This is a genomic window from Sphingomonas sp. Leaf38, from assembly GCF_001421825.1.
In the GTDB taxonomy this organism is placed as follows: Bacteria; Pseudomonadota; Alphaproteobacteria; order Sphingomonadales; family Sphingomonadaceae; genus Sphingomonas.
Genome location: NZ_LMLD01000009.1, coordinates 252831 through 299756 on the forward strand (window position 1 = coordinate 252831; position 46926 = coordinate 299756).

Consider the following 46926-nt stretch of genomic DNA (forward strand, 5'->3'; position numbering starts at 1 on the left):
CGGGGGAGGATCGGAAGATTATGCGGTCATCGCTGCCATCACCCGGTCGCGCAGTTCGACCGGGCAGATCAGCAGGTCGGGCATGTAGACATCCCGACAATTATACACGAGCGGCGAGCCATCGATCCGGCTGCAATGCAGGCCGTACGCCGCGGCGACCGCGACCGGGGCGGCCGAGTCCCACTCATATTGGCCGCCCGAGTGGAGGTAGATGTCCGCCTCGCCGCGGACCACCGCCATCGCCTTCGCACCCGCCGACCCCATCGGGATCAGCGTCGCACCCAAGACCTCGGCGACCTTCACCGCCTCGGGCGCCGGGCGCGTGCGGCTGACGACCATCCGCAGCGGATCGCCCGGTGGTGGCACCGGTGCGGGCCGGTCGGAGCGCAGGACCAGACCCAGCCCCGGCAATGCGACCGCGCCGACCGTCGCGACACCGTCGATCGCGAGCGCGACATGCACCGCCCAGTCGTCGCGCGCCTCGCCATATTCGCGCGTGCCGTCGACCGGGTCGACGATCCACACACGCGACATCTCGGTCCGCGTTCCGTCGCACCGGCGCTCCTCGGACAACAGGCCATCTTTCGGTCGCGCGTCCTGCAGCGCATGGACGAGGAACGCGTTGGCCGTCTCGTCACCGGCCTTGCCGAGCGCGCCGGGCGAGAACACGCCAGACCGTCGCACTTCGAGCAGCAGCCGCCCTGCCGTCTCCGCCAGATGCGCGGCGAGTTCGCCGTCCGTCATCGCGCTCATGGGATGAGCATCGCAACGATCGCGTCAGCCGCCTCGTCGGGGGTCATCCCCGTCGTATCGATCCGGATCTCCGGGTTCGCCGGCGCCTCATAGGGGGAGTCGATCCCGGTGAAGTTGGCGAGCTTGCCCGCGCGCGCCTTGGCATACAGCCCCTTAACGTCGCGCCGTTCGGCCTCCGCCAGCGGCGTGTCGATATGCACCTCGATGAACTCACCGGGTGCCATCATCTGCCGCACCATCTCGCGTTCCGCGCGGAACGGCGAGATGAACGCGGTGATCACGATCAGCCCCGCATCGGTCATCAGCTTGGCGACCTCGCCGACACGGCGGATATTCTCCACCCGGTCGGCATCGGTAAAGCCGAGATCGCGGTTGAGACCGTGGCGGACATTATCGCCGTCGAGCAGGAACGTGTGCCGGTTCATCCGGGCGAGCTTCATCTCGACCAGATTGGCGATCGTCGACTTGCCCGCGCCGGACAGACCGGTGAACCACAGCACCGCCGCCTTCTGGTTCTTGAGCCCCGCATGCGCCTCACGACCGATATCGGTCGCCTGCCAGTGCACGTTCTGCGCGCGCCGGAGCGAGAAATGCAGCATCCCCGCCGCGACCGTCGTGTTGGTGATCTTGTCGACGAGGATGAAGCCACCGAGTTGGCGGTTGTCGGCATAGGGCTCGAACACCAGCGGCCGGTCGGTCGAGATGTTGCCGACGCCGATCGCATTCAGTTCGAGCGTCTTGGCAGCAAGCCGCTCCATCGTGTTGACATTAATCTGGTATTTTGGCTGCTGGACGGTCGCCGTCACGGTCTGCGTCGCGAGCTTCAGCCAATAGGGGCGCCCCGGCAGCATGGCGTCATCGGCCATCCAGACGATCGTCGCCTCGAACTGATCGGCCGCCTCGGGCGGCGACTCCGCGGCGACGATCACGTCGCCGCGTGAACAGTCGATCTCGTCCGCCAGCGTCACCGTCACCGATTGCCCCGCCACCGCGCGCGGCAGGTCGCCACCGAACGCGACGACGCGCGCGATCGTCGACGTCCGGCCGCCGGGCAGGATGCGCACCGCATCGCCGGGCGCGATGGACCCGCTCGCGACGAGCCCCGAGAATCCGCGGAAGTCGAGATTGGGGCGGTTCACCCACTGGACGGGCATTCGGAACGCGCCCGCCTGATCCTCGCTGACGTCGAGCGTCACCGTGTCGAGATGGTCGATCAACGTCGGCCCGTCATACCAGGGCGTCTGCGCGCTCGACGCCGTGATGTTGTCGCCCTTGAACCCCGAGATCGGCATCGGCGTGAACGCCGCGATCCCGATCGACTCCGCAAACGCCGCATAGTCCGCGACGATCCGGTCGTAGGTCGCCTGGTCGTAGCCGACGAGGTCCATCTTGTTCACCGCGAGCACTAGGTGTCGGATGCCGATCAGGTGCGCGAGATAGCTGTGCCGCTTGGTCTGCGTCAGGATGCCCTTGCGCGCATCGACCAGGATCACCGCGAGATCCGCGGTCGACGCGCCGGTGATCATGTTGCGCGTATACTGCTCATGCCCGGGCGTATCGGCGACGATGAACTTGCGCTTCTCGGTCGAGAAATAGCGGTACGCGACGTCGATCGTGATGCCCTGTTCGCGCTCGGCGGCAAGCCCGTCGACCAGCAGCGCGAAGTCGATCTCGCCGCCTTGCGTGCCGAGCTTCTTCGAATCGCTCTCCAGCGCGGCGAGCTGATCCTCGAAGATCATCTTAGAATCGTACAGCAACCGCCCGATAAGCGTCGACTTTCCGTCGTCCACCGATCCACAGGTGATGAACCGCAACAGGCTCTTGTGTTGATGCTGGAGCAGATAGGCGTCGATATCCTCAGCGATGATATCCTGCACTTGGTAGGCAGATTCCTGCGTGCGCGTAGCCATCAGAAATAGCCCTCCTGCTTCTTCTTCTCCATGCTGGCCGAACCCGCATCGCGGTCGATCGCTCTGCCCTGGCGTTCGCTGGTGGTGGTCAGCAGCATCTCCTGAATCACCGACGACAAGCTCGCCGCCGCGCTCTCGACCGCGCCCGTCAGCGGGTAGCAGCCGAGCGTGCGGAAGCGGATCGAGCGTTCGACCGGCACTTCGCCCGGCTCGAGCCTGAAGCGATCGTCGTCGACCATCAGCAGCATCCCGTCGCGTTCGACGGTCGGGCGCGGCGCCGCGAAATAGAGCGGGACGATCGGAATGTCCTCGAGCTGGATATATTGCCAGACGTCGAGTTCGGTCCAGTTCGAGATCGGGAAGACGCGGATGCTCTCGCCCTTCGCCTTGCGCGCGTTGTAGAGGTTCCAGAGTTCGGGACGCTGCTGCTTCGGGTCCCAGCGGTGATGTGCCGCGCGGAACGAGAAGACGCGCTCCTTCGCACGGCTCTTCTCCTCGTCGCGGCGCGCACCGCCGAACGCCGCATCGAAGCCGTGCAGATCGAGCGCCTGCTTCAGCCCCTCGGTCTTCCACATATCGGTGTGCAGCGCGCCGTGGTCGAACGGGTTGATCCCGCGCGCCTCGGCCTCGGGGTTCTTGTAGACGAGCAGCTCCATGCCGCTCTCCGCCGCCATCCGGTCACGCAGGTCGTACATCGCCTTGAACTTCCACGTCGTGTCGACGTGGAGCAGCGGGAATGGCGGCGGCGACGGGTAGAAGGCCTTCCGCGCGAGATGCAGCATCACCGCGGAATCCTTGCCGACGCTGTACAGCATCACCGGGCGCTCGCACTCGGAGACCACCTCGCGCAGGATATGGATGCTCTCCGCCTCGAGCCGCTGGAGATGCGTGAGCGACACGGGCGGGGTTTGTGAGGAATTCGTCATCCCCTCGAACGTAGGGGGTCGGGGCGGCGCGTACAGCATCGTATTTCTCGCCCGCCCCCAAGATCGGGCATCACCCCCCTGCCGGATCCATCATCAGCGGGGCGTGTCGATCGACCAGCGTCGTGCTGGCGGCATTGAGGCCGATCACCTCGACCTCGCGGCCGTGGCGGCGCAGCTTGGCGACAACGTCCTGCAATGCCGCCACCGCGGTGACGTCCCAGAGATGCGCGGCGGTCAGGTCGATCCGGACGGCGCGCGCGGTCTCGCGCAGGTCGAACCGGTCGGCGAAGATATCGGCGCTGGCAAAGAAGATCTGGCCGCTTACCCGGTAGATACGCGTGTCACTTGCCACGTCGTGATCGATCTCGACATCCATCAGCCGCGTGACCTTCCACGCGAAGAACACGCCGCTGAGCAGGACGCCGACACCGACGCCGAGCGACAGATCGTGCGTCGCGACGGTGACGACGACGGTGGCGACCATCACCACGCTCGACATCTTCGGATGCCGCGCGAGATCGCGCAGCGAGCCCCAGGAGAAGGTGCTGATCGACACCATGATCATGATCGCGACCAAAGCCGCGACGGGCACCTGCGCGACCCACGGCCGCAGCGGGACCATGACGACGAGCAGGAACACGCCCGCGACCATCGTCGAGATCCGCCCGGTGCCGCCATAGCGGACGTTGCCGACCGTCTGGCCGATCATCCCGCACCCGGCGATCCCGCCGAACGCGCCCGCCGCGATGTTGGCGAGGCCGAGCCCGGTGCATTCGCGCGCCTTCGAACTGGTCGTTTCGGTCAGTTCGTCGACCACGCTCGCGGTCATCATCGACTCGAGCAGCCCTACCGCCGCCATTGCGAAGGCATAGGGCGCGACGATCCGCAGCGTGTCCCACGACAGCGGGACGTCGGGCAAGCCGAACGACGGCAGCGAGTCCGGCAGGCGGCCGAGATCGCCGACCGTCTTGAGCGGCATCGGGAACCACATCGCGATCGCGGTCAGCACGACGATGCAGATCAGCGGCGACGGGATCGCGCTGGAGATGCGCGGCACGAGGTAGATGATCGCGAGGCCCCCGGCGATCATCGCATAGGCCTGCCAGCTGACGCCGACCATCTGCGGCACCTGCGCCGAGAAGATCAGGATCGCGAGCGCGTTGACGAAGCCGGCATGGACCGACTTCGAGACGAACCGCATCAGCACGTCGAGCTTGGCGAGCCCGAACGCGATCTGGAACGCGCCCGCGAGCATCGTCGCGACGAGCAGATATTGCAGCCCGTGCGCGTGGACGAGCGCGGCGGCGACGAGCGCGACGGAGCCTGCCGCGCCGGAGATCATGGCCGGGCGTCCGCCGGCAAAGGCGATGACGATGCCGATCACGAACGAGGCGAACAGGCCGACTTCGGGATCGATTCCGGCGACGAAGGAGAAGGCGATGACTTCGGGGATCAGCGCGAACGTGCCGACCATGCCGGCGAGAACGTCACGGCGCGCGAGCATCGGGCCGCTGAACCATTCGGCCCGGTAACGAGAAAGTGATGTCATATGTGTATCCGCAAAGGACGCGAGAACCGCGGCGAATGCGCGGGCGGTTCATTTCAAAGGCGTCGGTGCGTTGTCCGGCGGATCGGCGGCCGGAATAGCCACCCGGAATTGCACCGGGTCCAAGCGAGTGCGTACCTATTAGCTTCATTGGTGCTGCATTGCAACATTACCAGCCGCTTATTCCTGTCGGCCGTCATCCTGACGACAGTCAGAACCCAGGGTTACAGGACGCGTCGTTGTCGGCTCGGGATACTGACTTTCGTCAGGATGACAGGAGGAGGGTACGGCTCAAGTGAACAGGTCCACAGCCTCGGCCCCCTCGCCCACCACCTGCGATAGCCACGTATGATCATCGTAGGGGAACCCTCGTCCCACGCCTCCGTCATCCTGACGAAAGCAGGACCCAGGGTTACAGGACGCGCCACTCTTGGCTCTGTGTCCTGACGTTCGTCAGGATGACGGGAGGTGAGTACGGCTCAAGTGAACAAATCCACGACCTCGACCCCCTCGCCTACCGCCTGCAACAGCAATGTCCGGTGGCAATGACAGGGATCGCGTTCGTAGCAGAGCAACGCGCTCGGCTTCTCCGCCGCGAGCCCCAGCATGATCGCCGCCTGCGCCTGTGCCTCGGGGAGTTCGAGTTGCTCGTCGTACACCGCGGTCAGCGTCGCGACGTCGCCCTTCTTCGCCGCATCGCGCCCGCGCTTCGGCGTGCCCAACGCATTCAGATGCGTGTAATCGATCCCCGCCTCACGCAGAGACGCCGCGAGCGAGGTCTTCGAGAACCCCGGCCGGCGCGACAGGGGGAGCGCGCGGACGTCGATCACGCGCTCCACCCCGGCCCGCGTCAGCGCCGAGAGAAAGTCCGTCATCGTGGTGGCTTCATAGCCGATCGTGAAGATCTTCATCGGGACGAAGTGGGATTGCCCCGCCGACGCGACAACCGCCAACACGACAGGCACTGACACGACAGGCGTCCCGCGCTATCTGACCGGAATGACCCACGATATCCATGTTATCGGCGGCGGCCTCGCCGGTTCCGAAGCCGCCTGGCAGCTCGCCGAGGCCGGCCTCAAGGTGCGCCTCTCCGAAATGCGCGGCAGCGGCGAAGCCACGCCCGCGCACCAGACTGACGGCCTCGCCGAACTCGTCTGCTCGAACAGCTTCCGCTCGGACGATGCCGAGAGCAACGCGGTCGGCCTGCTCCACCAGGAACTGCGCACGCTCGGCTCGCTGATCATGCGCCAGGCGGATATCCACCGCGTCCCCGCGGGCTCCGCGCTCGCGGTCGACCGCGACAATTTCTCGAACAGCGTGACCGAGGCGATCGACCAGCACCCGAACATCACTTTGGTCCGCGAACGCATCGACGCGCTCCCGGATGGGCCGACGATCATCGCCACCGGCCCGCTCACCGCCAAGTCGCTCGCCGCCGGGATCGGCGCGGAGACCGGCCGCGAGGCGCTGGCCTTCTTCGACGCGCTCGCGCCGATCGTCCACCGCGACTCGATCGACATGGACACGGCGTGGTTCGCGTCGCGCTGGGACAAGGGTGAGGGCAAGGATTACATCAACTGCCCGATGGACAAGGACCAGTATCTCGCCTTCCACCAGGGCCTCGTCGATGGCGAGAAGACGCCGTTCAAGGATTGGGAGAAGGACACGCCCTATTTCGACGGCTGCATGCCGATCGAGGTGATGGCGGAGCGCGGCGTCGACACGCTGCGCTATGGTCCGATGAAGCCCGTGGGCCTCGACAACCCCAAGACCGGGCGCTGGCCGCATGCCGTCGTCCAGCTGAGGCAGGACAATGCGCAAGGGACTCTTTGGAACATCGTCGGCTTCCAGACCAAGCTCAAGCATGCCGATCAGGTGCGGCTGTTCCGTACCATCCCCGGCCTCGAGAATGCCGAGTTCGCACGGCTGGGCGGGCTGCACCGCAACACGTTCATCCGCTCGCCCGAACTCCTCGACGAGACGCTGCGGCTGAAATCGCGCCCGAACATCCGCTTCGCCGGGCAGATCACCGGCTGCGAGGGCTATATCGAGAGCTGCGGGATCGGCATGCTGGCCGGGTTGTTCGCCGCGGCCGAACTGACCGGCAAGACGCTGACGCCGCCACCCTATGCGACCGCGCTCGGCGCGTTGCTCGGCCACATCACCGGCGGTGCGGAGGCCGAGACCTATCAGCCGATGAACGTCAATTTCGGACTGTTCCCGCCGATCCCCGGCCGGACCAAGAAGACCGACCGCAAGAAAATGTACACCGATCGCGGTCGCGCAGCGCTCGCACAGTGGCTCAACCCTCCTCAGCAACAGCCTGAGCCGGCGGACATTTCGCCCGAGATGGCCCCTTCCGCTTAACCGAGGTCGTGGCAAATTCCGGGGCGGTCATCGCCCCGGATCTGTCGCGGTCCGCCTCGGCGAACTTGGTCGTCGCCTTTACCGCCCATTCGTCGAACGACAGCGTCCCGTCATTATTGACGTCGAGGCGGGCATAGGCCTTCCGCCGCTGGACGAGATATTCGTCGCGCGTGATCTTGGCATCGCGATCCTTGTCGTAGCGATCGAAACGCTTCTGCTCGCGCGTCTTCTCGGTCGCTTCGGGTGCTGCATCGGGCAGTGGGTCCCTGGCGACCGCTGCCTCGCCGACCTGCGAAACCGGCTGTGCGGGCAGCAGCGTTCCCGGCCGCGCGGTCCCGCTGAACATCATGAACCCCGCGACGATCACTGCGATCACCGCGATCGCGCCCGCCAGATATCGCCACATCATTGCCGCCCCCGCCTGCCAAGCGCATACGCTAAGCCTGCGACGCGACGATCCCCATCCGATTGGTCAGTATCCGGTCAATCTATGCCAGGCGAGGCGTCCGACCCGCTTGGGGCTGCCCGGTGGCGGCGATGAGGCCGAGACATCGAACCGCGCGGTCAGTGCCATCGCCCCGAGCACCCGTGCCTGTTTCGGCCAGCGTCCCCCCGACATACGGTCGAACAGTCTGGCGGCTGCGTCGCGCGCTACTGTGCGAGCGATCGGATTACTAAGGCGCGACGACAGATCCGCGAGTGCCCATATTCGTCCTGCCGCTTCTATTCGTGGATCGTCCACCGACAATAATCGGCCGGCTGCGACGAAAAGCCGCCCCCCCCTAGCAACCGCGAACCGATCGATCGCGGCTTCGTCGAGCACGGGTTCGAGCAATATCTCCCAACCGTCGGTCATCGCCGCGAGATCGGCACCAGAAACACCGGCCGAGATGACATCGGCATAGAGCGCCCGCAAGATCGGTTCCGGCGGCGGCGGTGCCTCGTCAAGTTTGCGGAGTGCCTCATACCACCAGGTCAACCGCATCTGCCCGACGATCGGCTCACGCGTCGATCGCACGATCGCGCCAAGCGTATCGTCGAGCGCGAACAGCGCCGTGAGCGCTGGCCTCTGCGTCGCCGCGGCGTAGGTGAGAGCCAAAGCCCATTCGGGATTGGCGGGTGAAGGAGACGGGATTTTAATCATGTGGGTCCAATCGGATTTATCGCGTCGTGCCGCAGAAGGCCACGGGATTGAACAGGATCGATTTCATGCGGGTGACAGCAGTGATCGGACGAGGCGCGCGGTCGGTGATCGGTCGGCTTGCACGCGACGAACGCGGCAACGTGCTGATCATTTCCGCCGTCGCGATCATCCCGATGCTTGCCATGATCGGCGGCGCGATCGATGCCAGCCGGCTGTACATGGCCCGCACCCGGCTCCAGCAGGCCTGCGATGCAGGCGCGCTGGCGGGCCGCAAGGCGATGGCGGACCAGAACGTGTTGACGACCGCGGAGAAGAACGTTGCCAAGAGTTTCTTCCGGTTCAACTTCCCGACATCGACCTATGGCGCGAGCGACATCGTCTCGAATTTCGTGCGCGGGCCGAGTATAGGAACGGTTGCCGGCACGGCATCGATCGTCATGCCGACCACGATAATGCAATTCTTTGGTTACGGCACGGTCCCGATGGCCGTGACATGCGAATCCACGCTGTCGATCCCCAATACCGACGTGATGTTCGTCCTCGACGTGACCGGTTCGATGCTCGACATCCCCACTGGCGATACGCAGAGCAAGATCGACGGACTGAAACAGGCCGTGAAGGATTTCTACGCTGCCTTGGGGCCGGGTACCAGCGACGGGGCCGGCCGCGTTCGCTACGGCTTCATGCCGTATTCCAGCAACGTCAATGTCGGCAAGATCGTCTACGCGCTGAACCCCGCCTATATCGCTGGCGGAACGGGCGTCGAAAATGTCGAATATCGGACGCGCAAGGCCAATACCGTCGACATTCACATCCCCACCTACGGAACGGAATCGGGGCCGACAGGCGTGTCGCCAACGTCGAACACGTCGCCGTGGAGCTATTGGGCCGACACCGGCGGCACCGTCGCGGGAACAAGCCAGACGAACTGCGATACCAAGCCGTTGCCAAGCGGTGGCAGCGTCGCGAGCCCGACGGTCACGACACCGGGAGCGCGGGGGACCGCCAGCTATCCAAACACGTCTGTCTCCACGCCATACTCGTCCCAGCAGCAGACCGTGCAGACCCAATATCGATATGATTACCGCGAGACGGGCATCCTGTGGAACCGGAACCGGTTCTGCCAGCTGCAGTCGCAAACGCGGACGACGACCACGACGTCGACCTGGACCACCAATACGCCCGTCACCTGGAGGACGGAGAAGCAGTTCGCTTCCTGGAACTACGGCCAATGGCCGATCGACGTCTCAACGGTCGTACAGAAAGGCGCGGCAACCAATCCCACCTATTGGACGGGATTGGTCGGCAGCACCGCGCCGAACTTCAACGACCCGGGTTCCGTACCGACACCGCTGACGATCACTTGGGACGGATGCATCGAAGAGGCGAATACGCTCAACACGATCACGGCGACCGCGTCGCTGACCGCGCCCTCGGGCGCCTATGACCTCGATCCCGACCTTATACCCGACAGCGCCGAAAAACGCTGGAAGCCGTTCCTGCCCGCAATCCAGTTCCGGTCCGATAACCGCGACTGGCTGGGTCGGCAGTCGGGCTGGATCTCGAATGGCTTCGCCGTGTGCCCGCGCGAGGCCAGTGCGCTCGACAGATATGCGTCCGATTATATTGCGCTGACCAAAAGCTCGGTCCGATTCAATGCCTATGTCGATTCGCTGAGTGCGGTTGGCGGCACCTATCATGACATTGGCATGATCTGGGGTGCGCGCTTCCTGTCTCCCGACGGTATCTTCCGCGCGACGAACAGCGACGCCGTGGCGCCAGGCGGCTTCCAGGTGTCCAGGCATATCGTCTTCATGACCGACGGCACGCTCGATATCCGGCCGTACGCCAACGATCCGTGGGGCATCAACGACCTTCAGGCCAAGATCGCGCCGGCGAGCACGAACGAAACGGACCTGGAGGCGATCCACCGGCGAAGGACGAGCATCATCTGCAATGCCATGAAGGGGAAGGGCTTTACCATCTGGGTGGTCGGGTTCGGGTTATCGACGATGCCGACCGAACTGCAGGACTGCGCGACCGATAGCGCCCATTGGGCGCTGGCAAGCGACTCCGCGACGCTGCGGACCGAGTTTCAGAAGATCGCGCAGACGATCGGCGGGCTGCGGCTCTCGCAGTGATAGGCGTCGCCCCTCCCCGCCCGATCCGCACGCTCCTCCGCGCCCGCGAAGGCGCGACGGTCGTCGAATTCGCGCTGATCCTTCTCCCGTTCATGACGCTGATCATGGGGTCGCTCGATCTGGGCTATCAGGTATATCTGCGCGCCTTGACCACCGGGGCGGTAGAACGCGCTGCCAGGCGGGCCACCGTGGGCGGCCTGACCAGTGCGCAGATCACGGATGCCATTACGGAGGAAGTGCGTACGATCCTGCCGTCACCGGAACGAACCGACCCCGACGCCGTCAAGGTGTTCAAGACGAACTATTATAATTTCTCCAGCGTCGGCGGCGGCGAACGGATCACGGGCGATACTGCTCCGGTTGGGACCTATAACTCGACCGACTGTTACGAGGATCGAAACAATAACGGGCGTTACGATGCGACCGCTGGCGGCGCGGACGGATTGGGGGCGGCGGACGATATCGTCTATTATAACGTGACCGTAACGATCACCCGGCTGTTTCCGGTCGTCGCGCTGTTCGGCGCGTCTCCGACGATGACGATCGGGACCAAGACCCTGATCCGCAACCAGCCTTATGGGCAACAAACGGTACTAATCCGATGCTCCTGACGTCGCGCCCGGGCCGTAAGGTAGCAGATAGGCTCAAACGTTTCCGTCGAGACCGTTCGGGCGTGGCGCTAATCGAGTTCTGCCTGGCATTGCCCGTCCTGCTGACGCTTACGCTGACGGGAATCGAGACGGCTAATCTTGCGATCGCCGTGCTCCGGGTCAATCAATTGGCGATGATGGCATCTGACAATGCCGGCCGCGTGCGCAGCTCGATCGACGAGCAGGACGTCAACGAAATCATGGCCGGTATCCGGTTTGCCGGCAGTGGGATCGGGTTCGGCGCGAATGGGCGGGTGATCATCTCGAGCCTGGAAGGCAACGGCCAGCCGTCACCCAGAACCGGTAACAAAATCACATGGCAGCGTTGCTTCGGCGCCAAGAACGTCACGTCGAGCTACGGTGTGCAAGGTGCCGGGAGCAACGATGCGTCGCTGGCTGCGGGCATGGGACCGGCCGCGCAAAAAATAGCCCCCGTGCCGAACAGTGCCCTGATCTTCGCAGAGATCAGGTACACCTATCGTCCCGTGGTCGTGTCGGCCTTCATGGCCAATCAGGAATTATCGGCTATCCAGGCCTTTACCGTCCGCGACCGCGCGCAACAGACGTTGACGAACACCACAAACCTTCCGGCCAGTGCCCAGCGCCTGTGCGACACGGCTCATCTTTCGGCGACCTAGCGGTAGGTCACCTTCTTCACCCCGGCGATCACCTTGTCGACATTCACCAGCATCAGCTTTTCGAGGTTCGCGGCGTACGGCATCGGCACGTCTTCGTTGGCGACGCGCAGCACCGGTGCGTCGAGGTCGTCGAAGCCGTGTTCCATCACCACCGACACGATCTCCGACGCGATCGAGCAGGTCGCCCAATTCTCTTCGACGATGATCATGCGGTTGGTCTTGGCGAGGCTCTTCAGCACCGTGTCGGTGTCGAGCGGACGCAGCGTGCGCAGATCGATGACCTCCGCGTCGATGCCCTCTTCGGCGAGCTTCTCGGCGGCTTCGAGCGAAATGCCGACGCCGATCGAGTAGCTGACGATCGTGACGTCCTTGCCCTCGCGGACGATCCGCGCCTTGCCGATCGGCAGGACGTGGTTGTCGAGCTTGGGGACGTCGAAGCTGCGGCCGTACATCAGCTCGTTCTCGAGGAACACGACTGGGTCCTCCGTACGGATCGCCGCCTTGAGCAGGCCCTTGGCATCCGCCGCGTCATAGGGCGCGATTACGATCAGGCCGGGGACACTTGCATACCACGCCGCGAAGTTGTGCGAATGCTGCGCACCGACGCGCGACGCGGCGCCGTTGGGACCGCGGAACACGATCGGGCAGCGCATCTGGCCACCCGACATGTAGTTGGTCTTGGCCGCCGAGTTGATGATGTGGTCGATCGCCTGCAACGCGAAGTTGAAGGTCATGAACTCGACGATCGGACGAAGCCCGCCCATCGCCGCGCCCGCACCGATGCCGGCAAAGCCATATTCGGTGATCGGCGTGTCGATGACGCGACGCTCGCCGAACTCGTCGAGCAGCCCCTGCGTGACCTTGTACGCGCCCTGATACTGCGCGACTTCCTCGCCCATCACGAAGACGCGGTCGTCCTCGCGCATTTCCTCCGCCATCGCGTCGCGCAGCGCCTCGCGGACGGTCGTCTTGACCATCTCGGTGCCCTCGGGGATCGCGGGATCGGAGATGCCGACCTTCTCCGCTGATGCGACGAGCTGCTGCGTGCCGCTCTCGGCCTTGGCGGGGGAAGACCCTTCCGGAACCGGCGGTGCCTTGTCGTCCGACGGCGTTTCCTTCGGCGCGGCGTTGGCCGCATCACCCGAGCGTGCCTCGGTCGGCTTGGCGTCGCTTGCGCTCTCGCCGTCCTCGAGGATCGTCGCGATGACGGTGCCGACCTTCACGTTGTCGGTACCCTCAGGCACGGCGATCGAACCGATCGTACCTTCGTCGATCGCCTCGAACTCCATCGTCGCCTTGTCGGTCTCGATCTCGGCGAGGATGTCGCCCGACTTGACGCTATCGCCTTCCTTGACCAGCCACTTGGCCAGCGTGCCCTCTTCCATCGTCGGGGAGAGCGCGGGCATCTTGATCTCGATCGCCATCAGTACTTCTCCACCAGAACGTCGGTGTAGAGCTCGGCAGCATCCGGCTCCGGGGTCTGCTCGGCGAAATCGGCGGCTTCGTTCACGATTTTCCTGATTTCCTGTTCAAGGGACTTGAGGTCCGCCTCGGTCACGCCCTGCGCGTCGAGCAGCTTCTTCATGTGATCGATCGGATCGGACTTGTCGCGGACCGCCTGGACCTCGTCGCGCGTCCGGTACTTGGCCGGATCGGACATCGAGTGGCCACGATAGCGGTAGGTCTTCATCTCGAGGATGACCGGCCCCTTGCCCGCGCGGACCCAGGCCAGCGCTTCCTCGGCAGCACCGCGGCAGGCGAGCACGTCCATGCCGTCGACCTGGATGCCGGGAATGCGGAAGCTCTCGCCGCGGCGATACAGCTGGTCCTCGGCCGAGGCGCGATTGACGCTCGTGCCCATGGCGTACTGGTTGTTCTCGATCACGAAGATGATCGGGAGCTTCCACAGCTCGGCCATGTTGAAGCTCTCGTACACCTGGCCCTGGTTCGCGGCGCCGTCGCCGAAATAGGCCATGCAGATGCCGCCGTCGTTCGAATATTTGTGCTTGAACGCGAGGCCGGTACCGAGCGACACCTGCGCACCGACGATGCCGTGGCCGCCATAGAATTTATGCTCGGTCGAGAACATGTGCATCGACCCGCCCTTGCCCTTCGAGATCCCCGAATTGCGCCCGGTCAGCTCGGCCATGATCACCTTCGGGTCGATCCCATAGGCGAGCATGTGGCCGTGATCGCGGTAGCCGGTGATGACCGAATCGGTCTCGCCGTTGAGCGCGGACTGCAGGCCCACGGCGACGGCTTCCTGGCCGATGTAGAGGTGGCAGAAGCCGCCGATCAGGCCCAAGCCATAGAGCTGGCCGGCTTTTTCCTCGAAACGGCGGATCAGCAGCATCTGCCGGTACATCTCGAGCAGTTCGTCCTTCGACGCCTCGTACGGTTTCGGTTCGGCCGGCCGTTCACGGTTGGTGATCGGCGGTTCGGCGATGGCGCGTACTGGTGGGGGGGTCTTGGCCACGATGTGGGAAACCTCGTTTTCCGTAGGGGAGTTGAGGCAGCCTATAGGCGCGGACAGGGCCGAACATCAATTCCCGTCTGGGGTATGTCGGTTTGACGGGTGCGGGATGGGGTCGAGGCGTGCTGTGCGAGCCCTTTCCCATAAGCAAACCACCCCGGCGAAGGCCGGGGCCCAAGTTGCGAGGTCGCAGTAACGATCCGCATCGCTCAATTGGCGACGTCCCCCAATCGGGCCCCGGCCTTCGCCGGGGTGGTGGGCCGGGGATGGTGTTCCCCGCTTCCTTGTTTTCCCGCGAAGGTGAGAGCCCGGTTTGTGTCCCCGCCTTTGCGAGGACACAGGCCTGGTTCGACGCAGCCACTATCCCCACCCCAAGCAAAGCTCCGGTTGCCCTCCCCGTTCGCCGCAGCCTAAAGCCTCAACGGATGGCTCCCACGACAGACCCGCACCAGCATCCCTTACGGATCGCCAATTTCCGTGCCTATTGGCTCTCCCGCTTCACGGGCACGATCGCGGTCAGCGCGATGTCGATCGTGATCGGATGGCAGGTCTACAACATCGCGCGCGAGACGATGGACATCCGCCAGGCGGCGTTCATGCTCGGCATGATCGGGTTCGCGCAGTTCGTGCCGCTGTTCCTGCTGACCCCGATCACCGGGCTGGTCGCGGACAGTTTCGACCGGCGCTGGATCGTGCGGGGCACGACCACGCTCCTGGTGCTTACCGCGGCGACGCTGTGGTTGCTGACCTGGACCGGCCACCTCACGCTCGGCGTGCTCTTCATCGCTGCGGTTGCTTTCGGGGTCGCCCGCGCCTTTTCCGGGCCCGCCTATTCAGCCCTCGCCCCCAACCTCGTCCCCCGCGCCGTCCTGCCAACCGCGATCGCAATCAGTTCGATCGCGTGGCAGGTCGGCACGATCGCGGGGCCCAGCGTTGGCGGTCTCCTGTACGCGATCCACCCCGAGGTCGCCTACGGGGTCGCCACGATCCTCTTCCTCGTCGCGCTCGTCTTCATGTTCCTGATCGGCCCGGTACCGCAGCCCGCCGCGCAGACCGATCATCGCCCGCTCGCCCGGATCATCGAGGGCTTCACCTATGTCCGCCGCAACCGGCTCGTCCTCGCGACGATCACGCTGGATCTCTTCGCGGTGCTGCTCGCGGGTGCGACCTCGCTGCTCCCGGTCTACTCGCGCGACATCCTCCATGTCGGCTCGCAGGGCCTCGGCGTCCTTGCCGCGGGTATGGGAATCGGCGCGGCGGTGACGGCAATCTGGTTCTCGGTTCGGCCGATGAGCACCAATGTCGGCGTGAAGATGCTGATCGCAGTCGTCGTCTTCGGCCTCGCGATCCTCACCTTCGGCGTCGCGACCCCGATCGTCAATCTGCTCGGCCTGACACCCGGCAACATCGCCGGGCTTCCTATTCACCCCGCGTTCGTCCTCAGCCTGGTCGCGTTGATCGTCGCCGGTGGGGCGGACATGATCTCGGTCTATGTCCGCCAGTCGCTGATCCAGCTCCACACCCCCGACGCGATGCGCGGTCGCGTCAGCGCAGTGTCGCAGCTCACCATCTCCGCCTCGAACGAGCTCGGCGAATTCGAGAGCGGCGTGATGGCGTCGCTGCTCGGTCCGGTCGGTGCGGTGGTATTCGGCGGCGTCGGTGCTATCGCCGTCACGATCGGCTGGGCGCGGCTGTTCCCGGAACTCGGACGGGCGCGAACCTTTGATCCCCCCGAGATGTTAGAGACCGAACCCCAGCACGGAGAAGCCAAGCCATGAAGGCCAACTCGATCCTCGACACGATCGGCAACACCCCGCACGTCCGCCTGACGAAGCTGTTCCCAGACTCCGAAGTCTGGGTGAAGTCCGAGCGGTCGAACCCCGGCGGTTCGATCAAGGACCGCATCGCGCTCGCGATGATCGAGGCGGCGGAAAAGGACGGCCACCTCAAGCCCGGCGGCACGATCATCGAGCCGACCAGCGGCAACACGGGTATCGGCCTGGCGCTCGTCGCCGCGGTGAAGGGCTACAAGATCGTCCTCGTCATGCCAGAGAGCATGTCGATCGAGCGCCGCCGGCTGATGCTGGCGTATGGCGCGACGTTCGACCTGACCCCGCGCGAAAAGGGCATGAAGGGCGCGATCGAGCGTGCGAAGGAACTCGTCGAGCAGACGTCCGGATCCTGGATGCCGCAGCAGTTCGAAAACCCTGCGAACATCGCCGTGCATGTCGCGACAACGGCACAGGAAATTCTCGCAGACTTCCGTGACACGCCGATCGACGTGATCATCACGGGTGTCGGCACCGGTGGCCATATCACCGGCGTCGCCGAGGCACTGAAGGCGGAATGGCCGTCGCTCAAGGTCTATGCGGTCGAGCCCGCCGCCTCCCCGGTCATTGCTGGCGGCCAGCCCGGCCCGCACCCGATCCAGGGCATCGGCGCAGGCTTCATCCCGGTGAACCTGCACACCCAGGCGCTCGACGGCGTCATCGAGGTCGACGCCGCGGTGGCCAAGGACATGGCGCGTCGTTCGGCCACCGAAGAGGGCATGCTGGTCGGCATCAGTTCGGGCGCGACGCTCGCCGCGATCCTCCAGAAGCTGCCCGACCTGCCCGACGACGTCCGCGTCCTGGGCTTCAACTACGACACCGGCGAGCGTTATCTGTCGGTGCCGGACTTCCTGCCAGAACAGTGAAGCACCACTCCTCCGCCGCGTCCCATGGGCGCGGCACCACGATCCTCAACGGCGTTCTCGCCGGCATCGCTGGCTGCGCGATCCTCGGGCCGGCGCTGGTCGTCGCCAACGCGCCGATCATAGAGCCGGCTCCGAAGGTCGCTGCCCCCCGGCAACGGGTCGTGCCGAAAGCCGAACTTCCCCCGGTCGAGCCGGTCGCATTCGTCGATCTGGCGCCGCAGGACGCCCGAGCGTTCAACGCGACCGTGCCGTTCTCGACCGAGCCGAACCCGGCGGCCCGCCCGTTCACGTTCGAAGGTCCGGCGGACGATCTTGCACGTGCCACCGACTGCCTGGCCGCCGCGGTCCTGTACGAAGCGGGCGACGATGCGGTCGGCGAAAAGGCAGTCGCGCAAGTCATCCTCAACCGCCTGCACCACCCCGCTTTTCCAAAGACGGTCTGCGGCGTGGTGTTCGAGGGTTCGGAGCGCACCACCGGCTGCCAGTTCACCTTTGCCTGTGATGGCGCGCTCATCCGGCGCCCGTCCGAGCCCGGCTGGATCCGCGCCCGCGAAATCGCCGCCGCCGCATTGTCGGGCTCGGTCTACAAACCGGTCGGCTATGCGACCCATTACCATACCGACTGGGTCGTGCCGTATTGGCAGTCGAGCCTCGACAAGGTCGCCGCGGTCCACACGCACCTGTTCTTTCGCTGGACCGGCTGGTGGGGCACGCCGCCCGCGTTCAACCGTCACGTCCTCAGCGGCGAACCGGTGATCGCAAAGCTTGCCGGCTTATCCGACGCGCATGGTCTGGCCACGGCGGTTGCAGCGGCAGACGAGGCCAATGCCACGCTGGCCGCGATGTCGCTCAACACCCGCGGGCTCGCACCGCTCCCGACCGATCCGAACAGCTTCCTGACGACGATCGATCCGCGCCAGCCACCCGAGAGCTTTCAGGCGCTCGCGTTGAAGGCGTGCGGCGACCGTCCTCGCTGCAAGGTGATGGGCTGGAGCGAGCCCGGCGCGATGGGCTTCGCGCTACCGCTCAACGACGAACAGATCGCCGCGCTGTCGTTCAGCTATCGTCGCGACCGCGACGCAAAACTAGAAAAGACGTTGTGGAACTGTGCAGAGTTTCCCCGCAAAATCCCGGCGCAATGCATGAAACGGCAGGTTATGCGCGCCACGCCAGTGGCCGCGCCGGTAGTCGCGGTGCCGGAACAGCCGGTGGCGGGGCCGATCCCCGAATTGAACGGCGTGCGGCGAAAGCAGGATGCCGCGACGCGAGCCACGCCTGCGACAGCACCGGTAGCAATCATCCCGAAATCGTAGATCCGACGTTCTCCCCGTCCTGACCGGCAGGGGAGAAGGACGTCTGCGGCGGATCACCTCGGCAATCCGCCCCCGATCACGCGGCCATGAACATCTCGGGCGGCAGCGCCATCAGCGATTCCGCACCACCCTCGATCTTTCGACGCAGCGCGCCCGCATCCGGCAGGATCCGCTCGGCGTAGAAACGTGCGGTCACCAGCTTGGCGTCGAGGAACGCGGCCTCGCCCTCGCCCGCCGCCTTCAGCGTGGTCGCAGCGACCGCCATCCGCAGCCACATCACGCCGACCGCGACGATGCCCATCAGGTGCATGTAGCTGACCGCGCCCGCGCCGACATTCTCGGGGTTCTTCATGCCGTTCGCCATGAACCACATCGTCGCCGCCTGAAGCTGGCCGTTCGCCTTCTCCAGCGCCTCGGCGAACGCCGCCGTTGCCGGATCGGCCTTTGCCGCCGCGACGTCGTCCGCGACCAGCTTGAAGAACGCCTGGATCCCGCGTCCGCCATTCTGCGCCAGCTTGCGGCCGACCAGGTCCATGGCCTGCACGCCGTTGGTGCCTTCGTAGATCATCGCGATCCGCGCATCGCGGACATATTGCTCCATGCCCCATTCGGCGATGTAGCCATGGCCGCCATAGACCTGCTGCGCGTTGGTCGCGATCGCGTAGCCCATGTCGGTGCCATAGCCCTTGATGACCGGGGTCAGCAGGCTGATGATGTCGCCCGCCGTCTGGCGCTCGTCCTCGGTCTCGGCGCTATGCTCGAGATCGGCCTGCAGCGCGGTCCACAGGATCAGCGCGCGCAGGCCCTCGGTCAGCGACTTGCCCTCCATCAGCATGCGGCGGATGTCGGGATGCACGAACAGCGTGTCCGCCTTCTCCTGCGGCTCCTTGGCGCCGGTCAGCGCGCGGCCCTGGCGACGGTCGTGCGCGTACTGGACCGCGTTCTGATAGGCGACCTCGGCCACGCCGAGGCCCTGGAGCCCGACGCCGAGCCGCGCCGCGTTCATCATGATGAACATCGCCGCGAGACCCTTCATTTCCTCGCCGACGAGCCAGCCGGTCGCCGAATCATAGTTCATCACGCAGGTCGAGTTTGCGTGGATGCCCATCTTGTGCTCGATCGAGCCGCAGGTGACGCCGTTGCGCGCGCCGAGCGAGCCGTCCTCGTTCACCAACATTTTGGGCACGACGAACAGCGAAATGCCCTTCGAGCTGTCCGGCGCGCCGGGGGTCTTCGCCAGCACGAGGTGGATGATGTTCTCGGTCAGGTCGTGCTCGCCGCTCGAGATGAAGATCTTCGTACCGGTGATCGCGTACGACCCATCCGCCTGCGGCTCGGCCTTCGTGCGGATCAGCCCCAGATCGGTGCCGCACTGCGGCTCGGTCAGGTTCATCGTGCCGCCCCATTCGCCCGACACCATCTTGGGCACGTACATCGCCTTCTGCGCGTCCGACCCCTTGGCGACGAGCGCGGCGATCGCCCCGTGCGTCAGGCCGGGATACATCGCGAACGCCATGTTCGACGAGATCATGTATTCTTGGAACGCGGTCGACACGACATGCGGCATGCCCTGCCCGCCATATTCCGGCTGGTTGCCGAGCGTGGCCCAGCCGCTCTCGACATATTGCTTATACGCTTCCTTGAAGCCGTCGGGCGTCGTCACCGAACCGTCCTCGTGGCGCGTGCAGCCCTGCTGGTCGCCCGACAGGTTCAGCGGGAACAGCACTTCGGCGACGAACTTGCCGCCCTCTTCCAGCACCGCATCGACGACGTCGGGCGAGGCTCCATCGAAGCCGGGCAGATTGGAATAGCGTGGCAGGCCGACGACATGCTCGAGGACGAAACGCGTGTCACGGACGGGGGGCGTATACTGGGGCATGGTTTATCCTTGGTTGTCCTGGGCGCGGCTCACTTCGAGAAGGGCCACGAAACTGGTGAGTTCGTCGATGGCGAGATCGATGTCGCGCTTCTGCGCGGTCAACAGCGCGATCCGGGCCTGGCTGCGCTCGATCACGACCTGGCGCTGCGCACGGCGGCCGTCGCCGAGATCGTAGAGATCAATCATCTCGCGGATCTCGCCGAGGCTGAACCCGACCCGCTTGCCGCGCAGGATCCAGGCGAGCCGCGCGCGATCGCGATGCGAATAGATGCGCTGCGTGCCACGACGCTCGGGGCCGATCAGCCCCTCATCCTCGTAGAACCGCAACGCGCGCGCGGTCACGTCGAACTCGGCCGACAGGTCGGAAATCGTGAAGCTCTCACGGTCGTGCCGCGGCTCGATCACCGCGTAGGATTCAGGAGAGACCCGGGAGTGAGGAGATGCTCGTGTCGCCATCCCCGAATACGTAACTCTCGTTTACGTCAACGTCAATTGCCGCAAAGCAACTTTCCGCCCGATGACCGTAGCGTCGCGGCCTCCGATCGCGATTCGCTCAGCCGTTCGACGGTGACCGCCGCCAGCGAGGCGCGCCCGGTGCACAGCGACTCGCACGCCTCGGGCACGTCGGCGGGAAACACCATCCGATCGCCGTCGAACCGCGCGTCGAAGGTGCAGGCGCCAAAGGCGAGCCTGAGCACGGCGCCCGACCGCTCCACGGTCCCCGACGCCGCGCAGGCCTGATCCTCGCCATACTCGACGCTGACGCCGATCCGGCTCGTCCTGCCGGTACCGACGACACACACGCGGTCGGTATCGCGCGACCAGGATCCCTGCAGAGGCGCGTCCGGATCGGGCACGATCCCCGCCGTCTGCGCCGCCGCCTCGAGCCGCGCACCCGGACTGTCCGCGACCGCGTTCGACGGCTCCGTTCCGCAACCGCCCAGCGCGAGGGCGAGCAGCAGCGCACGCCTCATTCGGCGGGCACCAGCCTGTCGCCCTCGATCCGCCGGAAGAAGCAGGTGCGCTCGCCGGTGTGGCAGGCCGGACCCGCCGCATCCGCGATCACCCATACCGCGTCCTGGTCGCAATCGATCCGCAGTTCGGCGACGCGCAGCACGTTCCCCGATGTCTCGCCCTTCTTCCACAGCGTTTCGCGGCTCCGCGACCAGAAATGCGCCTCGCCGGTCGCCTGCGTCTGCGCCAGTGCGTCGGCGTTCATATGCGCGACCATCAGCACGTCGCCCGATACGCGATCGGTGACGACCGCGGTCAAAAGCCCGGCGGAATCGAATTTGGGATCGAGCGTGAGGCCCGTGTCGCGGCTGTGTGTCATGCCACGGATATACCCGAAACCGGCGCCGATGCGACCGTCCCGCGCGAAACGATCCGCGCAAGCTTATTACAAACAGGCGACAAACGCGGGAAGCGCTCGTATAGGGCAGCCTCCGCACGACGTGAGATCCGGCATGCTGACGACAAACCCTTATGACGACGACAAACTTCGCGAAGAGTGCGGGGTGTTTGGCGTCTCGGCCACCGAGGGCGCGGCTGCGCTCGTCGCGCTCGGCCTGCACGCTTTGCAACATCGTGGGCAGGAAGCTGCCGGGATAACCACCTTCGACGGTGCCAATTTCCACACGCACCGCGCGATGGGGCATGTCGCGGGCAATTTCGACCGCGACGACGTGATCCGCGCGCTCCCTGGCACCGTCGCCTGCGGCCATGTCCGCTATTCGACGACCGGCGAGACCGCGCTGCGCAACGTCCAGCCGCTCTATGCCGAGCTGTCGACCGGCGGCTTCGCGATCGCGCATAACGGCAATATTTCCAACGCGATGCGGCTGCGGCGCGAGCTCGTCCGCCGCGGCTCGATCTTCCAGTCGACCAGCGATACCGAGACGATCATCCATCTCGTCGCGACGTCGAACTATCGCACGCTGCTTGATCGCTTCATCGATGCGCTCAAGCAGATCGAGGGTGCGTATTCGCTGATCGTGATGACGCCGGAAGGCATGATCGCCTGCCGCGATCCGCTCGGCATCCGCCCGCTCGTCATGGGAAAGCTCGGCGACGCGGTGATCTTCGCGTCCGAGACAGTCGCGCTCGACGTCGTCGGCGCCACCTTCGTCCGTGCGATCGAGCCGGGCGAGTTGGTCATCGTCCAGGGCGCGGAGATCCGTTCGATCCGCCCGTTCGCGCCGATGGCGGCGCGGCCCTGCATCTTCGAATGGGTGTATTTCTCGCGGCCCGATTCGATCGTCGGCGATCACTCGATCTATTCGGTGCGGAAGGCGATCGGCGCGCAGCTCGCGATCGAATCACCGGTCGAGGCCGATCTGGTCATTCCGGTTCCCGATTCGGGCACGCCTGCCGCGATCGGTTATGCGCAGCAATCGGGCATCCCGTTCGAGCTCGGCATCATCCGCTCGCATTATGTCGGCCGCACCTTCATCTCGCCCGGCGACAAGGTCCGCCATCTCGGCGTGAAGCTCAAGCACAACGCCAACCGCGCGCTCATCAAGGGCAAGCGCGTCATCCTCGTCGACGACTCGATCGTCCGCGGCACGACCTCGCTCAAGATCGTCGAGATGATGCGCGAGGCGGGGGCCGCCGAAGTCCATATGCGGATCGCCAGCCCGCCGACGCGGCACTCGTGCTTCTACGGCGTCGACACGCCCGAGCGCGAGAAGCTGCTCGCGGCCAAGCTCGATCTTGGCGGGATGACCGGCTTCATCCATGCCGACAGCCTCAACTTCATCTCGATCGACGGCCTCTACAAGGCGCTGGGCGAGGCGAAGCGCGCGGATGTCCGCCCGAAATATTGTGATGCGTGCTTCACCGGCGACTATCCGACCACGCTGACCGATCATGACGAGGGCGCCGAAGTCGATCAGTTCGCGATGCTCGCCGAACGCGTCATCTGATACCCGCGGAGTGATAATGACTGACAAGCCTCTCGAAGGCCGGCTGGCGCTGGTCACCGGTGCCAGCCGCGGCATCGGTGCCGCCACTGCGATCGCTTTGGCGGCCAAGGGCGCGCATGTCGTCCTGACCGCGCGGACGCCCGGCGGTCTCGAAGAGGTCGAGGCCACGATCCACGCGGCCGGCGGCTCGGCGACCATTGCTCCGCTCGATCTGGCGGAAAGCGAAGCGATCGCCCGGCTGGCGACCGCGATCGGCGATAGATGGGATGCGCTCGACATCCTCGTGCTCAATGCGGGCATGCTCGGCTCGCTGTCCTCGGTCCCGGCGATCGATCCCAAGGAAATGGCGCAGGTCCTGACGCTTAACGTCAGCGCGCAGGCCGCACTGATCGCGGCGTTCGATTCGATGCTGAAAAAGGCCAAGTCGGCCAGGGTCATCGGCGTAACGTCCAGCGTAGGCCGGAAGCCACGCGCATACTGGGGCCTCTACGGCGCATCGAAAGCCGCGTTCGAGACCCTGCTAGGCGCCTATGGCGACGAGATGGCCGAGATCAGTGCGATCCGCACCGCGATCGTCGACCCAGGCGCGACAAGGACGAAGATGCGCGCCCGCGCCTATCCGGGCGAGGATCCCAACTCAGTCAAGGAACCGACCGTCGTTGCAGACCGGATCGTAGCGCTGGCAATCGAGGGCTTCGAGCCCGGCCACTTCGAGCGGGTGAACTAACCGTTCTCCTGCGAAAGCAGGAGCCCAGGATACCAAGCGCTACCGCCCGTTACCCTGGGTTCCTGCGTACGCAGGAAAACGCTATACTTTCACCAAAGTGACCTGCGCGACATCGATCCCGCGACCGAGGAACCCGCCCTCGCAATACATCAGATAGTAGCGCCACAACGCCACGAACCGCGCGTCGAACCGCACCGGCAACCGCCCCTCGGCAACCGCGGCGTCGAACGCCACCCGCCACCGCCGCAGCGTCTCGGCATAATGCAGCCCGAACCCGCGCCGGTCCTCCCATGCCAACCCCCGCGCCTCCGCCAGCGCGCGAAACCGCGGCTCGGACAGCAGCATCCCGCCCGGAAACACATAGCGCTGGATGAAATCGACGCTCCGCGAATAGGAGTCGAAGATCGCATCGTCGATCGAGATATATTGCAACGCGGCGCGACCGCCCGGCTTCAACGCGCGCGCGATCGCGTCGAGATAGACCGGCCAATATTCCTCGCCGACCGCCTCGACCATCTCGATGCTCGCGACCGCGTCATACGTCCCGGTAACGTGGCGATAGTCTGTCAGGGCCACGCGAACGCCGTCGAGCCCCGCCGCCGCGATCCGGTCGTCGACCTGCCGCTTCTGCTCGGTCGACAGCGTCAGCGCATGGACGCCGACGCCCGCGCGCGCCGCCATCTCCGCGAACGATCCCCAGCCGCAGCCGATCTCCAGGATCGTATCGCCTGCCCGTGCGCCGGTCCGGTCGAGGATCGCGCGTAGCTTGGTCGTCTGCGCCGCCTCGTGCGGTTCGGCATCGTCGATCGGTTCGGCGAAGATCGCGCTCGAATAGGTCAGGCTGGGATCGAGCCACGTCTCGTAGAAATCATTGCCGAGGTCGTAATGCGCCGCGATGTTCCGTCGCGAGCCGGTCGGGTCGTTGCGTCGCATCCGGTGCCAGGCACGCGCCGCCAGCCGCACCACGCCGCCCGACCGCGCCGCGCTCCCGAGCGTATGACGGTTGCGCATGAACAGATCGAACAGCGGCACCGGATCGGGGCTCGACCAGTCGCCGGCCACCCAGCCCTCGTACCAGCCGACCGATCCCGCCGTCGCCAGTCGCACCAGCGCGCGCCACCGGTGGACGATCACCACCGGTAGCGGTCCGGGCGCGCGGCCGCCGATCAGCCGCCGCGTGCCATCGGGCAGCCGCGCCTCGATCCCGCCGCTCGCGAGCCCCGCGTCGATCCGGTCGAGCAACCGGTGAAAGACCGGCGCGACGAGGCGCGCGACCGGGGACACCTGCGCGGCAGGACGATCGTCGAAAGCGGGAACGGCAGTCATCGCGGCGCTCCATGCAACACGGGCGCGAGCGAGGAAAGAGGCACGCGTCAAACGGCCGATCATGACGGTCGATCGACAGCCCACAACCGACGCCCCCCGTATCGTCAGCCTGACGAAAGTCAGGACACAGGGTAACAGGGGCTGACGTCCCTGGCTCTGGGTCCTGACTTTCGTCAGGATGACGAATGGGCGTTTAACAGTCGATCACCGCGCCTGCCGCCCGGCCTCGAGCGCGCGTTCGCGGCCTTCGCGGTGCCCGACGATCTTCGCTGGATAGTCGCGCGGTCGACAGCCGGACTCGTCCGGATCATGGATCGCCTCGCCCGACACCTTCGCCAGTTCAGGCACCCATTGCCGGATATAGTCCCCCGCGTCGAACTTCTCCGACTGCGACAACGGCGCCATGATCCGTCCGAACATGTTCGAATCCACCCCGGTCCCGGCGACCCATTGCCAGTTCACCGCATTATTCCCGTAATCCGCATCGACCAAGCAGTCCCAGAACCAGCGCTCACCTGCGCGCCAGTCGATCAGCAGATGCTTCACCAGGAAGCTCGCGGTGATCATCCGGACACGGTTGTGCATCCACCCGGTCGCCCACAGCTGGCGCATCCCGGCGTCGACGATCGGATAGCCCGTCCTGCCCGTCTGCCAAGCCTTGAGATCGGCCTGCGCCGCCTTTCCGGTCCGCCACGGCAAGGCATCGAATTTCGGCCGCCCATTGGTCTTGCCGTAATCGGGCATCGTCAGCACCACGCCATCGGTGAAATCGCGCCACGCCAGTTCCTTGCGGAACGTCGTCGCATCGCCGTGCCCGTCGACCGCATGCCACACCGTTCGCGGCGAAATCTCGCCGAAATGCAGATGCGGCGACAGCCGCGACGTGCCCTCGACCGACGGCATGTTGCGATCAATGTCATAGGCCTCGACGATCGGCGCCATCGCCTTCGCGGCCTTCAGCGCCTGCGCCTCGCCCGGCGTCCAGTCGTCGAACCCGGCGGACCAGTCGGGCTTGGTCGGCAGCAGGTCCCAGTCGGCAACCGTTTCGCTCTTAGGCCAATGCTCCGGCGCCGGGATCGTCCGCGGCGCGGGCTCGGGGTCACCCGGCGGCATCATCTGGTTGAGCGCCTTCCAGAACGACGAATAGACCTTGAACTGCCCGCCCGAGCCCGTCTTCACATCCTCGACCCGCGCGAGGTGATTGCCATCGTGGAGGCACAGCCGATCGCCCAGCGCCGCTTCGGCCTTGCGCCACCACGGCTCGTAATGCCGGATTGCATGGATCTGCTCGGCCTCGGTTTCCTCCATCAGCGCCGTCAGTACCTCGACCGCATCGCCGCGCCGCAGGATCAACTTCGAGTGCTTCTTTTCCAGCGACGTGCCGAACGCGTCGAGCGTGTGGTGCAGCCACCAGCGCTGTGCGCCACCGATCGCCCAGTCCCCCGGCGCATCGTCGTCCAGCACATAGACCGGGATTACCGGCCCCGCGTGCGCGGCCGCGATCAGCGCGGGGTGATCGTGAAGGCGAAGGTCCTGGCGAAGCCAGAGCAGGCAAGGTTTAGTCATCGCGCGTTCAATGCACGAACCTAGCGTCCGGCGTCACCCGCGGCGGCAAAAGTTTCCGCCAGCGTCAGAATCGCGGCGACATGGCGCTCGGCGATCTCCATCGCATCCTCGCCATAGCCGCCGCCGACCGTGCTCGCGAGCGGCACCCCCCGGGCGATCGCCAGGCCAGCAACCAGCCGCTCCCGCCGCGCTAGACCGTCGAGCGTCAGAGACAACCGTCCGAGCCGGTCCCCCTCGAACGGATCGACCCCCGCCTGATACAGGATCAGCTCGGGCCGAAACGCATCGAGCAATGGCACCAGCGTCTGCTTGAGCGTCGCGAGGTACGCCGCATCGCCGATCCCGTCCGCCAAGGGCACGTCGAGCGTCGACCGCGCCTTGCGCACCGGGAAATTCTTCTCCGCATGGATCGAGTAGGTTGCGATATCGGGCTGTCCGGCCAGCAAAGCCGCGGTCCCGTCGCCCTGATGCACGTCGCAATCGACGATCAGCACGCGCGTCACCCTGCCCTCATCGATCAACCGTGCCGCCGCCACCGCAAGATCGTTGAACACGCAAAACCCTGCGCCCGTGTTCGCCAGCGCATGATGGCTCCCGCCCGCCGTATTCGCCGCAAACCCGTGCTCCAGCGCGAGGCACGCCGCCAGCCATGTGCCGTGCGGCACGATCGCCGCGCGCGACGCCACCGCCGCGGTCACCGGAAATCCGATCCGCCGCTCCTTCTCCCTTGGCACCTGCGCGCCAAGCACCTCGGCGACGTAATCCTCGTCATGCACCGCCTCCAGCCATGCGGTCGGCGTCGGCTCGGCGCGATGCCACGTCACCGCATCGCCCTTGTCAAGCAACAGGTCCCGGATCAGCCCGTTCTTGTTCCAGCGATAGGTCGAGCGCGCAGGGGCCGGCGTGACATAGTCGGGGTGGTGGACGACATGGATCATGGTCCTTAGGTAGGTGCGCGCTGCCGGCAGCCCAAGCGAGCCACCGCACAAGCGCCTGCATTCCGGAGACTTTCGTGACCGATTACTCGACCCTGCCCTACCGCCCCTGCGCCGGGGTCATGCTCGTCAACGCCGAGGGCAAGGTCTTCGTCGGCCAGCGCAACGATTCGCCGTCCGAGGCCTGGCAGATGCCGCAGGGCGGGATCGATCCGGGCGAGGATGCCGAAGCCGCCGCGCTGCGTGAACTCGGCGAGGAAACCGGGGTGATGCCCGACAAGGTCTGCCTGGTCGCCGAGGCGCCAGGCGCGTTCGTCTACGACCTCCCCCCCGAACTGCTCGGCAAGGTGTGGAAGGGCAAATGGCGTGGACAGACGCAGCGCTGGTTCCTGTACCGGTTCAACGGCACCGACGCGGATATCGATATCGCCACGGAACATCAGGAGTTTCGCGCCTGGCGCTGGAGCGAGCTTGCGGAACTGCCGCGCCTCGTCGTGCCGTTCAAGACGGCGCTGTACGAACAGGTGCTCGCCGCCTTCGCGCCACATCTCGGCGCAACCGGGACGCGCTGAGCAGTTCCCAATAGGCTGTACTGCCGCTACGGAACGGCTGTGCGACGCTTACCCCTTCTCTTCCTCGCTCCGTTGCTGGTGGCGAACGCGCCCGATCCGCAATCGGTGATGATCCCCGAGACGATCCGGGCGATGCTCGACGCGGCGCTGGAATCGGGTAACGAAGCCGACGTCAATACGGTCGCCAAATACGCACGCGCCGCCGATCCGCTCAGCGGCGACGCCGTGCTGGCGATTGCCGAGAAGTGGAAGGCCGACCGCGTAGCGCAGCGCACGCAGGTAATCCGCCAGGCCAGCTTCCTTGATTTGTGGAGCGGCAGGGCGGAGATCGGCGGCTATCTGACCACCGGGAATTCCGACACAGCAGGCGGCACCGCGGTGCTCGACCTCAACCGCGAAGGTCTGCGATGGCGCCACAAGTTTCATGCCCAGGCCGATTATCAGTCGAATTTGAACATCACGACGCGCGAACATTATCTCGCTTCGTACGAACCCAACTACAAGATCGACGATCGTGCCTATATCTATGGGGTCGGGCAGTATGAGGGTGATCGGTTCCTAGGCTATTACAACCGCTATTCGACCTCGGTCGGTGCCGGCTACAGCGTGATCAAGGCCGCGGGTACCAAGCTCGATCTCGAGATTGGGCCGGCATATCGTCACACGGAATTCACCGATGACACCGTGCAGAGCAGCCTCGCCGCGCGTGGCACGGCGAACTTCAGCGTGCGTATTCTCAGCGGGCTGTCGGTCAGCCAGGTCGCGTCGGCCTATGTCCAGCGCTACAACAGTACGCTCAGCGGCACGACCTCGCTCAACGCCAAGCTGATCGGGCCACTCTCCGCGGCGCTGTCATACAGCGTTCAATATGAGAGCGAACCGCCGGTGGGCTCTGTCTCGACCGACACCACCAGCCGCGCCTCGCTCGTCTACAGCTTCTGACGCTGTTCCCACATGCGCCCGGCCTCGCTAGGGTCGCACCATGAGGGGACTTTCACCGATAGAGCGCGATGCCGTCGACAAGGCGCACGCGCAGCCGATGCTGGCGCAGGTCGAGGCCTGGGCCGCGATCAACAGCGGCACGCGCAACCTTGCGGGGCTAGCAACGATGGCCGGCCTGCTGGGGGATGCATTCGCGGTCCTGCCCGGCGAGATCGCCTTGATCGCGCCGACCCCGGTCGAGACCGTCGGATCCGACGGCGTCGTATCGACGATCGAGCACGGGCGGCATCTCCATCTTGTCGTTCGGCCGGAAGCGCCGGTGCGGATGCTGTTTACCGGGCATATGGACACGGTCTATCCGGTCGATCACGCGTTCCAATCGCTGCAATGGCTCGACGACGGCCGGCTGAACGGCCCTGGCGTCGCCGACATGAAGGGCGGACTTGTCGTGATGCTCGCTGCACTTCAGTCGGTCGAAGCGAGCCCCCTCGCTGCCCGGATCGGCTATGACGTCGTCATCAACTCCGACGAGGAAACCGGCTCCTTCTCTTCTGCCGCGCTGCTGGCTAGCGCCGCCAAGGGCAAGGTCGCCGCGCTGACGTACGAACCGGCGCTCGCCGACGGAACGCTGGCCGGCGCCCGCGGCGGCACCGGCAATTTCTCGATCATCGTTCGCGGCCGTAGCGCACACGCCGGGCGCAACCCCGAAGAGGGCCGCAACGCGATCGTCGCCGCCGCGGATATCGCCGTCCGGCTGTCGAAGGTCCGCGGTCCACGGCTCGCAGTGAACCCGGCGCGGATCGAGGGTGGCGGGCCGAACAACGTCGTCCCCGACCTGGCGATCCTGCGGATCAATTTCCGCCCGGCTACGCTCGACGACATCGCGCGCGCGCAATCGCACATCGACTCCGCGGTCGCGATCGTCGCCGCCGAGCATGACGTCCGCATCGAGGTCCATGGCAACTTCAACCGCCCGCCCAAACCGATCGACGACGGCGCCGCGCGCCTGTTCGACCTCGTCAAGGCGTCGGGCAGCGATCTGGGCCTCGATATCGCCTGGAAGGCGACCGGCGGCGTGTGCGACGGCAACAATATCGCGGCTGCTGGCGTCCCGGTGGTCGACACGATGGGCGTGCGTGGCGGTGCGATCCACTCCACCGACGAGTTCATGATCCCCGACAGCCTTGCCGAGCGCGCAGCGCTGTCGGCCGTCACCATATTGCGTATCGCGGAGGGCCGGTTGTGAGTTTCAGGATCCGCGCAGCGGTCGACGACGATCTACAGCATCTCTACGAAATGGCCAAGCTGACCGGCGGCGGCTTCACCAACCTGCCACCCGATCGTCGTGCCCTCACCGCCAAGCTCGAACGCAGCCACGCGGCGTTCGCGCGCGGCGACGGCCCGGTCCAGGACGAACTGTTCGTCTTGATCCTCGAGAACACCGAGACGCGCGAAGTCCGCGGCACCTGCCAGATCTTCACGCAGGTCGGTCAAAGCTATCCGTTCTACAGCTACCGGATCGGCCAGCTCACACAGCACAGCAAGGAGCTCAACCGCACCTTCCGCGCCGACATGCTGTCCCTCGCGACCGATCTTGAAGGCGCGAGCGAAGTCGGCGGGCTGTTCCTCCACCCCGGCGAACGCGCGGGCGGTCTGGGCCTGTTGCTTGCCCGCAGCCGCTATCTCTTCATCAAAATGCACCGTGCGCGTTTTGCCGACCGCATCCTTGCCGAACTGCGCGGCGTGATCGACGAAGCGGGCGGCTCGCCGTTCTGGGACGGCCTCGCCGGCCGCTTCTTCGGAATGAATTTCCAGGACGCGGATCAGTTCAATGCGATCAACGGCCATCAGTTCATCGCCGACCTGATGCCCAAGCACCCGATCTACACGGCGATGCTGACCGAGAGCGCACGCGCGGCGATCGGCCTGCCGCACCCCTCGGGTCGCGCGGCGATGCGGATGCTGGAAAACGAAGGCTTCGCGTTCGAGAATTACGTCGACATCTTCGACGGCGGCCCGACCATGACCGCGCGCACCGACCGAGTCCGCTCGATCGCCGACGCGCGGGAAAGCAGGGTCGTCGCGATCGATCAGGATGGTGGCACCGAGGCGCTGGTCGCAACCGGCAATCTCGCCGATTTCCGCTGTGCCTTCGGCCATGTACGCGCGGCCGGCGACGGGGTCGTCCTCTCCCCGCGCAGCGCCGCGGCGCTCGCGGTCTCCGAAGGCGCGCTCGTGACCCATGTCGCACGGCTATGACCATGGTCGAGATCAACTTCGACGGGCTGATCGGCCCCAGCCATAATTTCGCAGGCCTGAGCCCCGGCAATCTGGCCGCGACGCATCATGCCGGGCAGATCGCGCATCCGCGTGCGGCCGCGTTGCAGGGCATCGCCAAGATGCGCGCGAACCTCGATCTCGGGCTCGTGCAGGCCGTGCTGATGCCGCTCGCCCGTCCCGACCATCGCTGGCTCGAAACGCTTGCCACAACCTATCCGGAGGCGCCCGACCATCTTCGCGCACAGGCCTTGTCGGCGTCGGCGATGTGGGCAGCGAACGCGGCGACGGTCTCGCCCGCGTCCGATACGCGCGATCGCCGCTGTCACCTGACCGTCGCGAACCTGGTGACGATGCCGCACCGCAGCCACGAATGGCCGGGTACGCTCGCACAATTGCAGACGGCGTTCGCAGACCCTGCGTTCGTCGTTCATCCTCCCGTTCCCGCCCCATTTGGCGACGAGGGCGCGGCGAACCACATGCGGCTCTGCGCCGACCACGCTTCGCCCGGCGTCGAGGTCTTCGTCTACGGCAAACCCGGCGGACGCTTTCCCGCGCGCCAGCACCGTGACGCAAGCGAAGCCATCGCGCGCGCGCATGGCCTCGATCCTGCGCGGACGCTGTTCGTCCAGCAATCCGGCATCGCGATCGCCGCGGGAGCCTTTCATAACGACGTCGTCGCGGTCGCCAACGAACGCGTTCTATTCACCCACGAGCACGCGTTCGAGGACAAGGAAGACTTTTACGCCGATCTGCGTCGCGTCCTGCCCGAGGTCGAGATCGTCGAGGTTCCGGCCGACTGCGTTAGCCTCGCCGATGCGATCGCGTCCTATCTGTTCAACGCGCAACTCGTCTCGCTGGCGGATGGCATGGCATTGATCCTGCCCGAGGAGGCACGCGCGAATGCCGCGGTCTGGTCCTGGCTTCAGGCGCACGTCGCCGGAAACGGGCCGATCCGCCATTTGCATGTCGTCGACGTCCGTGAGTCGATGAGCAACGGCGGCGGTCCTGCCTGCCTGCGTCTTCGCCTCGTCGCCGATCCGTCACAGGTCGATCCACGCTTCCTCGTCGATCACGCCAAACTCGACCGGATCGCCTCGATCGTCGGCGCCCACTGGCCCGAGGCGATCGATCCGGCGTCGATCGCCGCTCCTGGTCTGATCGCGGACATCGAGGCCGCGCGAACCGCGCTTCTGCGCGCACTTGATCTTGTCGGGTTAATTTACACTTAACCATATATCCAGTGCGATAATCCGCAGATTTCTGCCATTGGCACCGGTCTTGCTAAGTTGCAGTCATGTGGACTCGCTTCGCCCGCCTCTTCGTCATCAAGACCAAATTCGAAGCGTTCCTCGTCATCTACGGGCTCGGTCTCGGCGCGGTCGAACGCGGCGTCCATTATCTGCAGCAATATCCCGGCTATGGCGGCTGGATGCTGTTCGCCGCCTGTCCGATCGCGGTATTCATGGCGGGCGGGCGGATTATCGATTCACTCGAACACGGCCGAGACCGTTGAACCTTCAGGGCTTCCGTGGCGACAGATGCAGGTAGCGGCTGGAGAAGTCGGCCACCTCGCGTAGTGCATCCCAGCGCGGAAAACTGATCCGCCTACGGTTGCGCGAGATCAGACCGTCTGCTTCGAGCGACTTGATCGTCCGGTTGACATGGACCGCGGTTAGCCCGAGCGCGTCGCCGAGCTGTTCCTGACTCATCGGCAGTTCATAGCCGGTTTCGTCGACCAGCCCCTGCATGTCGAGCCGGATCGCGAATTCACACAGGAAATGCGCCAGCCGGGACCGCGCATCGCGTCGGCCGACGTTGAGGATCCATTCGCGGAAAATCGACGCCTCGACCAGCGTATTGACGAAGATCGCGTTGCCGATCGATGCGCGCGTCTGCGCAAGATCGCGCAGCGCCATCCGCGAGATCGTCGCCACGTTGGCACGGGTCAGCGTCTGCACGTTGTGATCGGCAACATCGAGAAAGAGATGCTGAAAGTCCAGCGCCTCCCCAGGCACGTGAAGCGACACGATCTGGCGCATCCCCGATCCGGTCAGCTTCTGGCGATATGCGAACCCCGACAGCAAAACCGCACATTGCTCGGGCGCATCCCCTTCGCGGACGAGGTACGACGAAGGCTCGTACGTACGCAGCGTATGGGGCAGCGCCAACAGCGCGCGCCGATCGTCCTCGTCGAGAATTGCATGGGTCTCTAGCTTGCGCACCATCAACGCGAGAGGTGAGAGCGCTGCGAGAGGCGACGTCACTACCCCATCATCCATCACGATATCGTTCAACTGCGTTCTCCCGCACAGATCAGGACGGGAGCATACGTCTCTCTCGGCCGCCAGCGTCCAAGTATTGGCTCTCAAGGCGCAACGATAACATAGCCAGAACGATTTTATTCCAACATATGATCGAGAGAACTAATAAATCTATATTAAGTTTTATCTCGGGAATCCTAGGAAATGCCGCGATAAGTCCGTATGTTCTGGATAAGATGCTCGTGGAAACTGGCTAAATAGTAGCAGTCCTGCGCAACGCCCGAGCAATCGGTGTTTCTTACCGGTAGACAGGCTCACCAAAGGGTCGCGGCGCCGCGCTTGATTTCCGCAAGTGCATCTTTCAGGCAATCGACGCAATCGCTGAGCTTCGTGGCGACTAGAGGGCCGACCAGTCGCTAGTCGCCTTCGTCGGCGATCCGTGACGCTTCCTGGATCAGGAAGAGGTTCGAATTCAAGCGCGCGATCGCCTGCGCTTCGCTCTGCGTATCGACACCCCCCTCCCCTGTGATTGTCGTGATGACGGCGGTCGGCATAGAGATCCGTGCGTACCAAATCCCCAGCCCGCCATGCAAGCCGGGTTGTCTTGGACGGGCCTCGCTATCCCACGTCCGACGCCAAGCCTTCTGATCGGATCACGGAGTCGTTGGACGCTTCCAGCATTGGACGAGGCCCGCCATGACCATGTCGACCGAATCCACCTGAGCGGCGATCCGCTGATGCAACAGGCCCGCCGCATCGCGAAAGCGACGCGCGAGCGCGTTGTCGGGGACGATGCCGAGTCCGACCTCGTTCGAGACCAGGATGATGCGCGCCTCCAGCGTCCTTATTGTCGCCAGCAGGGCTTCGACCTCCGTGTCCATATCCGCGTCGGCGAGCAACAGGTTGGACAGCCACAAGGTCAGGCAATCGACCAGCACGACATGGCCCGCCTCCCCTACCGTCCGCAACGCGGCGGCGAGGCCGAGCGGCGCCTCGACGGTACGCCACCGCGCATCGCGTTCGGCACGGTGGCGCGCGATCCGGTCGTGCATCTCACCGTCGAACGCCTGCGCCGTTGCGACATAGACCAGGCGTACCGGCGGCACCGCTGCTGCCTCCGCCATCGCCTGGGCATGACGGCTCTTGCCCGAACGCGCGCCGCCGAGCACGAACAGGCTCTTTCCGAACGCCGGGTCTGCTTCGAATGATGCCACGCTGTCTCCTTCATGCTTGCGGCTGATCGCCGGAATGACGATGAGCGGCGCAAGATCACGCGAAGGGATAGCATGACGGGGTTGCGCGCGCATGGCGGGAGGATCGATCTTGCCGCCAGCCTCTATCCGGAGGCGCCAGTGCCGTGGCTGGACCTTTCGACCGGGATCAATCCGCGTGCCTGGGCGTCGGACCCGATGCCGACGGTCGACCTGACGGTCTTGCCCTCGCCTGCGTCGATCGCCGCACTGGAAAACGCCGCCGGTGCCGTGTTCGGGATCGATGCGGACCGCGTCGTGGCGCTGCCCGGCAGCGAGATCGGCCTGCGGATGCTCTCGTGCCTGGACCTGCCACACCCGCTGCAGGTCGTCGTGCCAAGCTATGCGACGCATCGCGACGTGTTTGCGGCGCCGATCCCGATCGTGCGTGCAGTGATCGACGCGGTGGATGCGGGGACGCTTTTGCTCGCGAACCCGAACAACCCCGACGGCCTGCTCGATCCACCGGCGCGGCTGCTGGCGATCGCGCGGCGCGGGGCATGGGTCATCGTCGACGAGGCATTCGTCGATCTGCTGCCGTCCTACAGCGTGGTGCCGCATCTCGAGACGTCCGACCGCGTGATCGTATTCCGCTCGTTCGGCAAGACGTTTGGGCTTCCCGGCGTCCGCCTCGGATTCATGATCGGGCCGCCCCTGCAGATCGCGATGCTGCGCGCCCGGCTGGGAGCGTGGCCGATATCGGCGCACGCGACGGCGTATGGCACCGCGGCCTACCGCGACACCACGTGGCTGAATGCGACACGCGCGGCGATTGTCGATCGCGCTGCACGACTGGACGCCGTGCTGGCCCGGCATGACCTGGACACGATCGGCGATTGCCCGTCGTTCCGTCTCATCGAAACCGACGACGCACCCGCGCTCTTCGAGCGGATGGCGCGCGCCGGCATCCTGACTCGCGCGTTCGATCACGATCCGCGCTGGCTACGACTCGGTGTGCCGGGCGATGATATGGCGTTCGAACGACTGGACCGGGCGCTCGGGCGTGATTGAACCGGTCGCGGCGGTCGCGATACTCGTCGATAGCGTGATCGGCTGGCCCGCCTGGGTGTATGCGCGCATAGGCCACCCGGTCGGCGGCTTCGCGCGGATGATCGGCTGGGCGGAGGCGCGCTGGAACGCGCCGACCTCGTCGTTCGCCCGCCGACGTGGGGCAGGCATCGTGACCATAGTCCTGATGGGCGGTGTCGCGATCCTCGTTGCCGCCATGCTGTCGGCGGTCCTTTATCGCTGGCTGGGGTCCGCGGCATGGATCGCGATTGGATTGGCCGCAGCGCCCGGACTGGCGATCCGCAGCCTCTACGATCACGTCGTCCCGATCGCGCGCGCGCTCGAGTGCGGGGATCTCCCGGCTGCGCGGACCCGGGTGGCGATGATCGTCGGACGAGATGTGGCGGCGTTAGACGAAGCCGGTGTGGCGCGCGCGGCGATCGAGAGCCTTGCCGAGAGCGTCTGCGACGGCGTCGTTGCGCCGCTGTTCTGGCTGTTGATCGGGGGGCTGCCCGGTCTCTGGGCGTACAAGGCGATCAACACCGCCGACAGCCTGATCGGCCACCGCGAGGAGCGTTGGCGCGCGTTCGGCTGGGCTGCGGCGCGCACCGACGACGTCGCCAACCTGCTCCCGGCACGGCTGAGCGGTGTGCTGCTGTGCATGGCCGGGTTTGGCGGATGGCAGACGATGTGGCGTGACGCCGGCAACCATGCTTCACCCAACGCCGGCTGGCCCGAGGCCGCGATGGCCGGCGCGCTTGGCCTGAAGCTCGCGGGACCGATCGCCTATGACGGCGTCAGCGTCGCAAAACCCTATATAGGCGACGGCCGCGCGGACGCGACCGCAGCCGACCTTCGCACCGCACTCGGCCTCTACCGCCGCGCGTGCGTGCTGCTGCTCGTCATCGCCGGAGGACTCGCATGCGCGCTCTGATGCTGCAGGGGACCGGCTCCGACGTCGGCAAATCGGTGCTCGTTGCGGGTCTGTGCCGCGCGTTCGCCAATCGCGGGCTGTCGGTGCGCCCGTTCAAGCCGCAGAACATGTCGAACAACGCCGCCGTCACCGCCGACGGTGGCGAGATCGGCCGCGCGCAGGCGACTCAGGCGATCGCCTGTCGCGTCGCGCCCAGCGTCGACATGAACCCGGTCCTGCTCAAGCCGCAGGGCGACCGCACGTCGCAACTCATCGTCCGCGGCCAGGTGCGCGGCACGCTCGCCGCCGCGCGTTGGCGCGAGGGGCGCGACGGGTTGCTGGTCGACGTGCTCGACAGCTTCGCACGGCTGTCGGCCGGCTGCGACCTCGTCGTCGTCGAGGGCGCGGGCAGTCCGGCGGAAATCAACCTGCGCGCGGGCGACATCGCCAACATGGGCTTCGCGCGCGCCGCCGACGTCCCCGTGATCCTGGTCGGCGACATCGACCGCGGCGGCGTCATCGCAGCGGTCGTCGGCACGCGCGCGGTGATTGATCCCGCCGACGCGGCGATGATCCACGGCTTCCTGATCAACAAGTTCCGCGGCGATCCCGCGCTGTTCGACGACGGCTACCGCGCGATCGAGGCGCGCAGCGGATGGCGCGGCTACGGCGTCGTGCCGTGGCTGGCCGACGCGGTGCGGCTCCCCAGCGAGGATGCGGTGATCCTCGAACGCCCCGCCGCCAATGCGAACCGCCAAGTCACCATCGCCTGCCCGATCACGCCGCGGATCGCCAATTTCGACGACCTCGACCCGCTCCGGCTGGAACCCGGCGTCGCACTGGTGATGGTGCCGCCCGGCACGCCGATCCCCGACGCCGACATGATCGTGCTCGCCGGCTCGAAGGCGACGATTCCCGATCTCGCCTTCGTCCGCGCACAAGGCTGGGACATCGACATCCGCGCGCATCATCGCCGCGGCAAGCCGGTGCTCGGCCTTTGCGGCGGCTATCAGATGCTTGGCCGCAGTATCGCCGACCCCGACGGGATCGAGGGCCCCGCGTGCCGCGTCGAGGGGCTCGGCCTGCTCGACGTCGACACGGTCCTCGCCGGCCGCAAGACGCTCGACCGGGTCTCCGGCCGGGCGCAGGGCGCCGCCTTTGACGGGTATGAGATGCACATGGGCGTGACGACCGGGTCGGCGACCGCCCGCCCCGTCGGCCACCGCGCCGACGGCAGCGCGGAGGGCGCGACGAGTGCGGACGGTCTCGTGTCGGGCAGCTATATCCACGGCTTGCTCGCGCTCGCCGAGCAACGCGCGGCGTGGCTGGCCCGGCTCGGCGTTGCAGCAAGCGGGCCCGATCACGGCGCGTCGATCGACGCCGCGCTCGATGCGATTGCCGCCACGCTCGAACGCCACGTCGATCTCGATGCGCTGCTCGCGTTAAGCGAGCGCGCCAGCCACCGCGATCGCGGCTAGCAGCCCCGTCTCGAGAATCTCGATCCCAGCCCCATGCGCATCGCCGGTCACGCCGCCCAGCGTCCGCCGTAACCATGCCGCAACGCCGAGCACGAGCACCGGCAGCACGACGAGCGCGGGCACTGCCACCGCCGCGAGCGCGAGCATCAGCGCCCATCCGAGCAGGTCGCGGTTGCGCACCGCGCCAGCCACCGCCGCGCCAAGGCCGCCGGCCCGCAGCGGCGGCAAGAGCCTCGCCCAGACGAGCGGGCCCATCCGTGCCGCGAACGGTACGAGGACCAACGCCCACCAGCCCGCCAGCCCCGCGGCGTGCAGCAGCACGAGCTTGGCGATCATCTGGCCCGCGATCGCGACGACGCCGAAGCTGCCGATATGCGGGTCGGCCATGACCGCGAGCAGCCGTGTCCGATCGCCATGCGCCGCGCCGAGCCCGTCCGCCAGATCAGCGAGCCCGTCGAGATGCAGCGCCCCCGTCACCGCGATCCACGCCAGCAGCGCGGCACACGCGCCGGTCCATGGGTCGACCTGCGCGCCCAGCCAGCCTGCCAGCGCGACGAGCACGCCGATCGCGAGCCCGACCAGCGGGTAGACCCGGATCGCCGCGGCGAAATCATCCGCCTCCATTGCCAAGCGCGGCATCGGCAGCCGGGTCAGGAAACCGAACGCGACGATCAGCCGCGTCATGTCGCCAGCCCGACGATCTGCACGGTCCGCGTCAGTCCCGGCCACACCCGGAGCGACACCAGCGCGGCATAGGGCAGGTCGAACGCCCAGATCTGCCGAGAATCGAACCCGCAAAGGTCTGCAAGCGCCGCCCGGATCGCACCGCCATGCGTCACGACCAGCGTCGGGGCCGGCGGCATCGCCGCCAGCGCGGACGCGACACGATCGTGCAGCGAAGACCAGCGTTCGCCCCCCGGCGGCGGCGCAGCGTCCGGATCGTCATAAAAGGCGCCCAGCTCGGCCGGATCGATCGCCGCCGGGCACAAACCATCCCACGCCCCGAAATCGAGCTCGCGCCACCGTCGCTCCACCACAACCGGCAGGCTGCGTGGGCTACCGATCGCCTCCGCACACGCCCGCGCCCGGATCAGGTCGGACGCCTCGATCCGCGCGACGTCGAGCCCGTCGGCGCGCGCGACGCAGGCGGCGATCCCCGCTTCGGTCGCCGGATCGTCAGTCCGCCCGAGCAATCGCCCCGTCACCGCGGGCGCACCATGCCGCATCAGATACAGCATGTACGCGCTCACGCTGCCGCGACGCCCGCCTCGGCGAATGTCGCCATCTCGGCATGCGTGGCCAGCGCCGCCCGGACGAGCATCGTCGCCGTCGCCGCGCCGCTCGCCTCGCCCAGCCGCATCCCCATTGACAGCAACGGCTCGAGTTCGATCCGCTCGAGCAACGCGCGGTGACCCGGCTCGGCCGAGACATGCCCGGCCAGGCAGTGCGCGACGATGTCGGGGCATGCAGCCGCCAATGGCGCGATCGCCGCGCAACAGATGAACCCGTCGAGCATCACCGGGACGCCCGCCAGCCGCGCCGCGACCACCGCGCCAGCGATCGCCGCCAATTCGCGTCCGCCAAGCCGCCGCAGAATCTCGAACGGCGTGGTCAGCGCGTCGCGGTGCAGCGCGAACCCGGCCTCGACGACCGCGATCTTGCGCGCGATCCCGTCGCCATCGACCCCGGTGCCAGGTCCCACCCAGTCACTTGCCGATCCGCCAAAGCTCGCCAGACACAATGCCGCCGCGCTCGTCGTATTGCCGATCCCCATCTCGCCCAGCACGATCAGGTTCGGCGCATCCGCGACCGCCGCGGCGCCCGCGTTGATCGCGGCCAGGCATTCCTCCTCGCTCATCGCCGGCGCCTGCGTGAAATCCGCGGTCGGCCGATCAAGGTCGAGCGGCACGATCTTGAGGTCGAGCCCCGCGGCGTGCGACAACGCGTTGATCGCCGCGCCGCCGGCCTCGAAATTGACCACCATCTGCGCTGTGACCGAGGCTGGAAACGCGCTCACGCCGCGCGCGACGACGCCGTGATTGCCCGCGAACACGACCGCGCTGCCACGATCGAGCCGGGGCAGCGGGTTGCCCTGCCAGCCCGCCATGAACACCGCGATATCCTCCAGCCGCCCAAGCGACCCCGGTGGCTTGGTCAGCTCGCCTTGCCGCGCCACCGCCGCGGATCGCGCCGAAGCGTCGGCCTGCGGCAACCCGCGCAAGGCCGCGAGAAATGCGGCAGGCGTCGCAAACGCCGTCATTCGACGACGAACCCGGCGGGCGGGGTGCGCGTGATGAAATGCCCCTTCACGCCCTGCGGCCATTGCTTGAACGGCACCTGGCCGAACGCGCTCTCGTCGTAGAGCTTGGCATAATCGAGGATCGCGCGCGCAGCGTCCTCGGTCGGCTCGAACCGGCCGAGCACATAGCCGACCTTGGCGGGTGCACGCAGATGGATCGTGCAGAAATCCTGGCATGCGAACAGGCACGGCATCTCCTGCACCGCGACGTCGGCGTAAGCGGGATCGCTCGCCTGCACCGCCTTCAGCGCGCTGGCGAGCCGTGCCCCACCGCGCTGCCCCTCGGCATCGTCGCGCGCGTCGGCGGAATGGCGGCAGGTGGTGCACGCGACGACCGCGACTCCGTCTTCGACCGGCTTCAACATGCGGAGGCTCGGACGCGCGGATACGAAAAATGATAGAATGCAGCCATGGTTACCCCTTCGGACAGTCGATCCCGCCCCGCGCAAGGGCTGAAGGCGCACGCCTCCAGCCTCCGCGCGACGCGAAGCGATGTCGTCGCTCGGGGTGTTACCCGTCCGTTCGGCGCACCCTGGCCGGACGAAAGACGACCGCGACGGGCAGGTCTCCTGGCTCGCGGGTCAACGCCGTCCGCGCCGCCTTCTCGGGATGAACCCAATGGCATGAGGCACGGTGGCTCGCCGCGTACAGTTGCAGGGGCAGCCGGGTGTTTCCCGTTCCCATTTTCATCCCCCTCGGCGCTAACGTCGGGGGAACCTGTCGCAGGTCGAGCGATACGCGGGCGGAAGTGGCGACGCAAGACACGGGCAAGTGCGTTCCGCGCGCTCCCCCGCAACCCGTCGCCTTCCGTTATCCGTGTCGGCCGCGCCGCTAAAACTCCACGCCCAACTGCGCCTTCACGCCCGACCGGAACGGATGCTTCACCTGCGTCATGTCCGTCACCAGATCCGCGACCTCGATCACCGCCTCGGGCGCGTTCCGCCCGGTGATGACGACATGCGTCATCTCAGGCTTCGCCGCCAACGCCGCGAGAACCTCGTCGACCGGCAGATAGTCGTAGCGCAGCACGATGTTGAGCTCGTCGGCGACTACCATCGCATAGGATGGATCGGCGATCATCCGCTTGACCTCGTCCCATGCCTCACGCGCCACCGCGATGTCGCGGGCGCGGTCCTGCGTGTCCCAGGTGAACCCCTCGCCCATCGGCTTGAACTCGCACAGCGCGGGGAACGCGTCGAAGACCGCCTTCTCGCCGGTCGCCATCGCGCCCTTGACGAACTGGACGACGCCGACTTTCCGCCCATGCCCGATCATCCGCACCGCCATGCCGAACGCGGCGGTCGACTTGCCCTTGCCCTTGCCGGTGTGGACGATGATCAGCCCCTTCTCGATCGACTTGGTCGCGACGATCCGGTCATGGACCTCCTTGCGCTTGGCGCTCTTGGCATTCTGCTCGTCATCGGTCCGCATGATCCTGTCCTCTCGCGCTCCCGATGGCGGATCGCGCCGCGCGGCGCTAGAGCGTGCCCCATGCTCCGTATCACCGACCTCAAGCTCCCGCTCAACCACGCCGACGAAGCGCTTCCCGCCGCGATCCGCGATCGCCTGCGCGTGACGCCGCGCGACCTGATCCGCTACACGATCGCCAGGCGGGCGCACGACGCGCGCGACAAGATGGACATCCAGCTCGTCTATTCGGTCGACGTCACGCTGAAGAACGAGGACACCGTCCTCACCCGCTTCCGCAAGGATCGCCACGTCCAGCGCACGCCGGACACCGGCTATCGCTTCGTCACCAAAAGCGGCCCGAGCTACACCGGCCCGCGCCCGGTCGTCGTCGGCGCAGGCCCCTGCGGTCTCTTCGCAGGTCTGATCCTCGCGCAGATGGGGTTCCGCCCGATCATCCTCGACCGCGGCAAGGTCGTCCGCGAGCGCACCAAGGACACCTGGGGCCTCTGGCGCAAGAGCGTGCTCAACCCCGAATCCAACGTCCAGTTCGGCGAAGGCGGCGCCGGCACCTTCTCCGACGGCAAGCTCTGGAGCCAGATCAAGGACCCGCGCCATCTCGGCCGCAAGGTCCTGACCGAGTTCGTGAAGGCCGGCGCGCCACCCGAAATCCTGACCGAAGCGCATCCGCATATCGGCACGTTCCGCCTCGTCACGATGGTCGAGAGCATGCGCGAGACGATCGAGGCGCTCGGCGGCGAATATCGCTTCTCGACCCGCGTCGACGGTCTCGACGTCACCGAGGAGGCGGGCGTCCGCAAGCTCCGCGGCCTCCATCTGAGCACCGGCGACTATCTGGAGGCGGATCATGTCGTCTTCGCGGTCGGCCACAGCGCGCGCGACACGTTCGAGATGCTTCACGCCACGGGCGTCCATGTCGAGGCCAAGCCGTTCTCGATCGGCGTCCGCATCGAGCATCCGCAGTCGTGGATCGACGAAGCCCGCTTCGGCCCGTGCGCCGGCCACCCCGATCTCGGCGCGGCGGCGTACAGCCTGTCGCATCACTGCAAGAACGACCGCACCGTCTACAGCTTCTGCATGTGCCCCGGCGGCACCGTCGTCGCCGCGACCTCCGAGGAGGGCCGCGTCGCCACCAACGGCATGAGCCAATATTCGCGCAACGAACGCAACGCGAATTCGGGGATCGTGATCGGCATCGATCCCGCGCGCGACTATCCGGGCCACCCGCTCGCCGGGATCGCGCTGCAGCGCCACTGGGAATCGCGCGCCTATGTCGCGGGCGGGTCGAACTACAAGGCGCCCGCGCAGCGCATCGGCGACCTGCTCGCCGGCCGTCCCTCGAACGCGCTCGGCTCGGTGATCCCGTCGTACAAGCCGGGCGTGCACATGACCGACCTGGCCGAATGCCTCCCCGACTTCGCGATCACCGCGTTGCGCGAGGCATTGCCCGCCTTCGGCCGTGAGATCCCCGGCTACGATCATCCCGACGCGGTGCTGACGGGGGTCGAAACGCGCACCTCGTCACCCGTCCGGATCACGCGCGGCGACGATTTCGTGAGCCTCAACACCGCCGGACTGTTCCCGGCGGGCGAAGGCGCGGGCTATGCAGGCGGCATCCTCTCCGCGGCAGTCGATGGCATTAAGGTCGCGGAGGCGGTCGCGCTCAGCCTGACGGCCTGATCGCCACGAGCAGAAGCCGAAAGCTCACTTCTTCCTGTCAGGGCCCGTCTTGATCAGCCAGGCTCGTGGCAGTCCGGTCGGCTTCGCCACGCCGTCGAGTCGCCGCGCGCTGACCAGCGCCACGCGCTTCAGGATCATCTGGTCCTTGAATGCGTCCATCCCGCCGCCGGTCGGCTTGGCGAGGATGCGCTTGACGACGTCCATCCCCGCGACGACGTGGCCGAAGGCGGCATAGCCGGGGTAGCCCGGCCGCGCGTCCATCGCCGTCGCGGGGCCTACCGTGATGAAGAAATTGCCGCCCGCCGACGCCGGCGTCATGCCGCGCGCCATCGATATCGTCCCGTCGAGATGCTTGATCCCGGTCATCGCCGTGGTCTCGAGCGGAAACGGCGGCAGGATACGCCGTGCGTCGGTACGAATACCCGCCTGGATGAAGCCCGATCTCGGCGACGATTTCTGCCGGCTCGCGCGGTAGAAATCGGTCCCGTCGAACCGCCCGTCATCGACATAGGCGAGGAAGTTTTTGGTCGTCTTGGGCGCATGTCGCGTATCGAGTGCAAGCAGGATCGGGCCCTCCGAGGTCACGATCCGAACGCGGACGATCCCCGGCTTGGGACCTGCTGGCGCCGCCGATTGCGCGCCGCCTGCGCTGGCGACCGTTGCAACCGCCAGCAGCCCCATCATCACTCGCCGCATCCTGGATCTCTCACGCCTTTACCGATCGGTTTCGGCTAGCGATCGATTTGCAACGAAGCAAGCAAGCGCGATCGTGCGGACCACCCGCGTCTCAACCTCCGAGGGCGGCCACGCCCGGTTGGAGGGCGGCAATACCGAACTCAGGCGGGGTGTTACCAAGGCCTTGCCACGCCGGTCCCGGTCTTGGCCGGGGGAATGCGCCAGCGATCGCTCATGACGTCTCCCGTCTGACGATGTCGGCCAGCGCGATATGGACCTGCGCGACCACCGCGGCCCCCTCGCCGACCGCGGCCGCGACGCGCTTGGTCGATCCCGCACGTACGTCGCCGATCGCGAAAACGCGCGGGCGGCTCGTCTGCAACGAAAGCCTCGCCCGGCCGGTGACGATGAACCCCTTGTCGTCGGTATCGACGCAGCCGCGCAGCCAACCTGCATTGGGCTCGGCACCGATGAACAGGAACAAATGCCGCATCGCAAAGGACGTCGTCGAGCCGTCCGGCTGGCGGAAGGTAGCCGCCGTGAGCCCGGTCGCGCGATCGCCCTCGAGGCCGACGATCTCCGTGCCGACGTGCAACGTCACGTTGGGCAACGCCGAGATCCGGTCGATCAGGTATCTCGACATCGTCGCTGCCAGCGGCCGTCGGACGATCAAATGCAGATGTTTCACCCGAGGCGCCAGGAAGACCACTGCCTGCCCCGCCGAATTGCCACCGCCGACCAGCGCGACCACCTCGCCCTCGCACAGTCGCGCCTCGATCGGTGACGCCCAATACGACACGCCCGCGCCCTCGAACAGCGCCAGATCGGGAATGTCGGGGCGACGATAGCGCGCGCCCGACGCGACGATTACGGCCCGCGACCTGACCCGCTTGTTATCCGGCAGCGCGAGTATCAGCGGTTCGTCCGCGCGCCCCGCGTCGTCGTCGAGCCGCGCGATCGCCAGCGGCACGGCGATCTCCGCTCCGAACTTGAGTGCCTGGTTGAACGCGCGGCCCGCCAGCGCCTGGCCTGAAATTCCCGTCGGGAACCCCAGATAATTCTCGATCCGCGCCGACGCGCCCGCCTGCCCGCCGATCGCGCGTTCGTCGAGGACGACCACCGACAGCCCCTCGGACGCCGCATACACCGCCGCCGCGAGCCCCGCCGGTCCCGCACCGACGATCGCCACGTCGTACACCGCATCCGGATCGAGGTCGGGGGTGATCCCGATGCATGCTGCCACCTCGACGTCCGACGGTCGCTTCAGGACCGTCCCGTTCGGACAGACCACCAGTGGCAGGTCGGCGCGCAACACGCCGATCCGCTCGACCAGCGCCCGCCCTTCGTCGTCGGAGGCGGCGTCGAGCACGATATTGGGATAGCCCGACCGCGTGAGGAAGCCTTGCAGCCGGACGATATCGGCGCTGCCCGGGACCCCGACGATGACCGTACCGCCGCTGCCCTGCTCAATCAGCCCGACGCGGCGAAGGATCAGCGCACGCATCACGATCTCGCCGACGTCCGCCGAGCCGACCATCAAAGCCCGAAGATGTGCAGGATCGAACGGCAGCGCGGTGCAGCCATCGGCGCCGGCGCGGCCACCCGCGATCGACGGGCGGCCGGCAAGCTGGTTTACCTCGCCCGTGATCTGTCCCACTCCGTGCGAAGTAATCGGGGCCTCGTGCGTCAGCCCGTCGCGGCGGATGACCTTGATCGCGCCCGCCAGCACCAGCCATGCAGGCGCGCCGAGCTCACCGATCGCATAGACCTGTTCGCCCGCGGTGAATTTGCGCGCCGGCCCGCTCGCGAACCGCTTGGCCGTCTCGATCTGATCGGCGTCGAGCACCGGGAACATCTGATGCTCGCGCGAGGTGACGCTGTCGGTTGGGGTCATCGCGGCGTCACCGGTGCGAGATCGGACAATAACGTCGGGATCAGCTCGGACACGGTCGGATGGATCGGCACCGCCCAGCGGAGCGCCGACACCGGCTGATCCGCGGTCATCATGTCGAGGATACCGTGGATCGCCTCGTCGCCCCCGACACCGAGGATCGCCGCGCCGAGGATCCGTTGCGTCTCCGCATCCGCAACGATCTTCATGAAACCGCGTGTCTCACCCTTCTCGATCGCCCGCCCGACCCGCGTCATCGGCCGCTTCGACACGAGGATCGGCCGCCCGGTCTTTTCGGCTTCGGTCTGCGTCATCCCGACCCGGCCGAGCGGCGGG

45 protein-coding genes, 1 pseudogene, 1 riboswitch and 1 other annotated feature are annotated in these 46926 nt (G+C 66.4%); of the genes and pseudogenes, 19 read left to right on the plus strand and 27 right to left on the minus strand.

Annotation, left to right across the window (positions count from 1 at the left end; translation table 11 throughout):
- Positions 1-18 precede the first annotated feature (18 nt).
- From ASE88_RS03480 to ASE88_RS03500, 5 genes are all read right to left on the minus strand, one after another.
- Entirely contained in the window at positions 19-744 is a 726-nt protein-coding gene (locus ASE88_RS03480; protein WP_414893419.1) for a 3'(2'),5'-bisphosphate nucleotidase CysQ, read from the minus strand.
- 5 nt (positions 745-749) lie between these two features.
- A complete protein-coding gene (gene cysN, locus ASE88_RS03485; RefSeq protein ID WP_056475435.1) occupies positions 750-2663 on the minus strand; it encodes a sulfate adenylyltransferase subunit CysN in 1914 nt (637 codons plus the stop codon).
- Positions 2663-3589: a sulfate adenylyltransferase subunit CysD gene (cysD, locus tag ASE88_RS03490; RefSeq protein WP_056475438.1), complete on the minus strand. Its 927-nt coding sequence runs from the start codon at positions 3587-3589 to the stop codon at positions 2663-2665. Before cysD ends, cysN begins: the two co-directional genes overlap by 1 nt.
- Positions 3590-3659: 70 nt before the next feature.
- Positions 3660-5138: a SulP family inorganic anion transporter gene (locus ASE88_RS03495; RefSeq protein ID WP_056475440.1), complete on the minus strand. Its 1479-nt coding sequence runs from the start codon at positions 5136-5138 to the stop codon at positions 3660-3662.
- Between the two features lie 68 nt (positions 5139-5206).
- Positions 5207-5262, minus strand: a sequence feature (sul1 is cis-regulatory element that is thought to sense ions involved in sulfur or methionine metabolism; They are found in Alphaproteobacteria).
- 352 nt (positions 5263-5614) lie between these two features.
- Positions 5615-6046 (minus strand): DUF488 family protein, encoded by a 432-nt coding sequence (locus ASE88_RS03500; protein WP_056475443.1) that lies wholly within the window; start codon positions 6044-6046, stop codon positions 5615-5617.
- 88 nt (positions 6047-6134) lie between these two features.
- On the opposite strand from ASE88_RS03500, the gene trmFO reads away from it, so the two are divergent.
- Positions 6135-7502 (plus strand): methylenetetrahydrofolate--tRNA-(uracil(54)-C(5))-methyltransferase (FADH(2)-oxidizing) TrmFO, encoded by a 1368-nt coding sequence (trmFO, locus tag ASE88_RS03505; protein ID WP_056475446.1) that lies wholly within the window; start codon positions 6135-6137, stop codon positions 7500-7502.
- Here trmFO and ASE88_RS03510 read toward each other — a convergent pair.
- Positions 7438-7908 carry an EF-hand domain-containing protein gene (locus tag ASE88_RS03510; protein WP_056476346.1) on the minus strand — a complete coding sequence of 157 codons (471 nt, stop codon included), beginning with the start codon at positions 7906-7908 and terminating at the stop codon, positions 7438-7440. The two genes, trmFO and ASE88_RS03510, sit on opposite strands and share 65 nt — an antisense overlap.
- Before the next feature lie 66 nt (positions 7909-7974).
- Positions 7975-8646 (minus strand): squalene/phytoene synthase family protein, encoded by a 672-nt coding sequence (locus ASE88_RS03515; protein WP_056475448.1) that lies wholly within the window; start codon positions 8644-8646, stop codon positions 7975-7977.
- A 65-nt stretch (positions 8647-8711) separates the two neighbouring features.
- Here ASE88_RS03515 and ASE88_RS03520 point away from each other — a divergent pair, with 65 nt between their 5' ends.
- The 3 genes from ASE88_RS03520 (at position 8712) to ASE88_RS03530 (ending at position 12075) form a co-directional block, all read left to right on the plus strand.
- Positions 8712-10787 carry a TadE/TadG family type IV pilus assembly protein gene (locus ASE88_RS03520; RefSeq protein WP_156356890.1) on the plus strand — a complete coding sequence of 692 codons (2076 nt, stop codon included), beginning with the start codon at positions 8712-8714 and terminating at the stop codon, positions 10785-10787.
- Complete coding sequence (locus ASE88_RS03525; protein WP_235527799.1) at positions 10784-11398, plus strand: TadE/TadG family type IV pilus assembly protein; 615 nt, start codon at positions 10784-10786, stop codon at positions 11396-11398. Before ASE88_RS03520 ends, ASE88_RS03525 begins: the two co-directional genes overlap by 4 nt.
- Positions 11399-11460: 62 nt before the next feature.
- On the plus strand, positions 11461-12075 hold the full coding sequence (locus ASE88_RS03530; protein WP_056475454.1) for a hypothetical protein: 615 nt from the start codon (positions 11461-11463) through the stop codon (positions 12073-12075).
- Here the strand turns inward: ASE88_RS03530 and ASE88_RS03535 are convergent.
- A complete protein-coding gene (locus ASE88_RS03535) occupies positions 12072-13499 on the minus strand; it encodes a pyruvate dehydrogenase complex E1 component subunit beta (RefSeq protein ID WP_056475459.1) in 1428 nt (475 codons plus the stop codon). The genes ASE88_RS03530 and ASE88_RS03535 overlap by 4 nt on opposite strands.
- Positions 13499-14551: a pyruvate dehydrogenase (acetyl-transferring) E1 component subunit alpha gene (gene pdhA, locus ASE88_RS03540; protein ID WP_056475462.1), complete on the minus strand. Its 1053-nt coding sequence runs from the start codon at positions 14549-14551 to the stop codon at positions 13499-13501. Before pdhA ends, ASE88_RS03535 begins: the two co-directional genes overlap by 1 nt.
- Before the next feature lie 422 nt (positions 14552-14973).
- Here pdhA and ASE88_RS03545 point away from each other — a divergent pair, with 422 nt between their 5' ends.
- Genes ASE88_RS03545 through ASE88_RS03555 form a run of 3 tightly spaced genes read left to right on the plus strand, consistent with a single transcriptional unit; the run spans position 14974 to position 18556 of the window.
- Positions 14974-16326, plus strand: coding sequence for an MFS transporter (locus ASE88_RS03545; RefSeq protein ID WP_055876105.1), 1353 nt, complete (start codon positions 14974-14976; stop codon positions 16324-16326).
- On the plus strand, positions 16323-17243 hold the full coding sequence (cysK, locus tag ASE88_RS03550; RefSeq protein WP_056475466.1) for a cysteine synthase A: 921 nt from the start codon (positions 16323-16325) through the stop codon (positions 17241-17243). Before ASE88_RS03545 ends, cysK begins: the two co-directional genes overlap by 4 nt.
- On the plus strand, positions 17240-18556 hold the full coding sequence (locus ASE88_RS03555; protein ID WP_056475469.1) for a cell wall hydrolase: 1317 nt from the start codon (positions 17240-17242) through the stop codon (positions 18554-18556). Before cysK ends, ASE88_RS03555 begins: the two co-directional genes overlap by 4 nt.
- Before the next feature lie 76 nt (positions 18557-18632).
- On the opposite strand, the gene ASE88_RS03560 is transcribed toward ASE88_RS03555, so the two are convergent.
- The 4 genes from ASE88_RS03560 to hisI are packed head-to-tail and all read right to left on the minus strand — an operon-like array spanning position 18633 to position 21768.
- Positions 18633-20435: an acyl-CoA dehydrogenase C-terminal domain-containing protein gene (locus ASE88_RS03560; protein WP_056475473.1), complete on the minus strand. Its 1803-nt coding sequence runs from the start codon at positions 20433-20435 to the stop codon at positions 18633-18635.
- A gap of 3 nt (positions 20436-20438) precedes the next feature.
- Positions 20439-20891, minus strand: a complete 453-nt coding sequence (locus tag ASE88_RS03565; RefSeq protein ID WP_055876115.1) for a MerR family transcriptional regulator — start codon at positions 20889-20891, stop codon at positions 20439-20441.
- A 32-nt stretch (positions 20892-20923) separates the two neighbouring features.
- Complete coding sequence (locus tag ASE88_RS03570) at positions 20924-21409, minus strand: hypothetical protein (protein WP_235525655.1); 486 nt, start codon at positions 21407-21409, stop codon at positions 20924-20926.
- Positions 21406-21768, minus strand: a complete 363-nt coding sequence (gene hisI / locus ASE88_RS03575; protein ID WP_056475476.1) for a phosphoribosyl-AMP cyclohydrolase — start codon at positions 21766-21768, stop codon at positions 21406-21408. The genes ASE88_RS03570 and hisI overlap by 4 nt, the downstream gene beginning before the upstream one ends.
- A gap of 133 nt (positions 21769-21901) precedes the next feature.
- On the opposite strand from hisI, the gene purF reads away from it, so the two are divergent.
- Complete coding sequence (gene purF / locus ASE88_RS03580) at positions 21902-23359, plus strand: amidophosphoribosyltransferase (protein ID WP_055876120.1); 1458 nt, start codon at positions 21902-21904, stop codon at positions 23357-23359.
- A gap of 16 nt (positions 23360-23375) precedes the next feature.
- Positions 23376-24086, plus strand: a complete 711-nt coding sequence (locus ASE88_RS03585; protein WP_056475479.1) for an SDR family NAD(P)-dependent oxidoreductase — start codon at positions 23376-23378, stop codon at positions 24084-24086.
- 81 nt (positions 24087-24167) lie between these two features.
- On the opposite strand, the gene ASE88_RS03590 is transcribed toward ASE88_RS03585, so the two are convergent.
- The 3 genes from ASE88_RS03590 to ASE88_RS03600 form a co-directional block, all read right to left on the minus strand.
- Positions 24168-25412, minus strand: coding sequence for an SAM-dependent methyltransferase (locus ASE88_RS03590; RefSeq protein WP_056476352.1), 1245 nt, complete (start codon positions 25410-25412; stop codon positions 24168-24170).
- 204 nt (positions 25413-25616) lie between these two features.
- Positions 25617-26978 (minus strand): cryptochrome/photolyase family protein, encoded by a 1362-nt coding sequence (locus tag ASE88_RS03595; RefSeq protein ID WP_056475482.1) that lies wholly within the window; start codon positions 26976-26978, stop codon positions 25617-25619.
- A gap of 20 nt (positions 26979-26998) precedes the next feature.
- The gene (locus ASE88_RS03600) at positions 26999-27916 is read right to left on the minus strand and encodes a histone deacetylase (RefSeq protein WP_056475483.1); all 918 of its coding nucleotides are present in this window, start codon (positions 27914-27916) and stop codon (positions 26999-27001) included.
- Between the two features lie 74 nt (positions 27917-27990).
- Between ASE88_RS03600 and ASE88_RS03605 the strand changes: the two genes are divergently transcribed.
- From ASE88_RS03605 to ASE88_RS03630, 6 genes are all read left to right on the plus strand, one after another.
- Positions 27991-28485, plus strand: a complete 495-nt coding sequence (locus tag ASE88_RS03605; RefSeq protein WP_055876131.1) for an RNA pyrophosphohydrolase — start codon at positions 27991-27993, stop codon at positions 28483-28485.
- 39 nt (positions 28486-28524) lie between these two features.
- Positions 28525-29427, plus strand: coding sequence for a YdiY family protein (locus ASE88_RS03610; protein WP_055876132.1), 903 nt, complete (start codon positions 28525-28527; stop codon positions 29425-29427).
- A gap of 40 nt (positions 29428-29467) precedes the next feature.
- On the plus strand, positions 29468-30673 hold the full coding sequence (locus ASE88_RS03615) for a hydrolase (protein WP_056475486.1): 1206 nt from the start codon (positions 29468-29470) through the stop codon (positions 30671-30673).
- On the plus strand, positions 30670-31686 hold the full coding sequence (locus ASE88_RS03620; protein WP_056475490.1) for an arginine N-succinyltransferase: 1017 nt from the start codon (positions 30670-30672) through the stop codon (positions 31684-31686). The genes ASE88_RS03615 and ASE88_RS03620 overlap by 4 nt, the downstream gene beginning before the upstream one ends.
- Positions 31683-32936, plus strand: coding sequence for an N-succinylarginine dihydrolase (locus ASE88_RS03625; RefSeq protein WP_056475493.1), 1254 nt, complete (start codon positions 31683-31685; stop codon positions 32934-32936). The genes ASE88_RS03620 and ASE88_RS03625 overlap by 4 nt, the downstream gene beginning before the upstream one ends.
- Positions 32937-33001: 65 nt before the next feature.
- Complete coding sequence (locus tag ASE88_RS03630; protein ID WP_056475497.1) at positions 33002-33220, plus strand: hypothetical protein; 219 nt, start codon at positions 33002-33004, stop codon at positions 33218-33220.
- Between the two features lie 4 nt (positions 33221-33224).
- Here the strand turns inward: ASE88_RS03630 and ASE88_RS03635 are convergent, their stop codons facing one another.
- The 3 genes from ASE88_RS03635 to cobU form a co-directional block, all read right to left on the minus strand.
- A complete protein-coding gene (locus tag ASE88_RS03635; RefSeq protein WP_235527801.1) occupies positions 33225-33986 on the minus strand; it encodes a Crp/Fnr family transcriptional regulator in 762 nt (253 codons plus the stop codon).
- A 398-nt stretch (positions 33987-34384) separates the two neighbouring features.
- On the minus strand, positions 34385-34522 hold the full coding sequence (locus tag ASE88_RS18690; protein ID WP_156348210.1) for a hypothetical protein: 138 nt from the start codon (positions 34520-34522) through the stop codon (positions 34385-34387).
- A 99-nt stretch (positions 34523-34621) separates the two neighbouring features.
- A complete protein-coding gene (cobU, locus tag ASE88_RS03640; protein ID WP_056476354.1) occupies positions 34622-35182 on the minus strand; it encodes a bifunctional adenosylcobinamide kinase/adenosylcobinamide-phosphate guanylyltransferase in 561 nt (186 codons plus the stop codon).
- Positions 35183-35254: 72 nt separating this feature from the next.
- Here cobU and ASE88_RS03645 point away from each other — a divergent pair, with 72 nt between their 5' ends.
- Genes ASE88_RS03645 through ASE88_RS03655 form a run of 3 tightly spaced genes read left to right on the plus strand, consistent with a single transcriptional unit; the run spans position 35255 to position 38617 of the window.
- The gene (locus ASE88_RS03645; protein ID WP_056475501.1) at positions 35255-36229 is read left to right on the plus strand and encodes an aminotransferase class I/II-fold pyridoxal phosphate-dependent enzyme; all 975 of its coding nucleotides are present in this window, start codon (positions 35255-35257) and stop codon (positions 36227-36229) included.
- Complete coding sequence (cbiB, locus tag ASE88_RS03650; protein WP_056475505.1) at positions 36183-37160, plus strand: adenosylcobinamide-phosphate synthase CbiB; 978 nt, start codon at positions 36183-36185, stop codon at positions 37158-37160. The genes ASE88_RS03645 and cbiB overlap by 47 nt, the downstream gene beginning before the upstream one ends.
- Positions 37148-38617 carry a cobyric acid synthase gene (locus ASE88_RS03655; protein WP_056475507.1) on the plus strand — a complete coding sequence of 490 codons (1470 nt, stop codon included), beginning with the start codon at positions 37148-37150 and terminating at the stop codon, positions 38615-38617. The genes cbiB and ASE88_RS03655 overlap by 13 nt, the downstream gene beginning before the upstream one ends.
- Here ASE88_RS03655 and cobS read toward each other — a convergent pair.
- From cobS to cobO, 5 genes are all read right to left on the minus strand, one after another.
- Positions 38582-39301: an adenosylcobinamide-GDP ribazoletransferase gene (gene cobS, locus ASE88_RS03660; RefSeq protein ID WP_056475510.1), complete on the minus strand. Its 720-nt coding sequence runs from the start codon at positions 39299-39301 to the stop codon at positions 38582-38584. The genes ASE88_RS03655 and cobS overlap by 36 nt on opposite strands.
- On the minus strand, positions 39298-39867 hold the full coding sequence (locus tag ASE88_RS03665; RefSeq protein WP_056475512.1) for a histidine phosphatase family protein: 570 nt from the start codon (positions 39865-39867) through the stop codon (positions 39298-39300). Before ASE88_RS03665 ends, cobS begins: the two co-directional genes overlap by 4 nt.
- Positions 39864-40877, minus strand: a complete 1014-nt coding sequence (cobT, locus tag ASE88_RS03670; RefSeq protein ID WP_056475515.1) for a nicotinate-nucleotide--dimethylbenzimidazole phosphoribosyltransferase — start codon at positions 40875-40877, stop codon at positions 39864-39866. Before cobT ends, ASE88_RS03665 begins: the two co-directional genes overlap by 4 nt.
- Entirely contained in the window at positions 40874-41281 is a 408-nt protein-coding gene (locus tag ASE88_RS03675; protein WP_056475518.1) for a DUF1636 domain-containing protein, read from the minus strand. Before ASE88_RS03675 ends, cobT begins: the two co-directional genes overlap by 4 nt.
- Before the next feature lie 176 nt (positions 41282-41457).
- Positions 41458-41652: riboswitch (cobalamin riboswitch) on the minus strand.
- Positions 41653-41747: 95 nt separating this feature from the next.
- Positions 41748-42347, minus strand: a complete 600-nt coding sequence (cobO, locus tag ASE88_RS03680; protein WP_056475521.1) for a cob(I)yrinic acid a,c-diamide adenosyltransferase — start codon at positions 42345-42347, stop codon at positions 41748-41750.
- A gap of 60 nt (positions 42348-42407) precedes the next feature.
- Between cobO and ASE88_RS03685 the strand changes: the two genes are divergently transcribed.
- Positions 42408-44024, plus strand: coding sequence for an NAD(P)/FAD-dependent oxidoreductase (locus ASE88_RS03685; protein WP_056475524.1), 1617 nt, complete (start codon positions 42408-42410; stop codon positions 44022-44024).
- Between the two features lie 24 nt (positions 44025-44048).
- Here ASE88_RS03685 and ASE88_RS03690 read toward each other — a convergent pair whose 3' ends face one another.
- The 3 genes and pseudogenes from ASE88_RS03690 to ASE88_RS19360 form a co-directional block, all read right to left on the minus strand.
- Entirely contained in the window at positions 44049-44720 is a 672-nt protein-coding gene (locus tag ASE88_RS03690) for a peptidylprolyl isomerase (protein WP_056475527.1), read from the minus strand.
- 211 nt (positions 44721-44931) lie between these two features.
- Positions 44932-46593: an FAD-dependent oxidoreductase gene (locus tag ASE88_RS03695; RefSeq protein ID WP_056475530.1), complete on the minus strand. Its 1662-nt coding sequence runs from the start codon at positions 46591-46593 to the stop codon at positions 44932-44934.
- Positions 46590-46926 (minus strand): annotated as a pseudogene (locus tag ASE88_RS19360) (pyruvate/2-oxoglutarate dehydrogenase complex dihydrolipoamide dehydrogenase); the annotation flags it as partial. The gene ASE88_RS03695 and the pseudogene ASE88_RS19360, both read right to left, overlap by 4 nt.

Bases quoted from the DNA above. Each gene is read 5' to 3' on its own strand.
- ASE88_RS03480 (WP_414893419.1), bottom strand. From the start codon at position 744: ATGACGGACGGCGAACTCGCCGCGCATCTGGCGGAGACGGCAGGGCGG.
- cysN (WP_056475435.1), bottom strand. From the start codon at position 2,663: ATGGCTACGCGCACGCAGGAATCTGCCTACCAAGTGCAGGATATCATC.
- cysD (WP_056475438.1), bottom strand. From the start codon at position 3,589: ATGACGAATTCCTCACAAACCCCGCCCGTGTCGCTCACGCATCTCCAG.
- ASE88_RS03495 (WP_056475440.1), bottom strand. From the start codon at position 5,138: ATGACATCACTTTCTCGTTACCGGGCCGAATGGTTCAGCGGCCCGATG.
- ASE88_RS03500 (WP_056475443.1), bottom strand. From the start codon at position 6,046: ATGAAGATCTTCACGATCGGCTATGAAGCCACCACGATGACGGACTTT.
- trmFO (WP_056475446.1), top strand. From the start codon at position 6,135: ATGACCCACGATATCCATGTTATCGGCGGCGGCCTCGCCGGTTCCGAA.
- ASE88_RS03510 (WP_056476346.1), bottom strand. From the start codon at position 7,908: ATGTGGCGATATCTGGCGGGCGCGATCGCGGTGATCGCAGTGATCGTC.
- ASE88_RS03515 (WP_056475448.1), bottom strand. From the start codon at position 8,646: ATGATTAAAATCCCGTCTCCTTCACCCGCCAATCCCGAATGGGCTTTG.
- ASE88_RS03520 (WP_156356890.1), top strand. From the start codon at position 8,712: ATGCGGGTGACAGCAGTGATCGGACGAGGCGCGCGGTCGGTGATCGGT.
- ASE88_RS03535 (WP_056475459.1), bottom strand. From the start codon at position 13,499: ATGGCGATCGAGATCAAGATGCCCGCGCTCTCCCCGACGATGGAAGAG.
- ASE88_RS03545 (WP_055876105.1), top strand. From the start codon at position 14,974: ATGGCTCCCACGACAGACCCGCACCAGCATCCCTTACGGATCGCCAAT.
- cysK (WP_056475466.1), top strand. From the start codon at position 16,323: ATGAAGGCCAACTCGATCCTCGACACGATCGGCAACACCCCGCACGTC.
- ASE88_RS03560 (WP_056475473.1), bottom strand. From the start codon at position 20,435: ATGCCCCAGTATACGCCCCCCGTCCGTGACACGCGTTTCGTCCTCGAG.
- ASE88_RS03565 (WP_055876115.1), bottom strand. From the start codon at position 20,891: ATGGCGACACGAGCATCTCCTCACTCCCGGGTCTCTCCTGAATCCTAC.
- ASE88_RS03570 (WP_235525655.1), bottom strand. From the start codon at position 21,409: ATGAGGCGTGCGCTGCTGCTCGCCCTCGCGCTGGGCGGTTGCGGAACG.
- hisI (WP_056475476.1), bottom strand. From the start codon at position 21,768: ATGACACACAGCCGCGACACGGGCCTCACGCTCGATCCCAAATTCGAT.
- purF (WP_055876120.1), top strand. From the start codon at position 21,902: ATGCTGACGACAAACCCTTATGACGACGACAAACTTCGCGAAGAGTGC.
- ASE88_RS03585 (WP_056475479.1), top strand. From the start codon at position 23,376: ATGACTGACAAGCCTCTCGAAGGCCGGCTGGCGCTGGTCACCGGTGCC.
- ASE88_RS03590 (WP_056476352.1), bottom strand. From the start codon at position 25,412: ATGACTGCCGTTCCCGCTTTCGACGATCGTCCTGCCGCGCAGGTGTCC.
- ASE88_RS03595 (WP_056475482.1), bottom strand. From the start codon at position 26,978: ATGACTAAACCTTGCCTGCTCTGGCTTCGCCAGGACCTTCGCCTTCAC.
- ASE88_RS03600 (WP_056475483.1), bottom strand. From the start codon at position 27,916: ATGATCCATGTCGTCCACCACCCCGACTATGTCACGCCGGCCCCTGCG.
- ASE88_RS03615 (WP_056475486.1), top strand. From the start codon at position 29,468: ATGAGGGGACTTTCACCGATAGAGCGCGATGCCGTCGACAAGGCGCAC.
- ASE88_RS03625 (WP_056475493.1), top strand. From the start codon at position 31,683: ATGACCATGGTCGAGATCAACTTCGACGGGCTGATCGGCCCCAGCCAT.
- ASE88_RS03630 (WP_056475497.1), top strand. From the start codon at position 33,002: ATGTGGACTCGCTTCGCCCGCCTCTTCGTCATCAAGACCAAATTCGAA.
- ASE88_RS03635 (WP_235527801.1), bottom strand. From the start codon at position 33,986: ATGGATGATGGGGTAGTGACGTCGCCTCTCGCAGCGCTCTCACCTCTC.
- ASE88_RS18690 (WP_156348210.1), bottom strand. From the start codon at position 34,522: ATGCCGACCGCCGTCATCACGACAATCACAGGGGAGGGGGGTGTCGAT.
- ASE88_RS03645 (WP_056475501.1), top strand. From the start codon at position 35,255: ATGACGGGGTTGCGCGCGCATGGCGGGAGGATCGATCTTGCCGCCAGC.
- cbiB (WP_056475505.1), top strand. From the start codon at position 36,183: ATGATATGGCGTTCGAACGACTGGACCGGGCGCTCGGGCGTGATTGAA.
- ASE88_RS03655 (WP_056475507.1), top strand. From the start codon at position 37,148: ATGCGCGCTCTGATGCTGCAGGGGACCGGCTCCGACGTCGGCAAATCG.
- cobS (WP_056475510.1), bottom strand. From the start codon at position 39,301: ATGACGCGGCTGATCGTCGCGTTCGGTTTCCTGACCCGGCTGCCGATG.
- cobT (WP_056475515.1), bottom strand. From the start codon at position 40,877: ATGACGGCGTTTGCGACGCCTGCCGCATTTCTCGCGGCCTTGCGCGGG.
- ASE88_RS03675 (WP_056475518.1), bottom strand. From the start codon at position 41,281: ATGTTGAAGCCGGTCGAAGACGGAGTCGCGGTCGTCGCGTGCACCACC.
- cobO (WP_056475521.1), bottom strand. From the start codon at position 42,347: ATGCGGACCGATGACGAGCAGAATGCCAAGAGCGCCAAGCGCAAGGAG.
- ASE88_RS03685 (WP_056475524.1), top strand. From the start codon at position 42,408: ATGCTCCGTATCACCGACCTCAAGCTCCCGCTCAACCACGCCGACGAA.
- ASE88_RS03690 (WP_056475527.1), bottom strand. From the start codon at position 44,720: ATGCGGCGAGTGATGATGGGGCTGCTGGCGGTTGCAACGGTCGCCAGC.
- ASE88_RS03695 (WP_056475530.1), bottom strand. From the start codon at position 46,593: ATGACCCCAACCGACAGCGTCACCTCGCGCGAGCATCAGATGTTCCCG.